Genomic DNA, 55,945 nt, shown 5'->3' on the forward strand with positions numbered 1-55,945 from the left:
AATCAACAGAGGAATCAACAGAGGAATCAACAGAAGACACAACTGATGACACTACAGAGGAATCAACAGAGGAATCAACAGAGGAATCAACAGAGGAATCAACAGAAGACACAACTGATGACACTACAGAGGAATCAACAGAGGAATCAACAGAAGACACAACTGATGACAACCAAAATAACGAAGATGAAAATGACGAAGATGATTAGTTGTATCTGAAACACCTTGTACTGCACAATGCATTGCACTACGTAAATTTGATTAGAAAATAAAAACTAGATCTTTGTTAATTATTGTTGTAATTGTACTTTTTTCTGTTTATTTTTTCTTTGATTTTTATTTTTTCTACGTGGAGTTGTTCTAAGTATTGCTTTGCAACATGGACATCTGACACTTTCTGGTTCAAAATAATATGAACAAAACGAACAGTACCGATGATTGTTAGAATATCTCAAAGCATTAGGCAATGGTTTTGCTTTAGTCAAATGACAAATCCCTTTACACATGTAGCCCATTATGGCATCAGCGGAATTTGTAAGAAGACCATTATTGTTGCAAGAGCCATTGTTGGAATAGAAATTACTGCACCTGGCTTGATCCACTCCTTTAGAGTGATATGTCCTCTCTTTCGTCTCTCAAGCATTCCTATTGCAACAATGTTTGCTGTACTTCCAATTAGAGTAAGGTTTCCAAAGAACGTTCCACTAAACAGCATAGCCCACCAAAACGGATAGTTGTCAACTCCCATGTCTCCAAACTCATGAACCACAGGAATGAAAGTGGCTACAGCCAATACATTATCCATTAATGCACTCAGAACACTTGTAATTGGAACAAAGATAAAGAACAGATTTGTGTCGTCGTTTCCACTAAGATCGTACAATCCTTCTGCAAGAACAGTTGTCACTCCTAGCATTTTCATTGTTCCAACTGATGCAAATAAGAAAATGAAGAAAGCCAGTGTCCACCAATCTACTCTTCTTTCTACCATCTCTCGTGCTTTGCTATGATTTAGAAACAAAACAATTCCTGCAGCAGCAAAGGCTACCCCTGGAAGAAGAACATTTTTCTCAAGACCCAAGGCTTCTTCCATTGGACCATGAGAAACAAGTGCTGCAATCGTTCCTAGAAATATTATCCAGGGAATCTTAAAACTTGTTTTAGTTACTTCTTGAACTCCAGAAGATTCTTCAACTGCAATTACTTCTTGCTCTACAATCTGTTTTGTTGATTTTCCTTTCAGAGCATCTCCCATTTCAGAAATGTATTTTCTAAAGTAGACTAGACATATTGGAATAGCTACTGCCAATCCTGCAATTGAAATTGGTGTTGCCCATCTCAAAAATTCCATAAATGTGAGATCTGCTCGCATTGCAATTAGAACTCCAACTGGATTGCCAACTACTGTTGCACTACTACCAATATTGGTAGCAAACACTGTCATCATCACTAATGGAATTGCACTGATTCTGAGCTTTCCAGTTAGATGCAAAACCGTTGCAGTCATAAACAAAATAGATGTTACTTCATCAACTAGTGCTGCAAATAATGCAGACATTAACATCAAAACGACAACTAACTTTATTGGATTGTTTCCAACTCCTCGCATAATTTTTGCAAGAAGATGCTCAAAGAATTTTTTCTCCTCCAAGAATCCAACTACTATCATCATTCCTACCAAAAATAGAATCATGTCAAATCCTGCAAATTCTATCATAGTAGAAGTGTCTAGAAGGCCTAATCCTAGCATAATTGCAATTCCAACTAGTGCAAATGCTAGCCTGAATCTCCAAAAAAGCAGAGTTCCGACAATCAATGATGCAAATACAGTTACTGAAGCAATTTGCTCAGGATTCAAGCCTGCAAAACTAACTGTAATTGCTATGGCAGCTAGGATGAATGGATACAGATAATGATTTTTTATCATTAGTTTACCTCAGGTTTTGATTCAATCTGAATGTGAGAGTTGTTCTTTACAATCCATACTTGAAAACCTGAGTCAATTAACATCTCAAAAACATCCTTCCAAGGAAATTTTTCAGAGTTTAGAACTAGGATCTCATATCCGCCATAATCCTCAAAAATTTTACCTTCTGTACCTATCTTGGTTCGTAATTTCTCTAGCATCTATTTTTCTCCATCAATTAGCATAATGGGGCAGGCAATCTCTTCGAGTACCTTACGTGATACACTTCCTAGCTTCAAAATTGCCTTGAATCCTGGAAGCTTTTTGCGTTTTGCCATGACAATTAAATCATAATTTTCATAGTTTGCAATTCGTGAAATCTCTTCTTCAGGATATCCGTGAAGAACTTTAACACTTGTAGGAATTTCATCTGCTCTTAGCTTTTTTGCTAGATGCTCCATTTTTTTATGCATCTCCAGTTTCATCTCTCTTCTAGCTGCAGACAATTGTTTTGCCCATTCTTTTCTCTCAATACTAAATGTGACAAGTGGTGGTGTAGGAATTTGTTCTACTACATGCAAAATTGTAATTTTTGCACCATGTGCTTTTGCGACATTTTTTGCATGCTCTAATGCCTTGTTTCCAGCTTTTGTTCCTGCATGAGGAACTAGTATTTTCTTATACTCCATCACTGTCCTCTGAATTTTTGAATACTTTGATGGCCTTTGCAACTATCTCTTCAGTACTTGATTTAGGATTTACAGAAATTAACAGTAATTCATCATTTATTGGAATTGATATCATCAATGCATTTTTTCTCTTTGAGGCAATGTAGTCAATTTCTCCAAGTGTCTCATCAAACTCTTTTCTCATTGAAACTTCAAGAACCATCTGCATGTACATCATTCTGCTCTTCTCTTCGGTCTCAAATGGGGTAATTTCGTTCCTAAAACCACCTGCAATTAGGTTTCCTAACTTGTTGATTATTCCAACAAAGCGAAATTGACTGTCTTCTAGCAGTTCTTCGCATCTTCTCTCATAGTTTTGAGTAATTTGTATCATCATTAGTTTCCCACCAAATACCAAACAGCTATTGCTTTAATTGAGATCACAGTACCGAACATCATTATTAGAAAAGAAGCGTCACGATCTTTTTTCATAATAGCTTTAATCAAATTTTGTTTCATTTTAAAAAAAGAAAAATGTCATAGCACAAACCACGTTTTTGCTATGAGATTTTTACTTTGTTTTCACCTCCGTGTATGAATCCATTGTTACTATATTCTCGTGATTATAGATATAGTGGTAGCAACACAATGTAACACAAAATAATCTACATCATAATATACAAGAAAAACAAAAATTACTTATGAAAAAATTTCAAACAGATGCTTTTGAATGTGAATGCGGCGTATCTTTTGATTCAAACAAGAAACTCTTAGAGCATAAGAAATGGCTTTGCGTTCTTGATTTGAAATGCAATTAATGATACTATTCGTGTGGAAAAGTCAATTTGATTGTATTTTTAGTTGATTTGACATCTAGTCTTTTTTGGACAATGTCATGAAACAACTCTGTCACAAGTGTTTTAACATACAATGACCATTTTTCTCCAAGATCATGATTGATTCTAAAGATATAGCCGTCTTTTGTTTTTGCAACATCATGCTGCATCCATGCAACATAGATCCAAGATCTTAGAATCTCAATAAAATCCTCAACAGTATATTCTCCTTTCATAAAATTCAAAATATCTGAAAAAGTGTCTTTTTCTACTTCTTCAGCAAGATGAACAATCTCTTCGTTCTTCATTTTGTTAATGGCATGCTCAACAAAGGGCTTTGTCATGGGTAAAAGACCCAATTTTCTCTCATATCTCTCCCATAGAATGTGATTTGAGAGGATTTTTGAGACAAGGGAGTTGACATTAGTCTTTTCAAGTTCAGCATCACGCTTTATCTCATCAATTAGGTCAGGATCGAGCCTAAATGACATTGTTTTACTTTTCTTCTTCATTTCATCCATTCTACTACGTTATGCTGATTTAGGCTATAAGGAATGTGTCAATTCTTATCTTATGCATCATCTTAACTTGTCACCATCCTTTACTAATGTTAAAAGCACAAACTAGTGATTCTTTTTGATTTTGTTTCTCATTGCCACTTTTTGTATTTTTTTCATTAATTCACCTCATAGTCATTTAGTGAAAATAACTGATAAGATAGTAGCAACACAATGTAACACAAAAATAATTTTTAATTTCTATTCTAAAAACTTAGAAAAAATAGCTCAGTCTAATTAGCTCTTTCTAATTTTCACATTGTTTAAATCAAAAAATGTCTTACTATAATTAATGAGAATTGATTCATGCAGAAAATGTGGCATGGAATTAGAAGTTCACAAAAAATGTGAAGTATGTGGAGATGCAATACAATTTTTCTGCCACAAATGTGGAAACATTTCAGATGAACAAATTCATTCAGTTTGTTATCTTGTAAACATGAACCGTAATTTACTACAAGCAAGTGTTGCATAATGTATCGCAATTCTATACCTCATCCTAATTGCAACGGATATTGTAAACAATTTGCTGCAAAAAAACCCATAGGAGGTTCAAGATATGGCCAAGGTCAAAAAAGATGTCAGATGTGTGATACATGGATTAATTTTGAAGGAATTAGATGTCCATGTTGTAATTATAGGCTAAGATCAAGATCAAGACTGGCAAAATGCAAGCCAAATTTTACAAGAATTTGATAAATTAATCGCGATTGTTGGACGTATGGAATTAATTCTTGATGCAAATTATCTGATATGAGATATTCAATGGCTGACATTTTTTCTCCTGAAAAAAGATCATGGGTCATGTCTAGAATCAGGGGAACAAACACAAAAATCGATCTTCAAATGAATGAAATTCTCAAGGGTCTGGGCTTTGCATACAAAATGTATCCGAAGATGTATGGGAATCCTGACTTTATACTTGAGGAGCAGAAGATTGCAATATTCTGTGACGGTGATTTTTGGCACGGCTACAATTATCAAAACAAGAAAAAGCCTTCCAAAAAATACTGGAGGGACAAGATAGAGAAGAACATGAAAAGGGATGCACAAGTTACACGAAGACTGAGAAGGGATGGATGGTCTGTACTGAGAATTTGGGAGCATGACATTGAAAAGAGAACTGGAGTATGCATAGACAGGATTATTGGAAAGATTCTGGAAAAATAATTTTATCCAATAAAGTTGAAATTTCTATTCGGGCTTTGGACAATATTTTCTGACTAATCTTTGGTTTTTATTACGATTATTACCAATTTTCAGAATTGTCAGATGATAAAAAATCTAGTATCTTGTCTAAACGTGAAATATTTGTTAAAGGTACAATAATTGCTATTATTCTAACAGTTCCCTCTCTAATCGGATTTGTTATTTCTTGGATGATTACTGATAATATGCTTACATCTGCAATCATAGGTGGAGTAATTCATTTCATTGCTATGGGATTTTCTCTTAAAATATCAAAAAAATTATTGATAAAGAAATAGTTTAACACCTTTTATTCTCATATTCTCTATAAAATATGTGGAAATCTCTCAAATTGAAAATGCCTTGATTTCTGAAATTAAACTAACTCCTTATCAAGCACGTGTATACTTGTTGGTGACTTGTAATGGAAAAATGAATGCACAAACAATTTCAGAAAAATTGTCGATCTCTTTAGAGGATGCAAATGAAACTGCTAATGATCTTATGAAAATTGGTGCATTTATTGACATTACAGAAACAGAGTTTGAAGCAATGCATCCAAGATTCACTGCTGTGAATATGTACCGACGAATGTGTGAACGAGAAAATCTTGAATTTAAGCGAAACAAAATAGTTGATAACATAGGGGTATTCTTGGAAAAACCCTTTGATGATGCAAGGACTAAATAGAACTATTGAATTCTTACGTTGTTGGCTAACGATATTACCTATTTTGGAGTAATCAACATAAACATTGATGAAAGAACTATTGGTTCTGTTGATGTTTGGCGTTCAGCAAGCACTAAACAACTCTATTGTGAAGAAAAGCAATTAGGTATTGAGGCATTAGCTGATACTGTAGGAATGCCTGAAATTAAACCAGATCATAAGTGGGGAGTTGCAGTTAGTAAATCACAAAAAGGAAAAGACAAATGGAAATTAGTTAAGTTGCCAGAAAATGGAACAATAAAATTTGAAACTGTTGATGAAAAAATACTAGATCTCCCAGTAGAAAATTATGAAATAAAAGATAACGATCATTGGAGTTTCTTGGTAGAAAATAACATCAACAAAGCTGTAGAAATTTAGACTTGAAATGAATCTCAAAGTTCACATTAACAATGTACATGGTAGTCAAATGGCTGCAAAGATTACTGGAAAATTCGATTTAGATGAACATGAATTTAGATTCACTGCAATAGCTTTTGGTAGAATTGGAGGACAAAACATTGGTGCAAAATTATCAAAAGATACAGAATCCGAATTAAAAAAATTAGGATATGATGTTGAAGAAGTGATTATGCTATTGCAGAAAAATCTTCTTCAAGGTGATCTTACTCTTCCTGAAGGTTTGAAAAAAGAATCTTTTGTAGATGATTAGAATTCTGCTTCTTCAAGTGCTTTTGCACAAGAACAATTTCTAGTTTTAGGAATTTTGTCTATTACTTCTACCAGCACTTTTTTTGTTTTTTCAACATTTTTAGATAATGTTTCCAAAACTTCTTTGGCTGTAACTGGTTTTTCAGCCCATACATCATAATCAGTTACAGTGGAAATTGATGCATAGCAAATTTGAGCCTCTCTTGCTAGTTGACATTCAGGAACTAGAGTCATGCCAATAATGTCAGCTCCAGTTGTTCTATAGAATCTTGATTCAGCCTTTGTGGAAAATCTAGGTCCTTCAATGCAGACGTATGTACAATCTTTGTGTAATTTCAGATCTTGATTCTTTGTTGCCTCTATTATTGCTGATTGAAGTTCACAACAAAATGGATCTGCAACAGAAATGTGAATAACTCTTCCGTTTTCAGAAAATGAACCATCTCTTGACTTTGTAAAGTCTAAAAATTGTGTTGGTAAAACAAAATGTCCCGGTTCTAATTCTTCTTTAAGACTACCAACTGCTGATGGTGCAATGATTCTGGTAACACCTAATTCTTTGAATGCCCAAATGTTTGCTTTGAAATTTATCATGTGTGGCGGAATTGAATGTTTTTTGCCATGTCTAGGAAGAAAAGCAATTTTTCTTCCTTTAAAAATTCCAACTGTTATTGTGTCTGATGGCTTTCCATATGGTGTGTCAATGTCAACCTCTTTAGCATCTTCCAACAATCCTGAATCATAAATTCCTGTTCCGCCAAAGATTCCAATTTCTACATCTTTTTCCATTAGTATTTCACCAATGCCTTACAATCGTATTTGGTTATTCCTTTCATTCCATTAAGTTCAGTTAATTCTATAATGAATGCAAATCCTGTAATTTTTCCACCAATTTTTTCAATTAATTTTGCAGATGCTTTTGCAGTTCCTCCTGTTGCAAGTAAATCATCACAGATTAGGACTTTTTGCCCTTCTTTTATAATGTCTTTTTGAATTTCAATTGTATCTTTTCCATATTCAATTGTGTAAGAGAGTTTTGTAGTTTTTCCAGGAAGTTTTCCTGCCTTTCTAATCATAACCATTCCTTTGTTGTATCGTGTAGCTAGGACACAAGCTAAAATGAATCCTCTAGACTCAATGCCTGCAAAAACGTCTATGTCTTTTGGATGAAAATATTTAGCAAATTCATCTGCAATATAGGACATTGCTGATGGATCTTTTAAAATTGGACTAAAATCTCGAAATAAAATCCCTTTTTTTGGAAAATTTGGGTAATCTGCAATTTTGTTTTTTAGATTCATAAATAATATTCAATTATTCTGAAATAAAATTGTTTGAAATTATTCTACAACAAATGTTGTTTCAGCAGAATTGAATGCATCTTCAGCCTTTATGGTATATGTTCCAGGTTCAGTATCTTTAGGAATGATCCATGGTTGATGAATTTCCCCTTGAGCAGAAGCTGGGAATTCTAATTCATCAATTATTTCTCCATCTTCAGCAATTATTTCTATGGAGACAGTTTGAGCAGCACCTAAAATGTCTATATTGATGGTTTCTCCTATTCCTGGTACTTCTAGACCTTCTGATGTGCTTATTATCATACCTTCAGTGCTAACAGCTAATACGTCAATTTCGATATTTGCAAAGTTGGATCCACTTTTTACATTAATGTTCCACATTCCTGGAGTAGCCTCGCTAGGAATTCTGAATGAACTCTCTGAAATTTTTCCATTTTTGTCAGAAAATGTTTCTTTAATTTTTACATCATTTCCATCCGAGTCTGTCAAAGTTATTGTAAGTAAAACGTTAGGATTTGCATCCCCTAAAATTAGAATGGAATCTCCTGGAATGTAGTCTATTTTTGTCGTATTTACCTCGATTTCTCCTGAACCTGTTTGAAGTCCAACCGTAAATATCTCTGTACTCTGTGCACTTCCTTTGCTAATCACTGCAGTATATACTCCAGATGCATATCCTTCCAAATCAAGGAAGTAAGTTCCTCTTCCATCCGGTTGAAGAGTTATTGATTCTGCATCTCCTATTGGATTATCTGAAGGATTGATTACCAAAAGGGAGATAATTTCTGATGCTTTTCCTGTAAGAGCAATCTCAGCTATATCTCCTGCTTTGTAATTTAATTGATCAAATTCTAAATTAACTGGAATAGAAGGAAGTTGTCCTACTCCTGCAAAAATGAATTCTTTATCACTACCTTGTGATGCAATAACAGTGTAAGTTCCTTCTAATGTTGTTTGAGTAGTTGGAAAGTCAAATTGAACGAATCCTGAATCATCAGTTTCAATAATGTCTGAATAGATCTCTTTTCCAAGTGGATCTTCAACAATAAATTCTACTTGTGTATTTTTTAATGCTGTTCCATTAAAAGTCATAATTTCTCCAGCATCATATTTTAATTTGGTCGGAGTGATCAAAATCACTTTGTCTGATTCAACACTCCATTGTTTGACTTTGTCCTCTCTACCATCTGTAATTGTTGCACTGTATTTACCAAATGGCGTATCTAATGGTATGATAATTGGTTCTAGTTCCCAATCCCCTTTACTGTTAATTTCTGCAGTACGTGCGTTGATTATTTCTCCATCTGGATTAGTAATTTCACCTGTAATTGCTCCTCCAGGCTGTCCTGTTCCAAATATTTCCAAAAAGTCCCCTCTGTGAATAACATTAGGAATTCCTTGAATTGTTAATTTGATATTATCAGATTCTGCAATCCTATCATTTGGTTCTCCAATTCTTAAACTGATTTTCTTTTCATCACCTTCTTCATTTTTGATCATGAAATCTACTCTCTCAGCTTTCTGATCATCTGGAATCTGCATTGTAGTCATGAAATGACCATTTTCATCAGTAACAAAACTTCCAATTTTCTCTGAGTCTATGTAGAAATCAAAATTTTGTGATGCTCCAAATTGATCTCCTGTAACTCTGATTGAAGAACCTACATTGGGTTCTTTAGGAATGATCCTAAATGTAGAATCAGAGGTCATTGCTTCTTGAATATCTGGAGTTTGATTGTCTTCTACATTTTGCTGTGATGGGGTTTCTGGATTTTTAGTAACTATAGGTAAATCTTTTGGGAGTACTTTACCTGTTTTCATTTGTTTATCTTTATCGTCTAATGCTTTCCAATTAATTCCAGGTTTTACTTTATCTGTTTTAACTCCAAACTTTACAGAATCTCCAGGTTTGATTACATCTGATGAAGTAAAAATAATAACTCCTTGTGGAGTTTTTTCACCTACCCACCCATTTTCTGTTTTAAATGATTTGAAAGTCGTATCTGCTCCCAACCAAATCCTAATTGTATTGACATCTTCATTTGAGTTATTAGTTACTTCAATTATCGTTGTTTCCTCTAATGCAATACTGGTAACTTCAACTTCGTCAGCAAATACAGTTTCTGGAATTGTTATTAACATAGCAATTGATGAAATTAATACAATTGAAAGGAAAATTCCTCTCATCGAGGACTTTGTCATATTCGTCAATTTGTTCATCTCTCACTTAAACCTTAAAGAATTTTTTCCATTTTGTTATTTCTTAATTCAGTATTTTTCATGAGCAAACTTCATTAATCTCAAGCCTTGGCTTTCTGAAATTTATCTAGATCTGGTTTTGTAGCCACGTTTTGATATTGTCTAATTCTTTCTGCAATCAATCTGTACAATGATCTAAATTGGTCCTTAGTTTTATCTGATAAGAAACTTGTTTCCTCTAATGTTATTTTTTCACAAATATACCTGGTGATTTCCTCATTATCAAATTCACCCCAATCATCTTCTCTATGTTCGGCCCAAATCTTTCTAAGTTTGTTTACCGTACCATTGCTTTCTTTACTTGACACATCTTGAGGTGATAAATTTGAAAATCCTTCTTGTCTTAATTTTATTTCATAGGTCTGGTTGACTGCATGCAAATAATCATCTAGAACAATATAATCCTCAATTGACTCTAGTTTTTTACCCTCTCTTTCAAAGAAAATGGTCTGTACTGGTGAAAACTCGTTTGATACTAACTGAGCAGAAATTTGCTTTGATTCTTCAGAATTATCTAATAAAACAAATGTTCTGTATCCATGATTTCTGTAAAAAATTGCTAAAGGCAAAACTGAGTTTTTGTTATACGCAGCAATTATGTTTAGAGGGTTCATTGAGATATTTGGATCTTGCAAGAATTTGTCAAATGCGTTAAGATACATTGAATCAGACATTGTTTCAACAATTATGATTGGTCTTGAGTTGGTTCCAATTTCTCTGTCTACAATAGAATCAACTTGTCCTCTACAGAGGCCGTACAAAATTGGTGTTAATGTCTTATCATCTGCATTCCAATAATCATAAAAGATTCTACTGAGATGTTTTCTTTTGTCTAATTCTACTACCAACAAATTTCCCGGCGTATAATCAAATATCATAAATGGAGAGTGTGTTGCATACAAAACCTGATTTGATCCTGCAAGATCACTTAACAAATCTGAAATTCCCATTTGTTGTGTTGGATGCAAATTTCTAGCAGGTTCATCTAAAAGTAGTATTGCTTCTTTTAGCTCAGCTCTTTGAGTTTCAGCTGCAAAATTAACAATAAAAGAAAATGTCCATTTGAAACCTTCCGCTCTTCTATTAAGTAATCCTGTGTTTGTTATGGTTCCATCTCTGTGTACATCTGAGATTACAACACTCATGATGTTTCCTGGATTGTATCGTAAATCCACATGAATTGGATCTCCTTTCCAAGCCGGATTCAATTTACTGGTTAATCGATTACTCGCTGCATTGAGTAGTTTGATGCATTTTGATGGGCTTTCTTTAACTTCGTCTAATTCCTTCATGTCTAATTCGGCTAAATAGAAGAGATTACGAACAGTTTCAGCCTTGTCAAACTCTTCAACAAATTCAATAGAGTCTGCTCGTTCTCCTTTTTCTTCTCTAAGGTACTCGTTTAGATTGATATTTCCGTAGATTTTTTTATAATCTGAAAAGTATACAAATCTTGGATGTAATTCTGAAGAAATAAAATTCTGTAATGCTGATTTTTCACTCTCACCTGTTAACAAATTTGAAAATTGATTTTCAGGATTTTCATAGATTTTTTCCCATTCTTCAATGACTTTAGGTTCTTGAATTGCAATTACGTGAAATTGATTACTAAACTCTGCCATGCCGCTATCAAATAATTCTTGATTTTTAGGAGCAGGACCGTCAAAAAATTTTGTATCTACTTGAATTCTTAGATGATTAGGAAGAGTATCAAGAAATCCTAAAATTTGTTTTGAGAAATTTTCCCAAGAATTCAATCCCTTATCTTCATCTTCTTTTAATTCAATATCATCAAATTCATACAGAACTTTTGGATTTTGATTTGTTCTGTAAAGTCTAATTTTTTTCATTTCTGGTAAACCCGGAAATTTTTCTTTAAGCAATTCTATTTCGTGCTGACTTAGTTCAAATTCACCTTCCGCAAGACGAATTTCTTCCTTTAATTCTTCACTCATCTCATCACAAAGATCTAGTTCAGAAACTTGTTCATCTCGATTTAACAAAGTTAATGCTTGAAGGATTGTTGTTTTTCCACTTTCATTTCTTCCTACAAAAGCAGCTAAATCTCCAACATTGATTTCTCCAGAATCATGAATGCAACGATATGCTCTAACTCTGAATTTTCTAAGTCGCATCTAGCGATATTTAGCCGGCTACGATTTAACTCATTCGTCATATTGATCTCAAAAATTGCTTTTTGCTAAATAGATATAAGGGAATTACAGATTCTAAATCAAAATGGCATCAAAGAGAGTTTTCATAGTATTTGTTTTACCTGCAATATTTTCAATAATTTTTGGTTCAGCAGTTATGGCTGACATTCTTCAAAAACCAGACCGAGAACTGGATATGTGGCCAATGTCTCATGAAGGTAAAGTCACATCACATGAGAAAAAACCAGTAGCTACATCTTCCCCACTTGAAATTATTGGACTTTCTAAACAATATTCTACATCCGAACCAGTTGAAGTAGAAATCAAAGTTACTGATTCTTCTTTTGACTGTGGAGATTTGTATGTGACCATATATCCAACTGGAAAAAGTGAAGCTGTAACTCAAGGAGGATTTTTTAAACAATGCTTTGATGGAGAAAGTGGTACCCTTCCAATTGATGATGAATTTTCAAAGGTGATTGATTCTCCAGGTTCCTATAAGATTGAGGCTCAAATGGTTTCAAAACAACTTAAGACCACTTCTATCTCTGAAACATTTACTGTTAAATAGGAATGGCTTCTTGGTGAAACATACTAAATTAAGTTTAAAAATTGGGTGATTTGATGGCAAAGAAAAAAGATTCTCTTATTGATGAAGCAGAAAAAATAAAGGCAGAACTTGATGAATTAAAAAAGAAAAAGAAGGTTTTAGATTCAAAGAAAACAACAAAGAAAGCTGAAGCCAAACCAGCAAAGAAAACAACAAAGAAAGCTGAAGCCAAACCAGCAAAAGAAAAAAAATTAACCAAAAAAGAAATTGAAGAAGCCAAAAAAGAAGCTGAAAAAACTCTAGAAGAAGAATTAGAAGAACAACTTTCTGATGAAGAAATTGAAAATTTCCAAATTGAAAAAGTTGACATGGAAAGATTGACAAACAAAGTTTGTGATATTTTGGCAGAACGTGAATCTGATGGGATGTTCCAAAGTGAACTTTGGAAAAAATTAAAATTAACTAGTCGAGATGGTTCAAGACTTGCATTAAAACTAGAACGAATGGGAACCATTAACCGTGAAAAAATTCTTGAAAAAGGTAGATGGACTTACAAACTAATTTTAAAGAAAACTCCAATTAGTACTCAATCAATTGAAAATGCACCATGTTTGGTATGTCCTGTTGAACAAAAATGTTCATTGGAAGGAGAAATTAGTCCTCGTAATTGCCAATTCATAGAAGATTGGGTTATTGCTGAAATGAAAAAACCTGCGAAGGCCAAATGAAATTATTAGATGCACGTAAAGATCACTATAGAAAACTTGCACATGAACAAGGTTTTCGTAGTCGTGCAGCATACAAACTCAAAGAATTAAACCAGTCTTACCGATTGATTGGTCCTGGATTTTACGTACTTGATTTAGGGTGTGCTCCTGGGGGCTGGACTCAAATGGCTGTAAAACTAGCAGGAAACCAAGGAAAAGTAATGGGGATTGACTTGTCCTATGTTGAAGAAATTCCTGGGGCTCACATTATCCGTGAAAATATTGAAGATGAGCATGTTGTAGATGAAATAATGGATTATTTTGGACGCAAAGTAAATGCAGTCATATGTGATCTTTCTCCAAAGGTTAGTGGAAATTGGTCAGTTGATCATGCCAAGCAAATATCACTTAACTATGATTGTACAAAGATTATGGACAAGGTTTTAGCCCATAAAGGAAATGCTGTGTTCAAGGTGTTTGATGGTGAATACTCTATGGAATTCAAAGATTATGTTAAAAAGAAATTTGCAAGAATAAATCTAACAAAACCAAAAGCAAGCAGAAAACAGAGCAGTGAACTATACTATGTATGCCTTGGATTTATTGGATAGACTGAAAAATTTTTGTAATTTCTAAAATATTTGCATTTGTTCTAAATCCTGTTGGATTAAATGCAGTTGGACTAGCAACAAAATTATTTTCTCTTAATTTATTAATCAAATTTTCCAATTTTGGAGGAGAAGATTTTGTTTTAGATGCAATTTCATCAAGCGTGTAATAGGTTCCAGGTAGTTCAGCTTCATCAAGATTTTTCTCAATAGTTTTTTGACAAATCTTATCTACACTCAACTCTGAAATTTCATCAAGCATATTTTGTACAAATTCTTTGTCAAATATTTTTCCAATCCACAATGGACCTGCAGGACTAATTTTTGATTTACATAATTCACATTCACTTTGTTGTTCTAATGAAATTTTTCTATGTCCACAATTTTTGCAATGTAAAATGTATCCTATATTTTCTTCTTGATCCGGTTTATTGAATACTTTCACATATGTTCTGTAGTAATGCATGTCACTTTCAACAAACATTGGTACAACTTTAACTCCTAATCTAGCTGCTACCATTCTCAAACAACCTAAAACTAATCTAATTGCAATTTCATTTCCATATTCTGCTCTAACTGTAATTCCTCCGTATTTTCTCTTACAGGCAGCCTGAAAAAGTCCATTTAGAACCTGTAAATCCGTTGCGGCAGTAGATAACATGCCTCCATGCATTGTAGCCCTTATTCCACAGTCAAAAAATGCTGCTGGAGAACCAAATGGGTCAATATCTACAATTGTTCCTCTTTCACCTTTCTTTGAATACTTGCTCAAAAATCTACAAACTTCTTTTTCTACAAACTCTACATTTTCAATATCGTTTAGTTTTGCAGAATGTTTTGCCATTTCTAAGGCTGTAGGATTAAGATCATTTATCACCAAATTATCAATTTCTAATTCATTTGATACTCGAAGACCACGAACTCCAATTCCTGCAAGACCCTCTAGGAATATTTTAGGTCCTTCAAAATTTTTTAAAAATGCAGCATATGCAATTATTGAAAAATCTCTATTTAGTTTTGCTCTGGGATTAAAGAATGCTGGCTTTTTTGGTGGAACTTTATCTGTAATTGATTTTTTAGGAACAATAATCTTTGTACTCCCTTCTATAATCTCTTCAAAACTCTCTTCTGGAAATTCCAACTCTTTTGTTTAATTGTATAATGGTTTAATACTTGTGTCTAAAGACAACATTCGTGCAAATTTGTGGTATTGATGATGCTGGTCGTGGTTCTATGTTGGGTCCACTTGTCATTGCAGGTATTTCAATAGAGAAAAAAAATTTACGAAAACTCTCAGCGCTAGGTGTTAAAGATTCCAAAAAACTATCTCCAAAAAAACGTCAAGAACTTTACAAGTCGATTATTCAACTAGTAGATGACTACTATGTAGCAAAGATAACTCCTAGATCAATTGATGCAAGTGTAAAAAAACATTGTTTGAATGGATTGGAGGCAAAGTATATGGCAAAAGTCGTTTCTAAACTAGATCCTCATACCTCATATGTTGATTCTTGTGATGTTAATCCTAAAAGATTTGGTAAAGAAATCTCTACATTATCTGACAATCATAAAATAAAATCCTATCATCATGCAGACAGTAAATTTGTGATTGTTTCAGCGGCATCAATTATTGCAAAAGTTTCTAGGGATTTGGCTATTGAAAAATTGCAAAAAACATATGATCTAGGCAGTGGATATCCCTCTGACTCTAAAACTGTGAAATTTGTGACTAAATATTTCCAAAAAAACAAATCTTTGCCCACATTTGTGCGTAAAAGTTGGAAACCTGTTCAGGCCATAATCTCTAAAAACTAACTTTTGAATTTTGCAATTACCATCCCATGATCTTTATCATATGGATGCAAATCAATTGATTGAATGATTTCAAATTTGCTTTTTAATTTTTCAATTTCTTCCTCAATAATTTTTTTTGGTGATTTTGTTACATCTATACTTCGTGTTTTAATTACCAAGAAAAAGAAACCTCCTTTTTTCAAAAACATTTCACAATTTTCAATAGCTATTTTTGTTTGGTCAGGTTGAGCAATGTCAACATAAACCACATCTACTTTCCCAAAAACAGAAAAATATTCAGATGGTTTTCTAGCATCTTGTAAAATTGGAATAATGTTTTTTCGATAAGATGCAACTCTATCTAAAAAATCTCTTGCCACTCTACTTGCATGCTCTACACCAAAAACAATTCCACTTGGACCTACAATGTCTGAAATATGACTAACAGTTGTTCCTGTAGATGCACCTAGATACAGAATTTTAGATTTATTTTGGAATGGAAATTCATCTAATCCATTCATTATTGATGCAGCTAATTTACTCCTAAATGGATCCCATAATCTGTATTCAATTCCTTTTTTTGTAACTAGTTTTTCTTTGTAAACTTGATTGCCTGGAACTAAATTTTCAGTAGCAAGTTTTCTTTCACCATCTGACTTTATCCAGAAAAAAGATTGATTATCTTCTTCCAAACTTCTTTCTCTTTTTGTTTTTATTATTTGAATCTGGTCTGTCTCTATTCTTTCTACCTTGATATCTGGAATCTCCACTTTCTCTTCTTCCACCTCTATCATCTCTTCTTCCACCTCTATCATCTCTTCTTCCACCTCTATCATCTCCTCTTCGAGGATTATCTCTGAAGTTTCCACCGTCTCGTCTAAATGACTGTGGTTTTCTCATATCCTTTTCAGTTGGATTCTCATACTTTTTGCTAATTTCACCAACTCTGACGTTTAATTTCTCTAATAATGTCTCGTTTAATCCATCTCCGTAAACATCAATTCTGGCAGCAATTACTGCCTTGGCTGCAATTGCTCGTGCAATTTTTCCTCTTTGCCATCTAGGAGCTGCATGAACCATTGCATGTTGGAACAACAAACCGTGCTTTGGTGGTTGTGAACCTGTTTTTAATGATCTAAACAATGCTTTTTCAGCTCCTAAAACTTGAATGGTACTTGCAGGAAGTCCTGCTAATCTTTTGAGACTGCCAGCTCTGCCTAAAATTCTTGCACCAACTGCAGTTCCAAGAATTGCTGAAAGATTTGGAGCAATACTAACCATTTCTGATTCTACATGATCTTCAAGCTTCTTTCGAAGTTCATGAAAATCTAAAATTTGTTTTGCAATTGATTGAACAATTGTTAAATTGACATCAGAAATATCTCCTCCTCTACTTTTAGATGCAATCAATGATAACATCTCAACTTTAGATTCAGGAAAACCTGCATCTTCAAAAACTTGTTTAGTTAATGATTCTCTTTTTCCTGCCATCACAATTTGTGCATATCCATTGATACTGTCAATGATGTTATCAAGTTCTGGAAAATGTAATCCATACCATTCTCTTAATCTCGAACTAAGGGCATTGGCAATTTTATCAATTTCATCAAGTGAATTGATTGCTTGAATGATATGTAAATCTGGACTTTCAGAAACTTCTGTAACTTTTGAAGATGAAATTCCTAAAGCAAACTCTCTTAATTTTCCTAATGCATCTTGAGGATTACTTGCAAATCCTGATTCTACAATTATTTCTGGTTTTGATGATTGGACTCTATCAAGCTCATCTGAATCCATTAATTGCGAATCAATTGAACTTTTCTTCAAAATAACCAGTAATGATTCATCACTTACTGCAACTCCTCTTTGAATTGAACCCAAATAATTAATCAATTCGTTTAGTTTTGCTTCTTTATTTTTAATCTCAAGATATTCTTTAACTGAATTCTTAAATTCAAATGCTTTTTCCAGTTTGCCTTCTTTGAAAACTGAAATTCCCAATTCTGTTAAAATTACAGAATACATGACTAGTTCAATCTAAATCACCTTTAAAAAAGGTACCAGAATTGCAAATCAACTGTTATATTCGAACTTGAGTTCATTAATCAAAGTGGAGCCCAGTCTTGCAACATCCATAGGCCCAATTGATTTAGGCAAACCCGTTATGCTTGCCTCTGGAATTTTGGGAATTTCGCTAGATGTGTTTAACCGACTTCATAGATCCGGGGCTGGTGCAGTTGTAACAAAATCTCTTAGCATAGCTCCTTGGGAGGGATATCCAAATCCCACAATCTTTAGTGTAAAGGGAGGAGGATGGATTAATGCAGTTGGATTATCAAATCCTGGTGCTGCTAACTTTGCCAAAATGATTCAACCAAATCAGGATGTTCCTATTGTTGTTAGTTTAGTTGGTTCTGTTCCAGATGATTTTAAAACTATGCTAAAAGAATTTGAAAACTGCAAGGTTAAGGCATATGAACTGAACTTATCATGTCCCCATGTTGCTCAAGTTGGTCTTGAAGTAGGAGATGATCATGGACTTGTCAAAGAAATTGTTTCTACTGTAAAAAAATCTACTAATGTTCCTGTAATTGCCAAAGTTGGATTGGGAACAAGTAATTATCTAAATACCGTTGGTGCAGCAATTGATTCTGGAATTGATGCTATTACTGCAATCAATACGGTTCGCTCAATGGCAATTGATGTTGAAACTCAGCGACCGATTCTTAGTAACAAATTTGGAGGTCTATCAGGAACTCCAATAAAACCAATTGCACAAAGATGTGTGTATGAAATTTCTTCAAAATATGATATTCCAATTATTGGATGTGGAGGAATTTCTACTTGGGAGGATGCTGTAGAATTTTTCTTGGCAGGTGCATCTGCAGTACAACTTGGAAGTGCGATAGGTGATAACTGGGTTGGAGTCTTTGAGGATATTAACATTGGAATCCTACAATACATGAAGCGTAAAAACTATTCAAGCATAAAGGAAATGGTGGGAGTTGCAAAGAAATCTTAATCATCCAACAATTGTAACAGTTGAAAAAGTAATTGATGAAACTCCTACTGTTAGAACATTAATTTTCTCTGATGATGTAATGCCAAATGTTTTACCGGGACAATTTGCCATGGTTTGGATTCCCGGTGTAAATGAATTGCCAATGAGTGTAATGATTACTCAAGAATCTGGCAAAGCTGCATTTACTGTTAGAAAACATGGTCCTTCTTCTACTGGGTTATTCAACGTCAAAGTTGGAGGACAAATAGGAATTAGAGGTCCTTATGGAAATGCATTTGACATAAAACAAGGAAAATTGCTTTTAGTTGGTGGCGGAACTGGTCTTGTTCCAATGATGAGATTACTCACATTTGTAAAACCCACTGACGATGTTACTGTTTTGATTGGCGCAAAATCCAAAGATGAAGTATTTTTCGAAGACTTGGCAAACAAATTGTTAGAAAATAATTCTCACAAAGTAATTGTTTCTACTGATGATGGAAGTTATGGTGAAAAAGGCTATGTTACGGATTTGGTAGAAAAATTAGTTTCTGAAACAAAATTTGATGGGGTGTATACATGTGGCCCTGAAATCATGATGTACAAAACAGTTCAATCTGCTCATTCTAGAGGGATCTTTGTTCAGGCAAGCCTTGAAAGAATGATGAAATGTGGAGTTGGAATATGTGGCAGCTGCTGTGTTGGAGAGGACCTAGTTTGTCGTGATGGAACCGTATTTGATGGCAATCATCTATCAAATAACAAAGAATTTGGACATTTTCACAGAAACAAGGCTGGAATTTTGGAGAATTATTAGGTTCGACCAGCAAGGTTTAAAATAAATCAGAAAATTATTTCGGTGAAGGGAATGGGTACTCCAAAGATTGTCTTAACTGCTGATCGTACTTTGATGTCTCCATATAGGGGATTGTCACTTGCTACGTTTTTTGGTTGTGCCCCTGCTTTAGACCCTAATCGAGATCCAAAGAGCTTTTGGCACAAAATCCTTGGAAAACAAGTAACTCCAAAAGTTCTGTTTGATTTTATCTGTAATTATATTCCTCATACTAATGGTGTTGCAAATTATGCACCTTATGGACTTAGAAAATTAGAAGCAGGTCTTCTAAGAGATGGTTTTAGCAGACAAGATGTTGTTGTTGCACATCCAGATCACATTGAACAATTCATTGGACCTGAAACACTAGTTGTAGGAACTTATGAAATGGATCCTCTTGGAATGGGTCCAGTAACTATGACTTTCACATATGGTAGAAAACAAATGTCATATGATGAATACTATAACACTGAACTTCATCATAGAATTAAAGCTGCAAAAGAAAAGACTGGAAGCAAAGCAAAAGTAATTTCTGGTGCATCTGGAACCTGGCAATACAATTATGATCCAGCTAAAATTGAAGAGTTTGGAATTTATGCAATCTTAGAAGGTGAACTTGGAGGAATTGCTCCTGAAATCGATGGACATGCTGGAAGATTCTTTAATTATTTGATTAACGGTGATTTTGAAAACATGGATCCTTTCAGAAAGAGAAGTGATTTCAAAGTTAACATTAAAGAATTTGAAAGAGAAGGAAAAAAACTTCATGGTAGATTTGTAAACTTTTGGGATAGACCAGAACTGGAAGAAATTCCTGACATTGTTGAACCAAGTATGCATGGTATGGTTGAAGTAATGCGTGGATGTGGAAGAGGTTGCAAGTTTTGTGATGTTACATTAAGATCATTGAGATACTATTCTCCAGAAAAAGTCAAAAAAGAAATTGAAGTTAACATAAAGAAGGGTGGTTCAAAATCTGCATGGATTCACAGTGATGATATTTTCGTTTATGGTATGGATCCAAGAACTGCAAAAGGAATGGAACCAAACAGAGAAGCATTAGAGGAACTCTTTACTGCTATCATGTCAACCGGCGTTGAACACACAAATCCAACACACGGTACCTTAGCAGGAGCAATTGCTGATGAAAAACTAATTCCAAATCTATCAAAAATCATCAAAGCTGGACCCGACAACATGATTGGTGTTCAAGCAGGATTTGAAACAGGTAGTCTCAGATTAATTGGCAAATACGCTGATAGAAAACTTGCTCCTTATTCTCCAGATGAGTGGCATTGGGTTGTAAAAGAAGGTGTAAAGACACTCAACAAGGACTATTGGATTCCTGCATTTACTCTTATCATGGGTCTTGATAATGATGAAACCCCTGAAGACTCTTGGGAAACTATCAGATTAATCAATGAACTAGAACAAGAACAGCCGGAATCAATGTTTACAGCAACTGCCTTGACATTTGTTCCAATTGGTTTGCTTGAGAAATCTGACTTCTTTAACATTGGAAATGAGATGACTCCTGCTCAACTCGGTGTTCTCTACAAGACATGGCAACACAACTTCAAGTATGGTATCCAAAAATTCATGACTAAAACTGGTTCTAAAGGACCTCAGAGATACTTTTTCAATGCAATTGCACGTTCACTTGGTGGTGTTCCTCTTGGTGCAATGGAGAGATATGCACGTAGAAAGAGCAAAGAACACGAAAAAGTCATTGAGACTGTTAAAGCCAAGTACTGGTAGACATCCAAATACATAAATTTCCTAATCTAGTGTTTAATTCATGGCAACTCACGGTTCGCTTACTAAAGCAGGTAAAGTACGAGGACAGACTCCTAAAGTTGAAGGAAGAAAAATCGTAGGTACAAACTCTAGTCTTAGAAACAAGAATAATTTCAAAAAGAGATTTGTTTTAGGAAGAGTCCCAGGTCAGAACAAACCAGGTCAAAAACGTAGAAAACGTTAATCAGATTTTAGTTAATTTTACCAAATTACGATCAATTTCTAGAACAGGTTCTGTCAAACCTACGGTGGATAATTTAGGCGTAAAAAGTCGGTTGATTAAGTTTTAGGGAGTACCGCACTTGTACCGTATACCGATATTTCGTGTCCACGTATGATTATGTGATAAAATTAATTTTGAAAAAGTACATTTTCAAAAATGATCTATATGTTATATGATCATTTTGTAGCCACTAGTGATAATATGGAATTGAATTTTTATAGAAAAAATGTGTAATAAGAATATGGAAAATCCGAAATCTTTAAACAATCTTAAAACTTCCAAAAATCGGTCAGATATGGAACAAGATAACAAAAAAGAATGGTCATCAAAACACGATGAATTAGTGAAGAAAACCATCAGTACATCAGGCAAACCAATGGGTTTTAAATCCCCTGCTAATGTAATTAAACATCTTGAATCATTGGGAAGTAGATCTTAAAGACGAACACCCATTCCACACAGATTTTGAAAACCTAGTAGACGATTCTCAAGAATATGTTAAAGATTCAATTAGAGAAATTGTAAAATACAAAAATCTCTCTGACTATGAATACACAGTATCATGCCCTTCAATTCCTGTTGGAATTGCATTACTAAGATTTCCTAATGGTTGCGAAGTCATAATAGAAATTGAACACAACAAACTATACTATCTACGAGCCTATGATGATATTGATGAAGCACTAAACTCTTAATTTTTTATTTTTGCATTTTGAATTAAAGTTATCCATTTGTTTTCTCCTTTAATCTCTATGCCACAAACTTCTGCTGGAGTCTTGCTATGCAATGCACTGTGAGGTCTAATGTAATTGTGAAACAACTGATAGCCTGTTAATGTGACAGAATCTTTTTTCTTTATTCCACGCATTACTTTTTCTCTATCTCTAATTTCTCCATTCAATCTTTCCATCTTGTTGTTATTCATGTCACCTTGCAAGTGAATATGTCTGATGTGTAATGTTCTATGCAATCTTTTTTGTGTCCAGAACTCTTTGCGATATGCTTCTGCATAACTTCCAAGACCGTCTGTAATGAACACTTTTGGTTTTGTTTTTGTAACCTGTTTTGATTTTTGTAACAAACCACGTGCATCATGACCTTCTTTTCTGTCTGCAACTTCCTGTGCAATCCAGAACCTTGTCTCATCATCCATCATAGCAAAAACATATTTCAATTCTCCACGAATCTTAACATAAACCTCATCTGCTCTCCAAGCATCACCTACTTGTGGTGTTATCTTGTCAAGATATTGGTTCATCAATTCTGTGTATTTCTTTATCCAGTTGTAGACTGTCTGATGAGTAACTTCCATGCCTAGAAGTTTGAGTGATTTAGCCACGTTTCTTAATGATTCTCCTGAGAAATACAACTGCATGGCTGTGGTAATTCCTTTAGGATTATGTTTCATTTTTTCAAAGCCTAGATTGAGGCTAAATGTTCTATGACAGTCAGAACATGAGAATCTTTGAACTGCATAGTGTTTGTTCTTGCGTATGCCATTTTTCACAATATTCTTACCATGACAAAATCTGCACGAATCTATACTGATAGGCTCTATTGTAATCTTGTTTCTCTCTCGTACTTCTTCTCTGATTTTGAGAGAGAATTCTATTGCATGGATATGTTTACAACACACTTTTCTGAATCTGTGGTCAGGGCAATCACAATGCCAAACTCCGTCAGTTCTGATAACATGGTAATCTCTGTTAGTTGTTTGAGAATGTACCTGATAATGATAATCTGAAATTCTTATTAGATCGCTTTTGAGTGCTATCTGTTTTCCTTTCTCTTGTCTTTGGTTTATTTTCTCCATATCTCTCTATCTACATATAGAGTTATATCTATTTATAAAGATTACTCTATATCTTTTTATAGATATATCTCTCCATTGTTAGTATGGGAAAAATAAACATTGCATTAGATGATGATGTGGAAGAAAAATTTAGAAAAGCAGTTTATCAAAGAATGGGTATGAAGAAAGGAAACATCAGTAAAGCATTAGAAGAAGCCATTGAACATTGGATTAAAACTTATGATAAATATTGAAAATGACTGAACTTGATAACAAATCCAAAAAAGATCAAATTAAAACTAAAAAACCAATATTTACCGAAGATGAAATAGAAAATACGGTTAAAGCATTCATTTTAGCGTACATACACAATAAAATCAAAATCACCTTCCCCACATCTGACGATTACAAAGAAATTGCCAAGACGGAAGGTAACAAAATCAACAATAAAGAAGCACAAGACTTGGAATTTAATGCTAAGGAAAGTTTCATAAATTTTGTTCAAATTTGTAGTGGCAATCTTGATGCCACAGATGAAGAAAGAAAAGATGCAGTAACAGAACTGTTTGATATTCTATTGCGTGCCCGTTCCTCTAAAAGAATCTCGGGTTCATTTGATGATTATGAATTAAAGAGGAAAATGGAAGAATTAGAAGATAAACTTGAAGCAACAAATAACGTTCTTACCGAATTAGTGAATTGGCTAACTGAAGAAGCAAAAGGAAATGAAAATGGACTGTCCTGATTGTAATTCTAAATTGTATGATTATTTTGATATTGGTAGTGGGTTCACACAATCAATATGTATGAAATGTAAATTTTACCAATCAGATTCACCAGCGTACAGATCCAACCCCACACGGTATCGGGATCTGATTCGCAACAATCCCAAATATTTGACAAAAATCGTCAACCGATTTTTGACAGTCAAGAAAAACAACCGTGGATTTGACAGAACCCTAGAACAATACTCTTATAAAGTACTGGTACCGTACCATACGGTATGGTAGAAGATTTAAGATTAGATAGTTTAGAGGGCGTAGGTCCTGTAACTACAAGAAAATTATCCGATGCAGGTGTCCACAACGTCATGGATCTCATCGTCAGAGGTCCCGTAGAAATTGCAGAAATAACTGGAATGGAAAAGGACACTGCTGAAAAAATTGTCAATAAAGCCAGACAACATCTAGTTGATGGTGGTTTAATTGCTAAACACTTTACAAGTGCAAGTGAAATTTACAAACATCGTCAAAGTATTGGTAAAATTACAACTGGTACCAACTGTCTTGACACTCTATTTGATGGAGGTCTTGAAACACAAGCACTTACAGAAGTTTATGGTGAATTTGGTTGTGGTAAAACTCAATTTGCACATACAATGTCTGTAATGGTTCAAAAAACCAAAGAAGAAGGTGGATTAGAAGGCAGTGTATTATACATTGATACTGAAAATACTTTCAGACCTGAAAGAATTGTATCCATTGCACAAGCTCATGAAATGGATCCTGAAAAAGTTCTAGACAACATCATTGTTGCACGTGCATACAATAGTGCACATCAAACATTGATTCTAGAAGAAGCAGGTCCTGTAATCGAAGAAAATAATGTAAAACTAATTGTAGCTGATTCTGCAGTTGGATTGTTCCGTTCCGAATATCTCGGACGTGGAACTCTCTCAAACAGACAACAAAAACTAAATCACTTTGTTCATCTGTTATCTAGAATTGCAGAAACATACAACTGTGCTGCTATTGCAACAAACCAGGTTATGGCATCACCAGATGTGTTCTTTGGTGACCCAACAAGACCAATTGGTGGAAATGTGGTTGCACATACTAGTACCTACAGAATCTACTTTAAGAAATCTGGTAAGAAAAGAATTGCTAGAATGGTAGACAGTCCTCATCATCCTGAAGAGGAAGTAATCTTTGCTCTTGGCGAAGCAGGTGTAATTGATCCTGAGGAAGCTGAGAAAAAGACAAAGAAAACTACCAAAAAGACAACTACTACCAAAAAGGCAAAAGAGTCTAAGGTCGAGCCAGAAGTAGAAACTCCTGAGGTTGAGGCAACCCCTGAAACTCCAGAAGTAGAAACTCCTGCAGAACCTGTTGAGGCTGAACCAGTAGATACTACTGTCGAAGCTGAAATTGATGATGCAGAACCTGTAGAAGAGTAATCTTCTCTTTTTCTCTTTTTGATTAAATTATAATATAATTTCAAATTCATATCAATATCGTGACTGATCTCTATAGACTACTTCCTGAAGAAATGGAAGAATTAGTAATGAATTTGGGCTATGAGCGATACCGTGCTGATCAAATTCTTTATCCACTATACTACAAATATCCAAAATCTCTATCTGATATTCCTCAAATACCCAAGGCTCTTCGAGAAAAATTTACTGAAGAAGGATATGAAATTGGTTCAAGTAATGAAACACATAGAGTAGTTAGTGATGATGGAAATACAACCAAACTTTTGTTGAATTTATCTGAGAATCAGGCAATTGAAACTGTTCTCATGCAGTATCCATCATCTAAAGTTGGAGGACATCCACGTTCAACAATTTGTGTATCGACACAAATTGGTTGTGCCATGGGCTGTGTTTTTTGTGCAACAGGACAAATGGGATTTGAATCTAATCTGAAAGCAGAGCAAATTGTATCTCAAGTGATTCACTTTGCAAAGTTACTCCAAGAACGTGGAGAACATGTAACTAATCTTGTATTTATGGGAATGGGTGAACCATTGGCTAATTATGATGAAATGATTCGTGCAATCAAAATTTTAACTCATGATAGAGGATTTGGATTAGGACAACGTCACATTACAGTTTCAACAATAGGAATCACATCTGGAATTGACAAACTTGCAGAAGAAAACTTGCAAATTGGTTTAGCAATTTCTTTACATGCACCAAATGATGACTTGAGAAAGAAACTTGTTCCTACTGCAGGACCAAATAGTGTTCAAGAAATTATTGAAGCTGGAAGAAGATATTACAAAAAAACAGGGCGTCGTGTTACTTTCGAGTATGCATTAATGAAAGGAATTAATGATTCTCCCGAGATTGCAGAAGAATTAGCATGGCTTTTACAGGGAAATGGTTCACATGTAAACATAATTCCAATAAATCCTACAGCAGGAGACTTTAGAAGACCAGATGAGGATAGTGTTTTGGAATTTGAGAGAATCTTGTATAATGCTGGTGTAAATTGTACAGTGCGTGTTGAGAAAGGAACTGAGATCTCAGCTGCATGTGGCCAGCTTCGAACTGATATTGTAGGATAATTTTCACAATTTTGTCCTAAGTCTTAAAATAGGGCATTGGAAGGTTCAACACTACATGGCAACTAAAAAGTCTCATGGTCGTTCACATGGATTTAAGCACAAATCCCGATCTGTAATGAAGAAAAAGGCTCCAAGAGGTGTCTCATTCCTATTGCGTGAATACCAAGAAGGCCAACAAGCACTTGTCATTATTGATCCAAGACAGCACAAAGGATTGCCACACAGAAGATATCATGGAAAAGTTGGTGTAATTACTAACATCGGAAGACGTGCAATTACTCTTGATGTGAAATTAGGTGATAAATCGAAAACCTTAATCACTAGATTGGATCACATTAAACCATTCGGTGTATAGAGATGGAAGAAGTAAAAAAGAAACAGGCTATTTCTCTTTCAGAAGTAAAAGAAATTCTAAGTAAAGTAGATCCTGAAGAGATGGACCAAATTCAACGTTGGACTCATGATTATGTTTCTAAGTTTGTATCAATAGAACCAAAAGATGCAAAAGATATGAAAAAGAAACTCATCAAAGAATGTGAATTAACAGAAGAAGAAGCTGTTGAAATTGTTAACATTAGACCAACTAGTATGGCAGAATTACGTTCCTTTACCTTTGGTTGGAAAAAACTAATTCTTGCAGAAACTCTAGAAAAAATGCTCAAAATTATCAAGGAGCATTCTTAATCTTTTAGGAGCGAATTTTATTTTGTATAGGGCAAACAACCCACCTAGAAAATATGAGGAACATGCATACGTTCTTGATTTTAATCCACGTGGCAAATCAAATACTGTTAGAGGAAGAGAAGGAGTAATTGTGACTGCTATTGGTGAAGATAGACTAACACTATTAGAAATACTTGGAGTAGAAAATTCAACTTTTGATGTAGGAGAAAAAATCTACATTGGAAAAGAAGGAAGAACAAAAGTAATGTCAGTACTAGGTAAAATGGAATATGAAAAAATTTCTTCATCAGCTCAAACTGAACTTTCAGCTGTAGTTGAAAATATTGTAACTACAAATGAAGAAAAATTTGTTGAATATCTAAACAATGCCAGACCATTAACACCAAGAATTCATGCACTTGAATTAATTCCAGGAATTGGCAAGACATACATGAAAACAATGCTTGAAGAACGTGAGAAACAAAAGTTTGCAAGTTATGAAGACTTGCAAGAAAGAGTTGGATTCAAAGAACCAATTAAACACATTACAGAACGAATAATTGATGAAATCACTGGCGAAAGCAGAATGAATCTCTTTGTTAAGAGATGATAAAGAGAAGACGCCTAGGACAACACTTTCTCAACTCTGAAATCATAGGAAAAAAGATTGTTTCTGAGGCTAAAATCACAAAAAATGATATTGTTTTTGAGGTTGGAACTGGAAAGGGTATCTTAACTCCATTACTTTGTAAAAAAGCATTCAAGGTCATCTCAGTGGATGCAGATGAACAGTTGATAAAATATGCAAAATCTAAATTCTCTCAAATTGACAATCTTGTACTCAAATCAGGAGATGGTTTTAAGAAAAAAGACTCTTTTACAATATTTGTCTCAAATTTACCCTATTCTAGAAGCAAAGATGCAGTAGAATGGCTAGCTCAAACAAGCTTTTCTCATGGTGTAGTGATGGTTCAAAAAGAGTTTGCCCAAAAACTTGTCACAAAAAATTTGAAGGATCGAAAAGCAATCAGCATTATTGCAGAATATTGTTTTAAGATTGACACTGTGCTTAAAGTAAGTAAAAATAATTTTTCACCCCCACCAAAAATTGATTCTGTTGTACTCAAAATAAAACAAAAAGCAAATATGGATAAAAAAACTATTCAAACAATTAACAAAATTTTCTCTTATAGAAGAAAAACAGTAAAAAATATTTTAAAACAATTTGGAATAGATAGTGAAAATGATAAACGAGTAGATGATCTTTTGGGAGCTGAAATAGTTGAGCTTGCAAGACAAATTCAAAAATGATGAATATCCTCCATCTGAGGATACTTTTTTCATTGCAAATAACATTGAAAATGAAAAAGGAAATTATGCATTAGATATTGGAAGTGGCTCTGGTTATCTTACAAAACTATTAACTGAAAATTTCAAGTTTGTAGTGGGAACTGATATTAATTTTGAAGTATTAAAGAATCAAACTTACAAGACATCAAATTTAATTTGCTGTAATGGTTCTGATGCTCTATACATTCAATTTGATTTTGTTGTCTGTAATTTGCCATATCTGGCAACTGAAGAAATTATAGATATTGCAACTGATGGAGGTGCAGAAGGATTTGAGATTCCAAAAAAGATTTTTGATTCAGTTATTCCTCTGATTAAAGAAAATGGAAAATTTGTGTTTGTAACGTCTTCGCTTTCCAACTATGAGAAACTCATCAATTACGCACAAAAATTAGGCTTGAAAACTGAAATCATTGCAAAAAAGAAACTATTCTTTGAAGAGCTGATTTTAGTAAAGGCTGAAAAATAATTATTTTCTTAGATTTTCTTTTGCGTACTGTATAATTGCATCAGTCATTTGAGTAGTTGATGCATTACCGCCAATATCCCATGTTACTGCTTTTCCTTCATTGATTACTTTGTCTGTTGCATCAAAAATAGCATCTCTGATTTCTCTTTCACCAAGATAATCCGCCATCCATGCTCCTGATAGAACTGTTGCTGTTGGATTTACTTTGTTTTGTCCTGCAAATTGTGGTGCACTCCCATGTGCTGCTTCAAACATTGCATAATTGTCTCCAATATTTGCTGAATAAATTAATCCAATTGATCCTACAAGTGCTGAAGCTAATTCAGAAATAATATCCATAAACAAATTTGTACTTACCAATACTGAACCATTAAACTGATCAGTTGCAATAACCATTTGCTGTGCCATATTATCGATGTAAATTTCTGACAATTCAATTTCAGTTCCCTCAACAGCTTTTTGTGTTTCATCCCAAAAAATTCCATCAGTTTGTTTTAGAATATTTCTTTTTGTTACTGCCACCATTTTTTTCATATTGAATTTATTTGCCCAATCTACTGCTGAATCAACCAGCCTTCTACTTCCATGTCTTGTAATTTTTCTAATTGCAATTGCTGCATCATCTGTAATTTTTGCCTCTACTCCAGTATAGAGTCCTTCAGTTGCTTCTCTAAAACAAACACAGTCCAGTTTTCTATCTGGTGTCAATCTATCATAGGTCTTTGTTGGTCTAATGTTTGCGTAAAGATCAAATTTCTGCCTTAATGTTACTGCTACACTTCTAGGTGCACCTGGAACAGGAATTGTAGTTGTTGGACCCTTGAAACAACAATCAGTTTCTTCTAAAATCTTCATGGTTGCATCAGGAATGTATGATGGATCTTTTCTACCGTTTTTGTCCCATTGCTCTGAGCCTGCCTCACACAAAATAAGTTCAGATTGAAAATTACATTCTTTTAGAACTTTGAGCATGGAATCTACAACTTCAGGTCCAATTCCATCTCCTTTCATAACTGCAGCTTTTTTGCTCAAAACTGCAAGTTTTTGAGTCAATTATTATTTAATTCTACCTTGTTAATCAAAAATTTCTACATAATTTCTATAGAGATGATTTAATACCTAATTTCATAAAATCAATTCATTGCAGATAGTTCAAATCTCTGATCTTCATATCGGTTCACAATTTTTACAAGAGAAATTTGATATCTTGGTTAAAGAGGTAAATGATCTAAACCCTGATGTGATTGTCATCACAGGTGATCTTACAAATGAGGGATTAATGAAAGAATATGAAAAATGCAAAGAACTTCTTACTCAATTTAATACAAAAAAAATTATTGCAATTAGTGGTAATCATGATTATAGAAATACGGGCTATTTACTATTCAAAAGATATTTTCCATTTGAAACAATCAATGAACTAAGTGATGATGTAGTTCTAGTAACTGTTGGAACTGCAAGACCTGATAGAAATGAAGGTGAAGTTGGTTATAGACAAAATCTCTGGTTAGAAAGAACCATGAAAAAATACAAAGATAAAATAAAGATTGTTGCAATGCATCATCATCTCATTGCAATTCCTGATACTGGTTCTGATCAACTAACAGTAGTTGATGCTGGAGATGTTTTACGAACTGTTTTAGAAACTAATGTTGATGTTGTTCTTTGTGGTCACAAACACAGACCTTGGGCATGGAATTTTGGTAAACTCAACGTAGTAAATGCTGGAACTGCAACTTCTGAACGTGTAAGGGGATTGTTTGAGAACACGTACAATATTCTGACAATTTCTGGTGGTGAAGTCCATGTTGATCTTAAGATTGTAGGTGGTGAAAGACTGCCTATACGTGAAATTGTTGATAATTATAGCCAATTTCACGACGATTGAATTTATTTACAGATTAATTATGACCATCTTTGTGCGGGGATCGCCTAGCCTGGTAGGGCGTGGGATTGCTAATCCCATGTCCGCAAGGACACGGGGGTTCAAATCCCCCTCCCCGCGCCATTAAACCTTAATAGACCAAAACGCAAAGTTTTACCAATGGGACGAAGAAAAACTCAAAAAATTATACGTACTGGTCCTAAAAATGCAACAACAGGAATGTGTCCTGTATGTAAAACAATTGGCAAAGTGTTCATCTTAGGCCCTCCAGGAGAAGAGAGAGCCAAATGCGAGAAATGTCGTCAAGAATTTGAATTATAGTTCAAAAAGCTAACCTGTCCATCAAAATATTTACCCATAACTTTTTAAGACAATTTTTTCCTGATAGATAATCATGAGTTCAGACGCTGAAACCATCTATGAGAGAGTTGCTAAACTTGAAGATGAAATTGCATTACTCAGAAGTGAAGTTGATATTCTCAAAAGAGCATTAAGAAATAAAATTGCTCGTTATGAAATATCTACGATTAAGAAAGGTAACGATGTCGATTCAATAATCGATTAATCTTTTGTCTTTATACTTCTAATCAATTCCAAAATAAAATCCACATCTTCTGCATTAGGATTTATTTCTAAATATTTATTGAGATACTGTAATGCAACATCTGAGTTTAACATTCTTTCTTCTAGAATTCCCTTATCTCTAATATCATCTGGAGATTCAGGTTCGATGGCAAGTACCATGTCAACACAACGTAATGCCTTGTCATAAACAAATGATTGTGCATAAGAGTTTTTCAAGTTTCTAGTCATTCTTAATAGAATTTGTTCAGGAGAAACTTCATCAAGAAATTCTGGTTGAAATTCTAACTCTCCGCCAAAATTTGTATCTAAAATATCTTGTAAATCGTCAATATCTAATAGTCTTCCATCATAAAATGGATCCAAGATCATTTCTTCATTGTATTTTACTAGAATGTGACTAGGAAAACCTACTATCTTTAAATCTAATCCAACAAATTTGGCAACTTCTGCATACAAGATGGATAATGTAATCGGTAATCCTGTTTTCTTATCAATCACTTCGTTTAGAAAATTATTTTTTGGATTGTAATAGTCATCATCGTCTCCTGCAAATCCAAGATTTTCAAAAAGATGTTCATTTAACATTGAAATCAAATAAGTGGGATTTTTGACATCACTTACTGATTCCTTTAATGACATTCCAATTTTGTTAATTTTCTCGATGTACTGTTCTACATCCAGATCGGGGTATTCTAGTAATTGGGAAAATTTTAAGCATTTTTCTACTAGATTGAAATTTGGATTTTTTACAAATGAAAACCATTCTGCAACAAATGGATCAAATTCTTTACTCAATTATTACTGGCTCAGTTTGTTGATGTATAGCTGAGGATCTTTTAATTCTCGTGTATTTGGAGGTACTTCAATCATTTTTTTGAACGTATCCTTACCTAATTTTTCAAAAACAGCCTTTGTGAAATCTTTACCCATACTCTTTCTTACCTGATATGATGAAAAGTCTGTTCCCATGTAAGTGGTGAGATAATTTTGAAAATCTATGTCATCTTTGAGAATATTTTCAATTGCAAATCCTGCCATCCCTTCCATTGCTGTAAAGGCTGCGTGATGCTGTTGAATAGGCACTAACCATCTCTTGTAAATTTCTAACAATTGTGGAATTGATTCCCCAATTTTTGGATCAATTTCAACATGAGTAAATGTCATTACGTCTGGCCCAATCTGTTCAATTAAGAAATGATCAGGATTCAAAAAGAAAAATAGATTTGCTTTTTTTGCAAAAGGAAAATCATCTGGAACTGCTTGTAATTGACAGTATTCTGATAGTTTGTTTACTGTTTCTGCATCTAATGATAAAATAATGTTTGCAAGTTCTTCATTGATCTTGTTTACTTCCATTGCAGCTCGTCTGTTTACTTGTTGTAAGTTTTCTTGTGCAGAATGAATTAACTCCTCTAATACTGTCATTTTTATTGCTCCTAAATATCCTGAATTAACATTTTCAAATCTAGCATCATAAGGTTCACCTTGTTTTTGTAAAATGATCTGTGGATACCTTGACAAAATGAATTTGTTTAGATAGATTACCCCATCAAGATAATCTCCATAAGTTGTTGTAATCTTTGAAATGTATTGTATTGCATATGTAGAATATACTAAATATTTCCCAGTATCTTGTTGCATCAATTCAGCAATTTTTTTTAAATTTTCTTTTGCAACAGCTGCAAATAACTCTTCAACAAAATTTTTTGCATCAGTTTCAGCAAATACCTTGTCTCCTTTTAGTTTCTTGAGATCTTCTAATTCCGGAAATTCTAATTTTATATTCTCTGGGCATTTGACTCCTAGAAAATCTTCTACTTTAGATTTGAATTCTGGTAGTACCTCTTGTGCAATTTCTTCAATTTGTTTGAAATTTACCTTGCCTGATAGGTCTTCTTTAGCCTTAATTGCCAGCTCTGTTATCTCTTTTTCTTCATTAATTTCTACAGATAATTGACCAAAAAGTGCTTCAGCAAATTCTTCAAATTCTCCCATTTTGCATAAAATCAATGATTACTACATTTAACATTATCTTGGTGCAACAAAGAAATTATTAGTTGACACAAAATATCATGTTTTCGTGCATGAATCTAGTTTGAAATATCTAAAATGTCCAAGATGTAGTATTAGTTTAGAATTAGAAAAATTACTAGAATACACAGAAATTGAAGAGGGCTTTCTTCATTGCAAAAAATGTAAACTTGTTTTTCCTATAATTTCAAAAATCCCAATTCTATGGGATGATTTTTCAAACTATATTTCATCAAGAAAAGTTTTGAGTGGACGATTATATCGTCTAGCAACAACAAAAAACATGAAACATTTTCTCAAATCATTTTTTTCAAATATCAAATTTAAAGAAGATCGAACTCATATTGAAAATAGATGGACTAAAATCTATCAGAATAGTAGAAAATCAAAATTTTATTCTACAATAAACAAGCACATTCATTCTCTTCCTCCATCAAAACTCGGTGTTGAATATGGTTGTTCAATAGGGATTATTACTTCACAAATGTCAAAAAATTGCAACTATGTTTTCGGAATAGATCGTTCATTTAGTGCATTAGAGGAGGCAAAAAAATCTAATAAAAAAAATACAGATTATGTAATTGCTGATACTTTTTCAAATATTTTTGGAAAATTAAATTTTGAATTAGTTGTTGCACTAAATGTTTTAGAAATAATGGAGCCAGAGCCACTCCTCAAAAAAATCTCACATCAAATATCTAATGGTACTGTAATAATTTCAGATCCTTATGATTTTGATAGGGGCGTGAATTCTGTTAAAAATCCTGTTGATGAGAAATCTATACGACAACTCATGCGTAATCTGGGATTTAAAATGACATCTAAAACAAAAACATCATCTTCAATTCCATGGAATCTTAAATTACATTCTCGTGCAACTTTAAATTATAAGGTAGACTTGATTATTGGCAGAAAATCAGATTAAATCTTTCCAAACTCCCTGAAATTCATCACTAGGAACAACGGAAACAATTTTGATTTTTCCTAAAGGTTCTAAAAATTGTCTCTTATCATAGTATGTGAATTCGCCCTCTGCTTCGGGAAAAATTGTAATGGTATCTTGTTGACCAGGTTCGAGTAAATCTGTTTGTACATTGAATCCATCAATGTATAATCTATGAAATGTAGTTCCATTGTTTATGACATTCAAGATGTAAACAAATGATGTGCGAGAAACTAAAGTTGGATTATCATCTCCTAAAACACCTTTAACAGCTAGGATTTTTGTTTGTCCATTTTCTTCTTCAAAAACTACTGTTTGCTCCACTTTTTCTGTCCAAAAAATTTCTACATGCCTGACATTTCCTTGCCCAACAAAACCAATTGTAATGATTAAAGCAATTATTCCCCCTGCCAATGCACCAGAAATCAAAATTTTATCATTACTTTTCATAATTTACAAATGTTTTTTCTAATTAAAGAAAATTAGCACTTTTTTCATTTTCTGAAATCTGAATTTTGTTAATAAACAACTGTTTTTTGTTTTGTATTACCTTGTTCTTATAATCAATTTACGACCAAATTACTCATGAAAAAGTGGCTTTTTCTAGTGCCGATGCTAGTCTTACCCATCATTCTGATTTCAACTCTACAATCTGAAGAACAATCAGGAACATCTCCTCAATTAGGAACCTCATCCATTTTAGCTGTTGGAGAGAGTTTTGTTCAATTAAATTCAAATGATAACTCTACTGAAGAGAAGATTCTAGGAACATTTAGAGAAATTACTGAAGAAGAAATTTTAGAAGAATCACGCCTGCCAGATCTTGAAAAAAGTCAGTTAATTTTTGAAAATGGAATAAGATTGAGTGCTAATTATAATCAAATTAGTTATGATTATTCAAATGATAAATTTTCAGATTTTGAGTATCTAGGTAAACTAACAGATTTTAGAATCAAATATGAAAAATATCTTACCGCTATTGATGCGTATATTGGCAAAGAAGACATCCTTGTACAAAAAAATTCAATGATTATTGAATTAGATGAAATCAATAAACAAATTGTATTACTAAAAAATTCTGAGAACATTTTAGGTCATCCCGATTTTTCTCAACAAAATGATAAATTCAAAAAATTGTTACCACCAATGTTTGCCCCATGATGAAAATTTATTTTTAGTATTCAAATAGTAATCCACTCAAACCAGATCATCGATCCAACAAAAAATGTATTTTTTTGCTGTTTTCTTAGTCAGAGCTCGTTACTATTTTCTAATACTCTATACTAATGAACGAACAAATCATCTAGCTTGTGTGCTTTAGACAAACTATTGATTATATCATTTTTGAGAATTTGTTAAATGTGAACATATTCCGAAAAAACTCTTCAAATTCAAGTTTAATCTGTAAAATTTGTAAAATGGAGTTTCTCGAACCTGAAAGAACTATGAGACATATGGTTAAAGCCCATTCAAAACCTCAAAAATCTAAAAAATAGGATTATGGAACTTCTCAAAAATTTTTCCTTCAATAAAACAAATACTTTCCTGGAATTTTCTATTGTGACAATTTCATTAATTTCAATTCTAGTTTTGATTAGGATCATTTCAAAATCTGTATTTGATGATAATTGGATTGGTTCTTTGGGTATGGTTTCTGCAATTTTTGGTCTATTGTTATTTTTAGCAAAAAAAGAAAAACTTGGTTTTTTTGGACATATGTTCATCAGACAAATTACAAAAAATTACCATGGTAAGAAAAAATGGTTCATTTACGCACAAACTGGATTCTTTTTGTCCATAGGACTACTGACTATCTTTAGTATCCATACTGGAAATACTGAATTTGCTAATTTGAAAGAACAGGTGATTACCCACCTAAATTCAGAGGGCATGCTAATTGACTCTGAAATAAATTATGAAACTTTAAACCAACTTTCATCTCAAATATCCATTGAACAACAAATACAATCTATAGTTAATCTACCATCTATTCTAATTGGAAACTTTGTTGTTTTCTCTGTAGTTTTATCCGTCACTAACGAATTGTTAGGTGGATGGGTGATGTTTTTTTGGCAGGTAATGATTATTGAAACCATTGAAATAATCTGTTTTGTTTATTTTGCAAGAAAATATTTAAGATCAAACTTAATCCAAAACTAATCTTCAAATATTAAGAATTTTTAGCTTTTAGAAATTCTTTCCATGCTTCTTTTTTATTTTTAATGGCATCATCTAGTAACACTTTTGCCTCATCAATTTTTTCTTGATCTCCCGAACTTTTTGCTATTTTCCAAGTTTCTTTTGCTTCTTTCCATTCGCTAAAGGCTATTCTGTATTTGTTAAATGCAATTTTAATTTCTTTATCTTTTTGTTCTTTGGATTCCTTGTCTTTTTCCGTTTGTGCTTCAGCCTGTTTTCTTGCTTCTCCATTGTCTTTATTGTGATGGGCATCTACAGAAACAGAAATCGGATTTATTAACAGACTAATGGCAACCATGAAAATTAACAAATAAAATAATTTTTTCACAGTAATGTGTTGATTTAATAATCTATAATGAAATGTATGTCTGTTTTGTTTAAACATAATTTTTGAATAGATTTGTCCATTACAAACAAACAGGTAAATTTTAATTCTAAATGATTGAATTTCTTATGAAGGATATTTCATGTACTTACTGTAAAGAGACTTTTGAAACTGAATCTAGCTATTATTCTCATTATTTGACTGTCCATAATTCCAAATCTCCTTCTGTGAAAAAAATTCTAATCTTAGGTGGAGGCTTTGGGAGTGTTTCTGTCTTAAGAAAAATTGAAGAAAAATTTCGAGATAATGATGTTGAAATCACTATTGTATCAGATGAAAATTTCTTCCTTTTTACGCCTATGTTGCCCCAGGTAGCCTCTGGATTACTTCATCCTAGTAGCATTACCATGCCAATACGCTATTTCTGTAAAAAAGCAAAATTCCTACATGCAATAGTTGATTCTATTGATTTACAGCAACAATTGGTTACAATCCAGAGAATTTTTGACAATAAGGTCCATGCACTAGAGTACGATTATCTGGTAATTGGATTAGGTGGAAAAACAAACTATTTTGAAAATGAAAATTTGGAAAATCATTCTTTTCCTATGAAAACTATTGAGGATGCAATTGCAATTAGAAATCATATAATTTTGATGTTGGAGCAGGCTGCCCAAACAGGAAATTTTGAACTCCAAAGATCCCTTTTGACATTTGCTGTTGTAGGAAGTGGATTTTCTGGAGTTGAAACAATTGGCGAAATCAACGAATATGTCAAACGTTCAGTTGAAAAATCTTACCCCAGTATAAATCCTGAAAATATTAACATGATTTTAATTTCTTCTAAAAATAGGGTTTTAACTGAAATTAATGAAAAACTATCTACAACTGCAACAAGATATCTAGAAAAAAATGGCATTACTATAATGAAAAACACAAAGGCTGTGGATTCAGATGAAGACTCTGTTATTTTAGATAGTGGAGGAAAACTTTCATGCGCAACTCTCATTTGGACTGGAGGAATAATGTGTAATAATGTAATCTCTGAACTAAATTGTGAACACGGTAGAAATGGAAAATTAGTTGTAGATAGTAAATTAAATTTAAAAGATTTTACAAATGTTTTTGCATTAGGTGACTGCGCATTGATCAAAGATACTAAATTAGATTCATTTTATCCTTCAACTGCTCAACATGCAATCCGAGAAGGAAATTTGATTGCTGAAAATCTCAACAAATTAATCAATGATGATAATAATCTTAATGATTTTTCTTTTTCCAGTATGGGAAATATGGCAATTATTGGAAATAAATTTGGGATTGCAACTATTGCTGGGCACAATCTTAGTGGTTTTTCAGCGTGGATTTTATGGCGAATGTATTATTTGGCAAAAATACCAACTTTTGGAAAGAAACTAAAAATTGCTTTTGACTGGATGGTAGATGGTTTGCTCTTAAGAGATGTTACTCTAATTGGTAGTATAAAGAAGAAAACAATTCATTCAATCAACATTAATGAAAATGTCCCATCAATTAAAGAACAATTAATCTCTCAAAGTTAATTTTATCTAAATAAAACGCTTACAGAATTATTTTTATCAATAATTTCATATTGATAATTTTTCAAATAATCTGAAAAAATGATTTCAAAAAATTTTTTAATGAATTGAATATGGTTTATTCCCTTAATTTTTTGAATTTTAATGATATTCCTGCCAGCTCTTTGATCAAATTGGCATTTTCCAAGATTTGATTTATTGAAAAATTCTAAAACTGAGTAAATCATTTCTTTGGTTCCTTTTGAATTGGAAAATTTTGATTCTGAATTTATAATATTTAGTGCGATTTTATACATCTCAGATGATATAATTTCGTCAATTTCTTCAATTTTTATTGATTTTTTATTGTCATTTATCTGTACAGGTTCTGAAAATTTTTCTAAAAGTAATTCCTTGTTAGATCTAACTGATTCATTAATTTTTGAACCAACTTGCTTTTGTTTCAACTAAGATGTATTTTCCTAGTATTGCTATTATGGTATGTATGTAACTTTTAGACAAACAAGTATTTGGATTATTTTATCAATAGAACTGGAACTGGAGAGTTTTGTGATATTTCTAACGATACGCTTCCAAGCATTAATTTTCTATCATTTCCATTACCTCTTGTACCCATGATTACTAAATCTGATTTTGATGCATAAATTTGTGAAATAATTGATTGTGTTACTAATGAAGATGCAATTAGTATTGATTTACAAGGAATTTGACTCTCTGAAGCAATTTTTTTCAATTTCATATGTTTTAGTTTTATTTTTTTTAGTTTATTTTGTTCTAATACCGTTTGATGTGTATTAAATTCAAGAAAAGAGCTAGACATTAAATCACTGTGAATTACTGAAAGTAACAAAATTTCAGTTTCGTTGTTAAAATTCATGTTTATTGCATACCAAAATGCTCTTGTTGCTAAATCTGAATCATCAAATGGAACTAGAATTCTTTTAAATAATGATTTTTGAATTTTTTTTGAATTTATTTCATTTACTAACACATTATCTATTGAACTTTAAATTTTAAAATTCAGTGTATGATTGTTTTAGACAAAGAACATCTGGTGTTAATTTTTTTGTAATTTCTTCATTAATTCTAAATAGGTTGTAATCTGTGCATGTGTAGGCTCAATATCTTTCAAATTCTTAATATCTACATTGAGTTTTTCTAATTCTTCATACACTGATGTGTCTTCAATTACACTTAGTAAGCTTTGTAAGCTAAATGGTTTTTGAAGCAATTCCACAACTTGTTTCAGTGTCTTTATTGATTCTCTGAGCGTATCTTCAACATATGCTGATGCAAACAGAATCCTTTGTTTTGGATATTTCTCCAAAATCTCTGATGCAATTTCAAGACCATTTTTTCCTGGTAACTGATAGTCCAAAATAACAATATCAAATGATGATGATTCAGAATTCTTTTCAATATTTTCAAAGTAGGTTTTTAATCCTGCCTCTCCATCTGATTCCATTAACACGTTATGGTTATTTTTTTCTAGGAAAATTTTGTACTCTTCTAAAAGGTCAATTTCATCCTCGACAATCAGAATTTTCATATTCTCTTACTTTCCACTGTATTATTTATAATCTCTGTAGCAATCATTGATTTGTTCATAACTTTTTCTATACATTCCATTACATGATTAATCTTGAATGGTTTGAAAATTACAGCATCTGCATTTGATTCTTTCAATTTCTGATCAGTCTCTTGTGTAAGGTCTGCTGTCACCATAATTACTTTGGTTTGTGAATTTGCCTCTTTGAGACTGTTTAGTAAATAAAATCCGTCAAATTCAGGCATCCATATGTCTGAAAATACAATATCTGGTTTTGTATCTTGAAATAATTTTACTCCATCTTGACCATTGTATGCTTTACCTAACACTTCAATATCTCTCAATTTTAAAAATTCAGTAAACACTTCTACTGTGTCATAATCGTCATCCACAACAATAGCTGATGTCATATATTTATAGAATATTTTTATTTCAAAAAGAATTGTTCTAAATTTTTGAACAAACAAAAGTGTATGTTTAATCTAAACAACCAGTTATTCATGTTATCTTAATAATGATACATATGTTGTTAGCAATTTCAAGCGTGTCGCAATTTCGAATTGCTGTGTGTATCTCAATGATAATTCTGCTGTTAGGCACAGTTTCAACTTATACCATTTTAACAATGAATGAAATGAATCATACTTTACAATATAATTCTGATTATTCAAAACAAATTACAAATTTTGAAGAAATTAAATCAAAATACGAATCACAAATACTAATTTTTAAATCTCTAAATATTGAGGATACCTCAAGTGAAATAGGGAATTTTTGGATATATAATACTGAAATAAAAAATAATTATTTCACATTAAAAAATTTCATTATTGATGATTCTAAAACTCTTGAATTTCTTCCCACTTCTTCATTCAGTACACTAGAACAGCAAATTTTTTCTTTTTATGAACTGCATTTAATTTATGAAAATACTGCGGCAAAAACTTTAGATCTCTATTACACAGATAACACTGCTTTTATGATTGAATTAGAAAATTTAGAAAATCAAAATCTTCGTTTAATTAACAAGATTCATCAAATTGAAAAAATTTTGCAAACAATCCCTATTTCTTCCCAATTTTCAACTACTAGTTTAATGGATGATTTTCAAATCTTTCAATGGGTTTTGATCTCTCTAGTTGGAATTATCACATTCATGCTTATTTTCTTTTTAAATAGGTCTAATCAAAATCTTAAAAATGAAATTAAGAAACAAACATCTAGCCTAAGTATTCTAAATCAAAAATTACAGAATATGGATAAAAAACGTAGCGAATTCATTTCTATTGCATCTCATGAACTAAAAGGACCAATACAACCAATTTTTGGTTTTGTAGAACTGTCTAAATCTGGAATTATTTCTAAAGATGAGGCAATTGATGGTATTGACAATGTTGCACGGAATCTTGAAAATATTGCAAATAATGTTCTTGATTTAACAAAAATAGAAAATGATGAATTAGAACTAAATATTGAGAAACATAGTGTTCACAAAATAATTAATGAGATTGTTAATTCTGTACGTTTTAATCCAAGCCTAAAAGTTCCGATTAATACTAGATTTGATGAAGATGTTGAACTAAACTTAGATAAGACAAGAATCAAACAAGTACTTAGAAATATTTTAGATAATTGTATAAAATTTACCAATTCTGGCGAAATTCTTATTCAAACTTATTTGTTAAAAGAAGATAAAATTTTCAAAATTACAATTACTGACACTGGACCTGAAATTCCAAATGATGTTTTACCTAACATTTTTGGAAAGTTTGTAACCAAAACTAGTAATAATGTATCTGGATTTGGTCTTGGATTGTATATTTCTAAAAAAATTATTGATTGCCACAATGGAAAAATTACCGCAAGTAACCATATTGGTCAACCTGTTTTTGAGATTTCATTACCTCTTTTATCATTTAAAGAAAATCAAATCATTAAACAGCTTGATTCAATTAAAGAAACTGTAAATTTAGAACTAGATTAATTCTAAAATTTTTGTTAGTTCAAATGGTTTTTGAAGGAAAGATACTTTGTCTTTAAGTTTAGAATAATTTTTTTCTGTAGATATTGCATATGCTGATGCCAAAATTATTTTCTGGTTTGGATTCAATGATAAAATATCTCCTGCAACCTCTGCTCCGTTTTTCTTAGGCATGGAATGATCTAATAGTAAAACATCAAACGATTCAGAATTTTCTTCATTTAGACTTTTTTCATATTTTTCAATGCATTCTTGGCCATCATTGGCTATTTCTACTGCATAATCCTTACTTTCAAGAAGTTTTGCATATTGCATTGAGGTAAATTTATTATCTTCAGCAACTAAAATGCGTTTTTGCATATTCATGACTTGGATTTGTTGTTAATCATATCTTGTTTGTTCACTTCAAACAAGAGATTTTATGATTTTCTTAGCTAAAACAGTTCGTTCAATTGTCACACATTATACCATATTATGAAAATATCAATAAATAATCTAATGAATACATTTGACTCTGATAGATATGATGACTATGATTATGATTCAAAAGAAGAAAGTCAACTACTTCAAAAATTTAATGATTATGTAAATCTTGAAAAAGATATCAAAAAACAAGAATTTTTAGAAATTTCAGATAATTCAAAACCTGGAAAATTTGGAAAACGATTCATTGTTTCTGCAATGATCCAAGGTGCCATAGTTACTGGATTAACAATAGCCCTTTTCATGAATCAACTCTTTGTTTTTAATGGAAATATTGAGAATATGTTTGAATTTGCCTTTACTGATAAATCTGGAATTTTTATTTTTGGTTTTCTACTACAAATTGGTCTTACAGCTGGATTAGCTACTACAGGATTATTCTATAATCATATTGAAACTAATTTGAAGAAAAGTTTTTCAAAACACAATACTCTACTATCATGGACTCATCTAATTGGAATCAATGTGTTTGGAAGTATAATTACATCATCCTTAATCTTTGCTGGAATTTCTACTAGTGCGTTATATCAAACTGAACTTGGTTATCTACTAAAATCTATTCCAACCCTTGTCTACATTTCTGCAAGTGGTTTTGTAATTGTTTTAGGAATTGGAATTATTGGAACAGCATATTTGCTATTGAGAAACAAAAGCACAGATTAAGATAGTGCACAAATTGGAAGAATATTCAACCAAATTTCAAATGGATTGGGGTTTTCAATATCTTTGAAAGGTACAAAATTTGTTTCAGAGCAATCAACTTTTTGTGGAATTTCATGTCCTTCGTCATTGTTTGTGTACATCATAGCAAGATCAACAGCCCAGACCGGCACTTGGGCAGATTTAGGCTCAAAATTCTTCTTTTCCATATAATCTTCTATGAGTAATCGAGCAATTTCATTTCCATTTAGTTCTCCTGTAACTCCTATGTTTTGTAGTAATCCTGAAATCAAGTCGGTATCAAATTCCCTATTTGGAATTTCTGTTATTCCTTTTGCAACTTCAAAAACCAATTCATTATATTCCGAATTCTCACCAAGAATTTCATTATTCAAATCTGTTAAATCCAAACTATGTTCATAATTTATTGCAGAAATTGTATTTGCAATTGGATTTGTCACATATATTGTGTTAGAGTATATTGAAGTTGAAATAGCCTGAGGTGAATTATTTAGGGTAATAGTTTGCGTTTTAGCCGATTTTTCATCTATTAAATACAATTCATTAGTGTGCTCATTTGAAATAATTGTAATTCCATTAACTGGATTTGTTTCAATCTGCCATACCCCAGTAGGAATTGAAATTTTTTCTAATAATTTATTTGAATTTAGGTCAACTTTTGAAACAAAATTTGAATCCCAACTTGTAGAATAGAGTGTATTTGTATTTTTGTTAATTGAGATTCCCCATGATTTCATTTCAGGATGAATATTGTTGACAATTTCATTGGTATCTCCATCAATCACATCAATTTTTTCTGAAGTTCCACTTGCTACATAAACCAAATTTGTATTCTCGTTAACTTTTACTGCCCATGGACTTGAAGAAATCTTAACTGTATTGATAATTTCTAATCTTTCTGTATCAAAAATGATCACATTATTGTTTAGGGTATCTAAAACATACAGTTTCCCATTTTGTTGATTAATATCTAAATCCCAAAGTGAATCTCCCAAATTCAATTTACTAATTAATTTCCCATTAATTCCATCAATAATTGTTAATTCTCCAGAAATTTTGTCCGTTACAAAAATTACATGTCTATTTGAATCAACAGTAATTTTTGTTGGATTTGCATCTTTGAGTATAATCAGATCTTTTGGAATAAAGTTCTCCGAATCAATTACTGAAATTGTTCCTGATTCAAAGTTTGGAATATACAAATTTCTTAAACCATAATCGATTTCAATATCTCTTGGAAATTCACCTACAACAACTGAATCCTCAAATGCATCAGCGTAAGGCTGAATTCCAATAGCGAATATGCCTAAAGACAGTGACAAAATTAGTATGACACTACTGAAATTCATGCCTAATTTTCGTTAAATTAGGCTATAGAAACGACGGAAAAATCTTGAAAAATCGACTTCCGATATGGCCGAAATTACTTTGTTCTAAGGGCCTTGTTAAGGACTAGTCCCACATTTCCTCTATCAAAAGGCTTTATGATGTAATCTCTAGCTCCTGATTTCATTGCATCTTGTACAATGTGTTTTTGTTCTACGGATGTTACCATGATTACTCTAGCATTTGGATTGACTTTCATGATTCCTTTCAAAGCTTGAATTCCATCTGCTTTTGGCATGTTCACATCCATTGTTACTAAATCTGGTTTGTGTTGAATGTATTGCCTTACTGCTTCAACTCCATCTGGAGCTTCAACAATATCTGTTGCTATTCCATTTGATTTTAAAATATCTTTTAGAACTGTTCTCATAAATGATGCATCATCTGCAACTAAAATTTTGACTCCTTCACTCATTTTTTCTACCCTGATTTTTAAAATTTATTTTAATTTGAACAGTTATTTTCATATTTTGTTTATTCATCTTTTCTTAATATCTAAGAGTTTGTTTATGTCATACAAACAGAATCTATTTTGATATTTTTTGATAAATTCTTTCTTTAGGAAATAGCAGTTCAAAAAAGTTACTTCCATTAGTTCCTCTCATTGATTCATCTTGTCCCAAAATTAAAATTCCATTTGGTTTTAGTGCCTCAAAAAATTTTTCATATATTTTTTGATGGACTTCTTTGGGGTAATATATCAAAACATTCCTACAAAAAATAATATCAAATAATTTTCTATTTGTTTTTAGCATATCGATTTTTTCAAATTCAATCTTATTTTTAATTTCTTGTTTAACGTTGAATTTTTGATTTTCATCTTTTAGAAAATATTTTAACATTCTAGAACTTGATACATTCTCTAAATTGGTTTTTTCATAAATTCCTTTTTTAGAATGAATTATACCCTCATTATTGATATCAGTGGCATATACATGATATTTGATTTTAGATTTTGAAAACTCATCAAGTAAAATTGAGATGCTATGGGGCTCTTCACCTGAAGCACTACCACAACTCCAGGCTCGAATTGAAGGATTTTCATTATTTTTTACTAAATTAGGAAGAATTTCATTTTCTAATTTCTCCCAAACAAGAGGATCTCTGAAAAATCTTGTTACATTAATCGAAAATGCTGCATAAAGTGATTTTGCCTCATCAAAATCAGATGATAACGTTCTGAGATATTCTTCATAGTCTGAAATTCCAATTGATCTCATTCTATACATAATTCTTCTTTCAAGAAATGTTGGTTTAAAATTCTGAATACTGATTCCTGTCTTTTTGTAAACTTCATCAATTACAGGATCTAATTTTTGGATAATTGTTGAATCCATCATCATTTGTCTCCTCCGCTAAAATTATTTTCTGAATCCGTTTCTTCAGGAATTAAATCTGCAAGCAGATCATCTATTGCTGAATTTTCTCCACCCAGAAGATTGGTGTTGGAGTCATTTGCGTAGTCATTACTGTTAATTTTTCTAGCTTCATTAGAAATCAGTTTTTTTGCGTGATCGGGATGCTGGATAATGAGCATATGGATTTCAGTGCCTGTTTCTTTTCCAGAAAGTAAAACATCTGTAATTATCGCATCATCTTTTGGATTTACAACATCACAAACAGGTTCTACTATAAGATCTTTAATTTCTCCTTCTTTGAATGTAGGTGTTGATAAATCAACTTTGAATCCGGTATTTTGTGATAGTGCATTGAAAAATGAACCTGTTAAAATATTTGCCACTTCTTGTAATGCTGATGTTCCCATTTCATCAATCTCGTTAACTTCTGTTCCAAGTAATTTTGATGCAATTTTTATTCCATGATTTAGTTTTGTTGTGTATAGTAATTCAATATGTAAATCTCCTTTTCCATTTAATCTAACAGAGCACATTTTGATTTCATCTGATGGCATGCACTCATTTTTTAGAGAACTAGCTCCATCTTCTAACAATGATAATTTGTGCGTAATTGGCTCTTTTAGAAGAGTTGAAAGTGCATCACATGTTTTATCAGTAATAAAATCATTAAAAGTACCAGTTAATTTGTCAATTTCAGTCTGTAATAACATCTTGATTCACCTATTGAATTAATAGCGATGGATCAATTACCAAAGCTACTTTCCCATCTGGAAGTATTGTTGCATTTGAGAATAATTCTGAAGAATCACTCTTGTCTAATTTTTTAACTACAATGTCTTGATTACTTTCAAATTCATCAACTACAAATCCATAATTTTTTCCATCATTTTCAATTATTACTACTGTTGTAGTTAATTTTTTGATTTGATTTGTATTTTTAATATCTAATAATTCACTTAGTCTAATTAATGGAATAATTTTTTCCCTAAGTTTGATAACCTCTGTTCCGTGTAATGAAATAATTTCTTCTTGTTTGATCTGAAGTGTAGTAGTAATGCTTGAAATTGGTAAAACAAACTTTTGACCTGCAACTACAACTAGCAGTCCTCTAATAATTGATAGACTCAAAGGAAGTGATAATGTCATGGTAGTTCCTTTTCCTTTTTCACTTGAAATTTTGACAGTTCCCCCTACAGCTTCTACCTGTGAGATAACAACATCCATGCCTACTCCTCTTCCTGAAATATCTGTGACTTCTTTAGCTGTAGATAATCCTGGTGCACCAATTAGCTGAATAGCTTCATCATGTGTCATTTTTTTTGCTTCTTCTTCCGAAATAATCTTATTTTCAATAGCTTTTTGCTTTACCACATCTTCATCAATGCCTTTTCCATCATCTTCAATTGTTACAATGACATTTTCGCCTTTTCTTTCTGCTGTCAAATTTATTGTTCCCGCTTCATTTTTTCCATCTTCTATTCTTTTTTCAGGAGATTCAATGCCATGATCAACACAATTTCGTAAAATGTGTAATAACGGGTCTGTAATTGAATCTAAAACACTTCTATCTAATTCAATTCCTGAACCGTCCATGTTCAAATTTACTTTCTTTGATAATTTTTGTGATGTATCCCTTACAGTTCTATTGAATCTGCTGAAAACTTGATTGATTGGTACAAGACGTACTTGCATTGATTGAAACTGTAAATCTGTTATCAACCCATCTACCTCTGTTAAAACTTGTTTTGATTCTTCATAATTTTGATTTTCTATTGTTTGACCCAATCTCATTTTTGAGATTAACAATTCTCCAACTAAATTCACCAATGAATCCAAATCTGACATTTTAACTCTTATAGTAGGAGATGATGTAGTAGTTTCTTTTAGCTGTATATTTTCTATTTCCATTTCTGGATTTTCTAATTTTTTCAAATATGGAGTCAAATCAATTTTTAATTTTTCATTTGAAATCATCTGCTCTAAAAGATCTACACAAGTAAACAATGCTGTGGTGAGTGAGCTTGAAAGTTTGTCTTTTCCATTTCTTAAATTATCAAAAATATTTTCAATGTTTTTGCATAATTCTCTTGTATCATCATATCCCATTGTTGATGCCATACCTTTGATTGTATGTGCAGAACGAAAGATTTGATCTAAAAATGATCTCTCATTTGGTTTCTCTTCTAATTGTAATAATGTCTGATTAATCATTTCAACATGCTCCAAGGCCTCAGATACATACATTTCTCGATAATTATTATCTGACAAGTTTTTTGACCTCCTCTGTAATCTTTGAAGGAATATCACTTAATGGGAGAATATGATCAGCTGCATCAAGATCAATCACAGCTTTTGGCATTCCAAAAATCACACAAGTTTCTTTATTTTGTACAATTGTATGGCCTCCTCTTTTCTTAATTGACTTCATACCAAATCCACCATCATGACCCATTCCTGTTAGAACAACACCTACCAAATTGGAGCCATAAACTTCTGATGCTGAAATCATGGTCATATTTACAGAAGGTCTTACTCCGAATCTTTTTTCACTTGAATCCAAATGGACTTTTCTATTTTGTAGTACCGACATGTGGAAATCACCTGGGGCTATCAAAACTTGACCATTTTTGATAATGTCTCCTTCTTCTGCCTCTTTTACAAAGAATCCAGTATTGTTAGATAATCTTTCAGCAAATTGCTTCGTAAATCCTTTTGGCATATGCTGAACAAGTAAAATTCCTGCATCCACATCTGTTGGTATTCCATTTAGCACAGTTTGGACTGTTCCGGGACCTCCAGTTGAAGAACCAATCACAATTACTCTTTCTGATGTATCTGTTCTGGGTGTGGGTTTTGTTTTTGGTTTTAATGAATTTATTTTTTCTTGAATTAATTGAATAGGATCTGATTTGTGTGCAATTTCTATTTTTGTAATTAATGCTTCTCTTAGTTTGTCTTTTTCTTTCATGTCTTGTGGGATTGCAACAAAATCAACCGCTCCATTTTCTAATGCATCTAAAACAAGTTTAGAACCATTTTGAGAAAAACTACTTACAATAATTGTTGGAATTAATGTTCCTGAATTTACCATATTTTCAATAAATGTTAGCCCATCCATTCTTGGCATTTCTAAATCTAATAAAATCACATCAGGGGTTTTTGCCGAAATTTTTGATAAAGCATCTTTTCCATCTATTGCAGTTGAAACTACGTCTATCTCATCAATTGAAATGACATCTGTAAGATATTTTCTCATCAGATTGGAATCATTTACTATGCATACTTTGATAGGAATTACTTTTTGCTCTAGCAATAAATTATTCCCTCTTTTGCAAAATCAGTAAATTGTAAAAATAGATCATAATTTTTAAATGAAAAAAGTAATTATAATCTGATGTTTGTTTGCATCAAACAGACTAAAATTCTATTCTTTTTCTTTCAATTCTTTTTGAACTTCATGGGCCCTAATTAATGAAATTCTTAGCTGCTCATACAATGTAGGATTGTTTTCTTCTTTAGCTTTTGCTTTTAGTTCTACCAACTCATCAACTAGTTTGTCAATATACTGTTTTCCCCATCCTGTATTTCTCTCTCTTGGTTTTGTACTAGGATGAAGATCAATTTCATCCCACATGCTGTATAAACTACTTCGAAATGATTGGCTCATACATTGTAGGTGGGATTAGTTGAATTAAGAACGATGGACAAAACGTATGATTTTGATTTCCAATTTGGAAAAATGCTTCATTTTATGCACAAAAACTAACTTGATGTCTCTTGGATTATTTTGTCAATTTCAGGAAGAATTTCTTCATCGTTTTCAGATGATTCTACTTTTTCTTCTGTAATCTCTTCGTGATTTGCAGCCTCCAACTGTTCTTCTGAAATACCTTCGGATTCCTTTAGAAATTTTGATGCATCTAATAGAACTATCAAATTTTCTTCGGTGTTAACAATTCCTTTGATGTAGCTATTTTCCTCAAATGCTCCTGGAGGTGGGGATTCAATATCGCTCATTGAAAATCGCATCACTTCGTTTACTTCATCTACAAGTAATCCAGTTAATGTATCATTTACATCAGCTACTAGTATTCTCTGTTTAGAATTATCTGTATTCATACTTGATAATCCAATTTTATCATTTACATCTATGATTGGAATGATTTTTCCTCTAAGATTCATAATTCCTTTTACATATGATTTTGATTTTGGAATTTCTGTAATTGCATCTACTGTTCTTATCTCTTTAACTTGTTCAATTGGAACTGCATAATTTCCTTTTTTAGCATCTTTTTCTGCTATAGTAAATGTTACAACTTGCATTGTATCACTTAGAACAGTTTCTGTAGACATGAATTGATAATTGTTCAAAAGAACATAATTATTAGTTTGTTCAAATTGATCATAATAATTTCAAATCTAAATGATTCTCAATCAATATTAAAAAATTATTTACAAATAAATTAAAAATTTATTTTCTAAATATTGTTGGTAATGTTGATTTTACCAGTTTTTAGTCTTTCAACTACTTCTTTCATATGAGGCTTTACAGGTTTTCCTTCATCCATGTTAGAACATGCCTCTTCAATTCCTATCATTACCATTAATTCTGTAATTGGTGTACTTACAGCAGTGTATCCTTTGACATCATTATTATCATCAAATGATGGATTGATGACTGTTTTTACCCAATAAATTGAGCCATCTTTTGCCTTATTTCTTAGGTAACCTTGGAAAGTATTGCCTTTTGAAATTGTTTCAGCTAGTGATCTAAATAATTTCTCATCATGCCAGCCGGATTTCAACAATCTTGCATTTTCTCCAATTACTTCTTCTTTAGGATATTTTGTAACATCCAAAAAGAATTTGTTCAGATAACTAAACATGTTATCTGAATCTGACATGGAAATAATTGAAGAAGAATCAAGAACTTCGGTAATTGCACTCAAAGTTTTCACTGAATTATTTGCATTTTGAAGAGTCTGGGTTTCTTTATCTTTAGCTTGAACGATTTCTTCAAAACTTTTCAAATTTGTTTGTGCTACTGAAAGAATTTCTTCACTTGCTGCAGTAGCTTGCTCTGTTCCACTTGAAACTTGCTCGGTTGCTGCTGAAATTTCTTGCATTTGAGAAACGACTTCAGTAATTGATGCTGTAATGTCCTTGATTGATTCTAAAATATGAGTAATTACTTCATATGCATCCTGAACAACTGTATTTCCTTTTTCAATACTGTCTGTTGTTTTATTTGATGAATTTTTCAATGAACTAACTAGATCTGAAATATCTTCAGCACCTTTCTTTGAATTTTCAGCTAATCTTCTTACTTCGTCAGCAACAACTGCAAAACCTCTACCTACATCCCCTGCTCTTGCAGCCTCAATTGCTGCATTTAATGCTAGTAGATTTGTCTGCTCTGCAATTTGAGTGATGAATCCTGTCATATTATCAACTTTGGCAAGCTCATTTGCTAATTTTTTAACATCATTGGAGGATTCTGATACGATTGATTTCATACTATCCATTTTTTCCATTCCCTTTTCTGCATCAGTACTGATGTTTTGAGTAATTTGTTCTGATTGACGCATCATCTCCATTGCTTTAACAGCATTTGAGGCAACGCCTTGAATAGCAGTTGAAATTGATTGAATTGATTGAGAAATCTCTTCTATGCCACTGGTTTGGCTTTTTGTGGCTGACTCTAGTTCATTTACTGTACCTTGTAGTTGTTCAGAAACTGCTACTGCTTCATCAAATGATTTTAGGACTTGGTTGGTTATATTTTCATCAGATTCATCTTTTTTTGAAGTTTCACTAGTTTTAATTTCATTTTGATTATCAAGAGATTCAATAGTTTGAATTGTCATATTTATTCAATGATAGATTTGTAGTTAATCATTTGTCTGATCAGTTAGAACAAAAAATATTGTATAATTTTAAACTCCTGGCACTGGAGCTGTGAAAATTATACTATCCAAAAATTCTTCCATGATGAAATTTATGGAAAACATGGAAATTCCTCCAACAGTAAGTAGTAATCCTATATGGAAAAATACTGTTTTGTAAATTCCTCCTTGAATAATTTTTATTGCAAATCCACTAATCACTGAAGTCATAATTAATAACAATGGCATTAGTGCATTCATTAAGTCAGGATTAATTGGAGTTAATTCAAAAGCTGCATTAGATAAATCTCCAGATGATAATCCGTTGAACAATTCTGTAAGTTTATTCATCAATCCAAAAATTGATAGTGATAAAACATGTAAAATTATTACAACTAATTGAAATGTGGATGCATTTTGTGCACGTTTACCTCTTAATTCATTAATTTTCTTAGTTACATCTGAAATTACATTTCCCACTAAATTCATGTCGGCACCTTTGTCAATTGATGTTGAAAAGATTGAATTTCCACTCGCAATCAAATGATTGCCTGATTCAATAGAAAATAATTCAAATCCTATTGTTTGATCAATTCTATTTTTAATTCTGTTTTTCAATGAATCGATAAATGTCTGAATTGTACCAAAATTACTTCTCATTACTGCTTGAAGTGCTTGTCCCATTGACCCTACTGTGGAGTATAGTTGTCCAAAATGAAGAATGAATGTTGGATACCATTCAGTATAGCTTGAAATCTTTGATTCTGCTTTTTTTGCTATTATTCCAGGATAAAGTAATGGGGCTCCTCCTAATGCTACAGCAAGAATAGGTGGTACTGCACCTGAGATAAGCAAAACAGAGGTAATTCCCATCGAAGCGCCTATTGCCATGTATATCTTCATGCGAAATTTTTTCTCCATATCTGCGTCAGTATAAGCTAGAATATCTCTTGGGAACATCATGAACATCATTGCAACAAAGACTGCCATTCCAGCACCGGTTCCCATCATTGAAACCATCAAAATTTGTTCTGCATCTCCGAATCCCATTAGCATACTCATAATCGAATTTGCAGAAATCATGAATGATGCAGTAGACATTAAAGTATAGAACATTTCTGAAAATAATTTTTGCGTTTCCAGATTTGCTTCATATTTTATTTTGTAAGTTGCTAGGGCATTTTTTAGTTCATCTCTAAAAAATAATTTCATATCATCCCCTAATCTAATCACTTGAGATAATTTTACTAAGAGTAATTTCATTGGATCATCTTTTTTGTTTGAAGTTACTTTAGCAATTTTTTCGCAGGCAGCTGCTAATCCATATGACCATCCCACACCTAGTCGGAATGTGTCTCTAAACGCTCCTGAATATTTTCCATATTTGGAATCTTTTCCGGTTTTAAAAAGATCTACAGCTCCGATTTCTCCAGTTGAAATACTGTACAAAAATGCAATAAAATATACAAAATTCTCATCAATTTTTCCTCCTGAAGATAATAGTGCTTTTGTTGATGCAATCTTTCCAAGCATCATTGTGAATCTAATTCCTTTAGATATTCTTCTAATCCTACTTCTCTACAATGAGAAATTGCATTAAACACATCATAATAATTGAAGATTTTTTTCTCTAACATTTTTTCTAGAATTTTTGCACGTAACTCTAATTCTTCATATAGTATTCCTTCATCTTTTCTTTTCATTCCTCTCTTTTCAAGTACTTTTGAAATGAATAGTGCACTACTTCCTCTTCCTTTGAATCTTACAGTATCTGTACCGGCATCCCAATTGAAAACTGGAATGAACATTACATTCCCATCATTTGAAATTCCCAGGATTTCATTTATTGATAGAATTCTACGGACTCTTTTTCCTTCTGGATTAAGTACCGCAGCCTGGAAAAGTGCTAGATTCAAGTTTTCCATGTAAGTTTTGGGTATACTAATTGGAGCATTTGATAATCTTTGAATTAATGGAACCATAGCTGCAGCGTGAAATGTTGCAATGACAGGGTGGCCTGTTTGCATTGCTGAAAAAGCTACATTTCCTTCTGCTCCTCTAATTTCTCCCACAAGAATATAGTTTGGTCTTTGTCTTAATGCTGCTTTGAGTAAATCATCCATTGTTACACTAGATGCTGGATTTCCAGTGTTTCGTGTTGCCTCTGTAATCCAGTTATTGTGTGGCAATGTTAATTCCGGAGTATCTTCAATTGTAACTACTTTCCAATTTGATGGAATAAATGCAGTTAGACCCATTAGAGTGGTTGTTTTTCCAGATGCTGTTTCTCCATTTACAAATAGACTCATTCCAGCTTCTAACATCATCCACAAATAAGCTGCTTCTGTAAAATTCATCACTCCTGATGATAAAACTTGAATAATTGATAATGGTGTACTTGCAAATTTTCTAATTGTTGCATTAGTTCCTTTTCTACTAATATCCTTTCCAAAGACAATATTGATTCTTGAACCGTCTGGTAGAGTCGCATCAACTACTGGTTGTGCATGTGATATTGTTTTTCCAAATTGCTCTGATAAACTAATTATTAGTTCGTCAATTGCCTCTACACTAAGAAAGACTGGAACTTTTAATGTTCCAAATGCTTTGTGAATTATGTACATATTACCTGCACCAATAATTGAAATATCTTCTAGATTTGGATCATTCAAGAATGGGTCTAATAATCCAGTACCTGCACGTTTCTGAAGAAAATGATATTTTAAATTATTATAACTTTCAGTATGAACTGGGAGTTTTTTTATTTTAAATGGATCACCTAATTTTGTATAATCTACTGGATTTGGAGATGACACTAATGTTTCGTTAAGATAAGTATCTACCATGTTGAATCTTTCTGTAATTTCTACAGGAGGATCAAGTTTTCCTGCTTTAGATGCAAAAACGCTATCTGCAAAAGCCATTAACTCTCTATCTGGTTCATCAGGCTCAATTATGACGTACTCATTATATCCGTCATCAGCAGTTGTATGTGGATTGATGTGAATAAAAGTATCATCTGAAATTGAATAAATCAGATTAGGCTCTTTGAGTTTTTTATGTTCAGGTTTTAATTCTTCTGAGAATAAAGGAAGTGGATTTCCTTTAGTTTGATACATATCAAGATAGTTTTTAAGATGTGATTTTTGTTTTATTTTTTCAACAAAATTTTGATCACTAATTGAGGAAAGATTTAACGTCATTTTCTCACCTATGCATTAGCCATTGATACCGGCACAATCTTTATTCCAAAAATTAGATCTACTTCAAAGGCAAATCCTGCTTCAGGAGTATCTTTTGCTCCAAGAAATTTAATGATTTTTAGAGTTTTTACTTCTTTATCTCCAACTACAATGGTTCCCAATTTTAGATAAACATCAGTTGCACCGACTAAAGCTGTGTTAGTAGATTTTGCAAAATCTGAGGAGTGACTAGTGATAATGATTGTCTTTCCTTTAGAAACAATTTCTTTGCAGAAAGAAAGAAAATCTAGTATAGCTTGATTATTTGAATTTAATACAATTGGTGAAATTGAATCAATAATAACACCATCAACCGAATCAATTTTTTTTAGAATAAATTCTTTGATTGCTGGAAGAATTTTTTCTGTATTTTTATCTGTCCACTTTGCATCTTTTACAAAAACAGGAACAAAGATTAATTGACTTCGTACAAATGGTTTTGAAAAATTAAATGTGATTGATTTCATTTTATGAATATACTGTTTTACAGTATTTTCAATAACGCAAAGAAGACTATGTTTTGAA

Annotated in this window: 71 protein-coding genes and 1 tRNA gene (1 of these 72 cut by a window edge); 37 read left to right on the forward strand and 35 right to left on the reverse strand. The window is 32.4% G+C overall.

Going from position 1 to position 55,945, the window contains the following annotated elements:
- The coding region (locus Q0941_RS08655; protein WP_299293055.1) for a hypothetical protein at positions 1-209 on the forward strand (209 nt) is incomplete at its 5' end.
- Positions 210-514: 305 nt separating this feature from the next.
- Here the strand turns inward: Q0941_RS08655 and Q0941_RS08660 are convergent.
- The 5 genes from Q0941_RS08660 to Q0941_RS08680 form a co-directional block, all read right to left on the reverse strand.
- Positions 515-1,927 (reverse strand): SLC13 family permease, encoded by a 1,413-nt coding sequence (locus Q0941_RS08660; RefSeq protein ID WP_299293056.1) that lies wholly within the window; start codon positions 1,925-1,927, stop codon positions 515-517.
- Positions 1,927-2,127 carry a hypothetical protein gene (locus Q0941_RS08665; protein WP_299293058.1) on the reverse strand — a complete coding sequence of 67 codons (201 nt, stop codon included), beginning with the start codon at positions 2,125-2,127 and terminating at the stop codon, positions 1,927-1,929. Before Q0941_RS08665 ends, Q0941_RS08660 begins: the two co-directional genes overlap by 1 nt.
- Positions 2,128-2,595, reverse strand: coding sequence for a universal stress protein (locus Q0941_RS08670; RefSeq protein WP_299293060.1), 468 nt, complete (start codon positions 2,593-2,595; stop codon positions 2,128-2,130). It abuts the gene before it with no gap.
- Positions 2,585-2,971 carry a DUF6659 family protein gene (locus Q0941_RS08675; protein WP_299293062.1) on the reverse strand — a complete coding sequence of 129 codons (387 nt, stop codon included), beginning with the start codon at positions 2,969-2,971 and terminating at the stop codon, positions 2,585-2,587. The genes Q0941_RS08670 and Q0941_RS08675 overlap by 11 nt, the downstream gene beginning before the upstream one ends.
- A 426-nt stretch (positions 2,972-3,397) precedes the next feature.
- On the reverse strand, positions 3,398-3,931 hold the full coding sequence (locus tag Q0941_RS08680) for a hypothetical protein (protein ID WP_299293064.1): 534 nt from the start codon (positions 3,929-3,931) through the stop codon (positions 3,398-3,400).
- A 328-nt stretch (positions 3,932-4,259) separates the two neighbouring features.
- Between Q0941_RS08680 and Q0941_RS08685 the strand changes: the two genes are divergently transcribed.
- From Q0941_RS08685 to Q0941_RS08715, 7 genes are all read left to right on the forward strand, one after another.
- The gene (locus Q0941_RS08685; protein ID WP_299293066.1) at positions 4,260-4,442 is read left to right on the forward strand and encodes a hypothetical protein; all 183 of its coding nucleotides are present in this window, start codon (positions 4,260-4,262) and stop codon (positions 4,440-4,442) included.
- Positions 4,442-4,663, forward strand: coding sequence for a hypothetical protein (locus Q0941_RS08690; protein WP_299293068.1), 222 nt, complete (start codon positions 4,442-4,444; stop codon positions 4,661-4,663). The genes Q0941_RS08685 and Q0941_RS08690 overlap by 1 nt, the downstream gene beginning before the upstream one ends.
- Before the next feature lie 69 nt (positions 4,664-4,732).
- Positions 4,733-5,137 carry a very short patch repair endonuclease gene (locus Q0941_RS08695; protein ID WP_299293070.1) on the forward strand — a complete coding sequence of 135 codons (405 nt, stop codon included), beginning with the start codon at positions 4,733-4,735 and terminating at the stop codon, positions 5,135-5,137.
- A gap of 95 nt (positions 5,138-5,232) precedes the next feature.
- Positions 5,233-5,454, forward strand: coding sequence for a hypothetical protein (locus Q0941_RS08700; protein WP_299293072.1), 222 nt, complete (start codon positions 5,233-5,235; stop codon positions 5,452-5,454).
- Positions 5,455-5,491: 37 nt separating this feature from the next.
- The gene (locus Q0941_RS08705) at positions 5,492-5,845 is read left to right on the forward strand and encodes a helix-turn-helix domain-containing protein (RefSeq protein WP_299293074.1); all 354 of its coding nucleotides are present in this window, start codon (positions 5,492-5,494) and stop codon (positions 5,843-5,845) included.
- 21 nt (positions 5,846-5,866) lie between these two features.
- On the forward strand, positions 5,867-6,244 hold the full coding sequence (locus Q0941_RS08710; protein WP_299293076.1) for a hypothetical protein: 378 nt from the start codon (positions 5,867-5,869) through the stop codon (positions 6,242-6,244).
- A gap of 7 nt (positions 6,245-6,251) precedes the next feature.
- Complete coding sequence (locus Q0941_RS08715; protein WP_367277488.1) at positions 6,252-6,536, forward strand: hypothetical protein; 285 nt, start codon at positions 6,252-6,254, stop codon at positions 6,534-6,536.
- Here Q0941_RS08715 and Q0941_RS08720 read toward each other — a convergent pair.
- From Q0941_RS08720 to Q0941_RS08735, 4 genes are all read right to left on the reverse strand, one after another.
- Complete coding sequence (locus tag Q0941_RS08720) at positions 6,533-7,324, reverse strand: S-methyl-5'-thioadenosine phosphorylase (protein ID WP_299293080.1); 792 nt, start codon at positions 7,322-7,324, stop codon at positions 6,533-6,535. The two genes, Q0941_RS08715 and Q0941_RS08720, sit on opposite strands and share 4 nt — an antisense overlap.
- Entirely contained in the window at positions 7,324-7,836 is a 513-nt protein-coding gene (locus Q0941_RS08725; RefSeq protein WP_299293082.1) for an adenine phosphoribosyltransferase, read from the reverse strand. The genes Q0941_RS08720 and Q0941_RS08725 overlap by 1 nt, the downstream gene beginning before the upstream one ends.
- Positions 7,837-7,875: 39 nt before the next feature.
- Entirely contained in the window at positions 7,876-10,038 is a 2,163-nt protein-coding gene (locus Q0941_RS08730; protein WP_299293084.1) for a biofilm-associated protein, read from the reverse strand.
- Positions 10,039-10,136: 98 nt separating this feature from the next.
- Positions 10,137-12,230, reverse strand: a complete 2,094-nt coding sequence (locus Q0941_RS08735) for an AAA family ATPase (protein ID WP_299293086.1) — start codon at positions 12,228-12,230, stop codon at positions 10,137-10,139.
- 103 nt (positions 12,231-12,333) lie between these two features.
- On the opposite strand from Q0941_RS08735, the gene Q0941_RS08740 reads away from it, so the two are divergent.
- The 3 genes from Q0941_RS08740 to Q0941_RS08750 are packed head-to-tail and all read left to right on the forward strand — an operon-like array spanning position 12,334 to position 14,116.
- A complete protein-coding gene (locus Q0941_RS08740) occupies positions 12,334-12,819 on the forward strand; it encodes a hypothetical protein (protein ID WP_299293088.1) in 486 nt (161 codons plus the stop codon).
- Positions 12,820-12,872: 53 nt separating this feature from the next.
- Positions 12,873-13,526, forward strand: coding sequence for a transcriptional regulator (locus Q0941_RS08745; protein WP_299293090.1), 654 nt, complete (start codon positions 12,873-12,875; stop codon positions 13,524-13,526).
- A complete protein-coding gene (locus Q0941_RS08750; RefSeq protein WP_299293092.1) occupies positions 13,523-14,116 on the forward strand; it encodes an RlmE family RNA methyltransferase in 594 nt (197 codons plus the stop codon). Before Q0941_RS08745 ends, Q0941_RS08750 begins: the two co-directional genes overlap by 4 nt.
- Here the strand turns inward: Q0941_RS08750 and Q0941_RS08755 are convergent.
- Complete coding sequence (locus Q0941_RS08755; protein WP_299293094.1) at positions 14,106-15,254, reverse strand: tRNA (guanine-N1)-methyltransferase; 1,149 nt, start codon at positions 15,252-15,254, stop codon at positions 14,106-14,108. The genes Q0941_RS08750 and Q0941_RS08755 overlap by 11 nt on opposite strands.
- Positions 15,255-15,307: 53 nt before the next feature.
- On the opposite strand from Q0941_RS08755, the gene rnhB reads away from it, so the two are divergent.
- On the forward strand, positions 15,308-15,928 hold the full coding sequence (gene rnhB, locus Q0941_RS08760) for a ribonuclease HII (protein ID WP_299293096.1): 621 nt from the start codon (positions 15,308-15,310) through the stop codon (positions 15,926-15,928).
- On the opposite strand, the gene Q0941_RS08765 is transcribed toward rnhB, so the two are convergent.
- Positions 15,925-16,599 (reverse strand): fibrillarin-like rRNA/tRNA 2'-O-methyltransferase, encoded by a 675-nt coding sequence (locus tag Q0941_RS08765; RefSeq protein ID WP_299293098.1) that lies wholly within the window; start codon positions 16,597-16,599, stop codon positions 15,925-15,927. The two genes, rnhB and Q0941_RS08765, sit on opposite strands and share 4 nt — an antisense overlap.
- Positions 16,586-17,932, reverse strand: coding sequence for a ribonucleotide-diphosphate reductase subunit beta (locus Q0941_RS08770; RefSeq protein ID WP_299293100.1), 1,347 nt, complete (start codon positions 17,930-17,932; stop codon positions 16,586-16,588). Before Q0941_RS08770 ends, Q0941_RS08765 begins: the two co-directional genes overlap by 14 nt.
- Positions 17,933-17,999: 67 nt before the next feature.
- On the opposite strand from Q0941_RS08770, the gene Q0941_RS08775 reads away from it, so the two are divergent.
- The 6 genes from Q0941_RS08775 to Q0941_RS08800 all read left to right on the forward strand — a co-directional run bounded on the left by Q0941_RS08775 (position 18,000) and on the right by Q0941_RS08800 (position 22,458).
- Positions 18,000-18,929, forward strand: coding sequence for a dihydroorotate dehydrogenase (locus tag Q0941_RS08775; RefSeq protein ID WP_299293102.1), 930 nt, complete (start codon positions 18,000-18,002; stop codon positions 18,927-18,929).
- Positions 18,913-19,725, forward strand: a complete 813-nt coding sequence (locus Q0941_RS08780; protein WP_299293104.1) for a dihydroorotate dehydrogenase electron transfer subunit — start codon at positions 18,913-18,915, stop codon at positions 19,723-19,725. The genes Q0941_RS08775 and Q0941_RS08780 overlap by 17 nt, the downstream gene beginning before the upstream one ends.
- A 51-nt stretch (positions 19,726-19,776) precedes the next feature.
- Entirely contained in the window at positions 19,777-21,501 is a 1,725-nt protein-coding gene (locus Q0941_RS08785) for a radical SAM protein (RefSeq protein WP_299293106.1), read from the forward strand.
- 40 nt (positions 21,502-21,541) lie between these two features.
- Positions 21,542-21,724, forward strand: coding sequence for a 30S ribosomal protein S30e (locus Q0941_RS08790; RefSeq protein WP_299293108.1), 183 nt, complete (start codon positions 21,542-21,544; stop codon positions 21,722-21,724).
- A 280-nt stretch (positions 21,725-22,004) separates the two neighbouring features.
- Positions 22,005-22,202, forward strand: coding sequence for a hypothetical protein (locus Q0941_RS08795; RefSeq protein WP_299293110.1), 198 nt, complete (start codon positions 22,005-22,007; stop codon positions 22,200-22,202).
- The gene (locus Q0941_RS08800; protein ID WP_299293112.1) at positions 22,177-22,458 is read left to right on the forward strand and encodes a hypothetical protein; all 282 of its coding nucleotides are present in this window, start codon (positions 22,177-22,179) and stop codon (positions 22,456-22,458) included. The genes Q0941_RS08795 and Q0941_RS08800 overlap by 26 nt, the downstream gene beginning before the upstream one ends.
- Here the strand turns inward: Q0941_RS08800 and Q0941_RS08805 are convergent.
- Positions 22,455-23,576: a DDE-type integrase/transposase/recombinase gene (locus tag Q0941_RS08805; RefSeq protein WP_299293114.1), complete on the reverse strand. Its 1,122-nt coding sequence runs from the start codon at positions 23,574-23,576 to the stop codon at positions 22,455-22,457. The genes Q0941_RS08800 and Q0941_RS08805 overlap by 4 nt on opposite strands.
- An 83-nt stretch (positions 23,577-23,659) precedes the next feature.
- Between Q0941_RS08805 and Q0941_RS08810 the strand changes: the two genes are divergently transcribed.
- From Q0941_RS08810 to Q0941_RS08850, 9 genes are all read left to right on the forward strand, one after another.
- A complete protein-coding gene (locus tag Q0941_RS08810) occupies positions 23,660-23,809 on the forward strand; it encodes a hypothetical protein (RefSeq protein WP_299293116.1) in 150 nt (49 codons plus the stop codon).
- A gap of 2 nt (positions 23,810-23,811) precedes the next feature.
- A complete protein-coding gene (locus Q0941_RS08815) occupies positions 23,812-24,300 on the forward strand; it encodes a hypothetical protein (RefSeq protein WP_299293118.1) in 489 nt (162 codons plus the stop codon).
- A 258-nt stretch (positions 24,301-24,558) separates the two neighbouring features.
- Positions 24,559-25,731 carry a DNA repair and recombination protein RadA gene (gene radA / locus Q0941_RS08820; protein WP_299293120.1) on the forward strand — a complete coding sequence of 391 codons (1,173 nt, stop codon included), beginning with the start codon at positions 24,559-24,561 and terminating at the stop codon, positions 25,729-25,731.
- 59 nt (positions 25,732-25,790) lie between these two features.
- Positions 25,791-26,846 (forward strand): 23S rRNA (adenine(2503)-C(2))-methyltransferase RlmN, encoded by a 1,056-nt coding sequence (gene rlmN / locus Q0941_RS08825; protein WP_299293122.1) that lies wholly within the window; start codon positions 25,791-25,793, stop codon positions 26,844-26,846.
- Between the two features lie 55 nt (positions 26,847-26,901).
- Positions 26,902-27,201 (forward strand): 50S ribosomal protein L21, encoded by a 300-nt coding sequence (locus tag Q0941_RS08830; RefSeq protein ID WP_299293124.1) that lies wholly within the window; start codon positions 26,902-26,904, stop codon positions 27,199-27,201.
- Positions 27,202-27,203: 2 nt separating this feature from the next.
- Positions 27,204-27,530, forward strand: a complete 327-nt coding sequence (locus Q0941_RS08835; protein WP_299293126.1) for an RNA polymerase Rpb4 — start codon at positions 27,204-27,206, stop codon at positions 27,528-27,530.
- Positions 27,531-27,552: 22 nt separating this feature from the next.
- Positions 27,553-28,119, forward strand: coding sequence for a DUF655 domain-containing protein (locus Q0941_RS08840; RefSeq protein WP_299293128.1), 567 nt, complete (start codon positions 27,553-27,555; stop codon positions 28,117-28,119).
- A complete protein-coding gene (locus Q0941_RS08845) occupies positions 28,116-28,820 on the forward strand; it encodes an rRNA adenine dimethyltransferase family protein (protein WP_299293130.1) in 705 nt (234 codons plus the stop codon). Before Q0941_RS08840 ends, Q0941_RS08845 begins: the two co-directional genes overlap by 4 nt.
- The gene (locus Q0941_RS08850; protein WP_299293227.1) at positions 28,798-29,328 is read left to right on the forward strand and encodes a HemK2/MTQ2 family protein methyltransferase; all 531 of its coding nucleotides are present in this window, start codon (positions 28,798-28,800) and stop codon (positions 29,326-29,328) included. The genes Q0941_RS08845 and Q0941_RS08850 overlap by 23 nt, the downstream gene beginning before the upstream one ends.
- On the opposite strand, the gene Q0941_RS08855 is transcribed toward Q0941_RS08850, so the two are convergent.
- Positions 29,329-30,360 (reverse strand): isocitrate/isopropylmalate dehydrogenase family protein, encoded by a 1,032-nt coding sequence (locus tag Q0941_RS08855; RefSeq protein ID WP_367277489.1) that lies wholly within the window; start codon positions 30,358-30,360, stop codon positions 29,329-29,331.
- A 109-nt stretch (positions 30,361-30,469) separates the two neighbouring features.
- Between Q0941_RS08855 and Q0941_RS08860 the strand changes: the two genes are divergently transcribed.
- From Q0941_RS08860 to Q0941_RS08875, 4 genes are all read left to right on the forward strand, one after another.
- Entirely contained in the window at positions 30,470-31,216 is a 747-nt protein-coding gene (locus Q0941_RS08860) for a metallophosphoesterase (RefSeq protein ID WP_299293135.1), read from the forward strand.
- 33 nt (positions 31,217-31,249) lie between these two features.
- Positions 31,250-31,336 (forward strand) — tRNA-Ser (locus Q0941_RS08865).
- A 36-nt stretch (positions 31,337-31,372) separates the two neighbouring features.
- Positions 31,373-31,534: a hypothetical protein gene (locus tag Q0941_RS08870; RefSeq protein WP_299293138.1), complete on the forward strand. Its 162-nt coding sequence runs from the start codon at positions 31,373-31,375 to the stop codon at positions 31,532-31,534.
- A gap of 73 nt (positions 31,535-31,607) precedes the next feature.
- Positions 31,608-31,778 carry a hypothetical protein gene (locus Q0941_RS08875; RefSeq protein WP_299293141.1) on the forward strand — a complete coding sequence of 57 codons (171 nt, stop codon included), beginning with the start codon at positions 31,608-31,610 and terminating at the stop codon, positions 31,776-31,778.
- Here the strand turns inward: Q0941_RS08875 and Q0941_RS08880 are convergent.
- Both Q0941_RS08880 and Q0941_RS08885 read right to left on the reverse strand, forming a co-directional pair.
- On the reverse strand, positions 31,775-32,593 hold the full coding sequence (locus Q0941_RS08880) for a SirB1 family protein (RefSeq protein ID WP_299293144.1): 819 nt from the start codon (positions 32,591-32,593) through the stop codon (positions 31,775-31,777). The genes Q0941_RS08875 and Q0941_RS08880 overlap by 4 nt on opposite strands.
- Before the next feature lie 3 nt (positions 32,594-32,596).
- Positions 32,597-33,793: a hypothetical protein gene (locus Q0941_RS08885; protein WP_299293147.1), complete on the reverse strand. Its 1,197-nt coding sequence runs from the start codon at positions 33,791-33,793 to the stop codon at positions 32,597-32,599.
- Between the two features lie 85 nt (positions 33,794-33,878).
- On the opposite strand from Q0941_RS08885, the gene Q0941_RS08890 reads away from it, so the two are divergent.
- A complete protein-coding gene (locus Q0941_RS08890) occupies positions 33,879-34,754 on the forward strand; it encodes a methyltransferase domain-containing protein (protein ID WP_299293150.1) in 876 nt (291 codons plus the stop codon).
- Here Q0941_RS08890 and Q0941_RS08895 read toward each other — a convergent pair.
- Positions 34,746-35,222 carry a hypothetical protein gene (locus Q0941_RS08895; RefSeq protein ID WP_299293153.1) on the reverse strand — a complete coding sequence of 159 codons (477 nt, stop codon included), beginning with the start codon at positions 35,220-35,222 and terminating at the stop codon, positions 34,746-34,748. The two genes, Q0941_RS08890 and Q0941_RS08895, sit on opposite strands and share 9 nt — an antisense overlap.
- Before the next feature lie 135 nt (positions 35,223-35,357).
- Between Q0941_RS08895 and Q0941_RS08900 the strand changes: the two genes are divergently transcribed.
- Positions 35,358-35,933, forward strand: a complete 576-nt coding sequence (locus Q0941_RS08900; protein WP_299293156.1) for a hypothetical protein — start codon at positions 35,358-35,360, stop codon at positions 35,931-35,933.
- A gap of 399 nt (positions 35,934-36,332) precedes the next feature.
- Entirely contained in the window at positions 36,333-36,932 is a 600-nt protein-coding gene (locus Q0941_RS08905) for a hypothetical protein (protein WP_299293159.1), read from the forward strand.
- Between the two features lie 10 nt (positions 36,933-36,942).
- Here the strand turns inward: Q0941_RS08905 and Q0941_RS08910 are convergent, their stop codons facing one another.
- Entirely contained in the window at positions 36,943-37,269 is a 327-nt protein-coding gene (locus Q0941_RS08910; protein ID WP_299293162.1) for a hypothetical protein, read from the reverse strand.
- A gap of 140 nt (positions 37,270-37,409) precedes the next feature.
- Between Q0941_RS08910 and Q0941_RS08915 the strand changes: the two genes are divergently transcribed.
- On the forward strand, positions 37,410-38,858 hold the full coding sequence (locus Q0941_RS08915) for an NAD(P)/FAD-dependent oxidoreductase (RefSeq protein ID WP_299293165.1): 1,449 nt from the start codon (positions 37,410-37,412) through the stop codon (positions 38,856-38,858).
- 2 nt (positions 38,859-38,860) lie between these two features.
- Here Q0941_RS08915 and Q0941_RS08920 read toward each other — a convergent pair whose 3' ends face one another.
- The 4 genes from Q0941_RS08920 to Q0941_RS08935 all read right to left on the reverse strand — a co-directional run bounded on the left by Q0941_RS08920 (position 38,861) and on the right by Q0941_RS08935 (position 40,814).
- The gene (locus tag Q0941_RS08920) at positions 38,861-39,301 is read right to left on the reverse strand and encodes a hypothetical protein (RefSeq protein ID WP_299293168.1); all 441 of its coding nucleotides are present in this window, start codon (positions 39,299-39,301) and stop codon (positions 38,861-38,863) included.
- Positions 39,302-39,369: 68 nt separating this feature from the next.
- On the reverse strand, positions 39,370-39,846 hold the full coding sequence (locus Q0941_RS08925; RefSeq protein ID WP_299293170.1) for a universal stress protein: 477 nt from the start codon (positions 39,844-39,846) through the stop codon (positions 39,370-39,372).
- A 66-nt stretch (positions 39,847-39,912) separates the two neighbouring features.
- A complete protein-coding gene (locus Q0941_RS08930; RefSeq protein WP_299293173.1) occupies positions 39,913-40,404 on the reverse strand; it encodes a response regulator in 492 nt (163 codons plus the stop codon).
- Positions 40,401-40,814: a response regulator gene (locus Q0941_RS08935; protein WP_299293176.1), complete on the reverse strand. Its 414-nt coding sequence runs from the start codon at positions 40,812-40,814 to the stop codon at positions 40,401-40,403. The genes Q0941_RS08930 and Q0941_RS08935 overlap by 4 nt, the downstream gene beginning before the upstream one ends.
- 167 nt (positions 40,815-40,981) lie before the next feature.
- Between Q0941_RS08935 and Q0941_RS08940 the strand changes: the two genes are divergently transcribed.
- Positions 40,982-42,388, forward strand: coding sequence for a sensor histidine kinase KdpD (locus tag Q0941_RS08940; RefSeq protein WP_299293179.1), 1,407 nt, complete (start codon positions 40,982-40,984; stop codon positions 42,386-42,388).
- Here the strand turns inward: Q0941_RS08940 and Q0941_RS08945 are convergent.
- The gene (locus tag Q0941_RS08945) at positions 42,380-42,745 is read right to left on the reverse strand and encodes a response regulator (RefSeq protein WP_299293182.1); all 366 of its coding nucleotides are present in this window, start codon (positions 42,743-42,745) and stop codon (positions 42,380-42,382) included. The genes Q0941_RS08940 and Q0941_RS08945 overlap by 9 nt on opposite strands.
- A 138-nt stretch (positions 42,746-42,883) precedes the next feature.
- On the opposite strand from Q0941_RS08945, the gene Q0941_RS08950 reads away from it, so the two are divergent.
- The gene (locus Q0941_RS08950; protein ID WP_299293185.1) at positions 42,884-43,531 is read left to right on the forward strand and encodes a hypothetical protein; all 648 of its coding nucleotides are present in this window, start codon (positions 42,884-42,886) and stop codon (positions 43,529-43,531) included.
- On the opposite strand, the gene Q0941_RS08955 is transcribed toward Q0941_RS08950, so the two are convergent.
- The 12 genes from Q0941_RS08955 to Q0941_RS09010 form a co-directional block, all read right to left on the reverse strand.
- On the reverse strand, positions 43,528-44,898 hold the full coding sequence (locus Q0941_RS08955; protein WP_299293188.1) for a YncE family protein: 1,371 nt from the start codon (positions 44,896-44,898) through the stop codon (positions 43,528-43,530). The two genes, Q0941_RS08950 and Q0941_RS08955, sit on opposite strands and share 4 nt — an antisense overlap.
- Positions 44,899-44,972: 74 nt before the next feature.
- Positions 44,973-45,350, reverse strand: a complete 378-nt coding sequence (locus Q0941_RS08960) for a response regulator (protein ID WP_299293190.1) — start codon at positions 45,348-45,350, stop codon at positions 44,973-44,975.
- Positions 45,351-45,462: 112 nt separating this feature from the next.
- Positions 45,463-46,272, reverse strand: a complete 810-nt coding sequence (locus Q0941_RS08965; protein WP_299293193.1) for a protein-glutamate O-methyltransferase CheR — start codon at positions 46,270-46,272, stop codon at positions 45,463-45,465.
- A 2-nt stretch (positions 46,273-46,274) separates the two neighbouring features.
- Complete coding sequence (locus Q0941_RS08970) at positions 46,275-47,003, reverse strand: chemotaxis protein CheC (protein WP_299293195.1); 729 nt, start codon at positions 47,001-47,003, stop codon at positions 46,275-46,277.
- A 10-nt stretch (positions 47,004-47,013) separates the two neighbouring features.
- Positions 47,014-48,561, reverse strand: a complete 1,548-nt coding sequence (locus tag Q0941_RS08975; protein WP_299293198.1) for a chemotaxis protein CheA — start codon at positions 48,559-48,561, stop codon at positions 47,014-47,016.
- Complete coding sequence (gene cheB / locus Q0941_RS08980) at positions 48,551-49,606, reverse strand: chemotaxis-specific protein-glutamate methyltransferase CheB (RefSeq protein WP_299293200.1); 1,056 nt, start codon at positions 49,604-49,606, stop codon at positions 48,551-48,553. The genes Q0941_RS08975 and cheB overlap by 11 nt, the downstream gene beginning before the upstream one ends.
- Before the next feature lie 111 nt (positions 49,607-49,717).
- On the reverse strand, positions 49,718-49,960 hold the full coding sequence (locus Q0941_RS08985) for a hypothetical protein (protein WP_299293203.1): 243 nt from the start codon (positions 49,958-49,960) through the stop codon (positions 49,718-49,720).
- Positions 49,961-50,055: 95 nt separating this feature from the next.
- A complete protein-coding gene (locus tag Q0941_RS08990; RefSeq protein WP_299293206.1) occupies positions 50,056-50,646 on the reverse strand; it encodes a chemotaxis protein CheW in 591 nt (196 codons plus the stop codon).
- A 125-nt stretch (positions 50,647-50,771) separates the two neighbouring features.
- Entirely contained in the window at positions 50,772-52,160 is a 1,389-nt protein-coding gene (locus Q0941_RS08995) for a methyl-accepting chemotaxis protein (RefSeq protein ID WP_299293209.1), read from the reverse strand.
- Between the two features lie 69 nt (positions 52,161-52,229).
- On the reverse strand, positions 52,230-53,714 hold the full coding sequence (locus tag Q0941_RS09000) for a flagellar assembly protein FlaJ (RefSeq protein ID WP_299293212.1): 1,485 nt from the start codon (positions 53,712-53,714) through the stop codon (positions 52,230-52,232).
- Positions 53,711-55,381, reverse strand: coding sequence for a type II/IV secretion system ATPase subunit (locus Q0941_RS09005; protein WP_299293215.1), 1,671 nt, complete (start codon positions 55,379-55,381; stop codon positions 53,711-53,713). The genes Q0941_RS09000 and Q0941_RS09005 overlap by 4 nt, the downstream gene beginning before the upstream one ends.
- A gap of 8 nt (positions 55,382-55,389) precedes the next feature.
- Positions 55,390-55,945 carry the 3' portion of an ATPase domain-containing protein gene (locus Q0941_RS09010; protein ID WP_299293218.1) on the reverse strand. 146 nt of this gene lie beyond the right edge of the window, so only the last 556 of its 702 coding nucleotides appear in the window; the start codon falls outside the window, past its right edge; the stop codon is at positions 55,390-55,392.

This window comes from Candidatus Nitrosopumilus sp. (assembly GCF_028278985.1).
Classification (GTDB): Archaea; Thermoproteota; Nitrososphaeria; order Nitrososphaerales; family Nitrosopumilaceae; genus Nitrosopumilus.

What these genes read in the sequence shown, in the direction of transcription:
- Q0941_RS08660 (WP_299293056.1), bottom strand. Translation starts at nt 1,927, where the DNA reads ATGATAAAAAATCATTATCTGTATCCATTCATCCTAGCTGCCATAGCA.
- Q0941_RS08665 (WP_299293058.1), bottom strand. Translation starts at nt 2,127, where the DNA reads ATGCTAGAGAAATTACGAACCAAGATAGGTACAGAAGGTAAAATTTTT.
- Q0941_RS08670 (WP_299293060.1), bottom strand. Translation starts at nt 2,595, where the DNA reads ATGGAGTATAAGAAAATACTAGTTCCTCATGCAGGAACAAAAGCTGGA.
- Q0941_RS08675 (WP_299293062.1), bottom strand. Translation starts at nt 2,971, where the DNA reads ATGATGATACAAATTACTCAAAACTATGAGAGAAGATGCGAAGAACTG.
- Q0941_RS08680 (WP_299293064.1), bottom strand. Translation starts at nt 3,931, where the DNA reads ATGGATGAAATGAAGAAGAAAAGTAAAACAATGTCATTTAGGCTCGAT.
- Q0941_RS08685 (WP_299293066.1), top strand. Translation starts at nt 4,260, where the DNA reads ATGAGAATTGATTCATGCAGAAAATGTGGCATGGAATTAGAAGTTCAC.
- Q0941_RS08690 (WP_299293068.1), top strand. Translation starts at nt 4,442, where the DNA reads ATGTATCGCAATTCTATACCTCATCCTAATTGCAACGGATATTGTAAA.
- Q0941_RS08695 (WP_299293070.1), top strand. Translation starts at nt 4,733, where the DNA reads ATGGCTGACATTTTTTCTCCTGAAAAAAGATCATGGGTCATGTCTAGA.
- Q0941_RS08715 (WP_367277488.1), top strand. Translation starts at nt 6,252, where the DNA reads ATGAATCTCAAAGTTCACATTAACAATGTACATGGTAGTCAAATGGCT.
- Q0941_RS08720 (WP_299293080.1), bottom strand. Translation starts at nt 7,324, where the DNA reads ATGGAAAAAGATGTAGAAATTGGAATCTTTGGCGGAACAGGAATTTAT.
- Q0941_RS08725 (WP_299293082.1), bottom strand. Translation starts at nt 7,836, where the DNA reads ATGAATCTAAAAAACAAAATTGCAGATTACCCAAATTTTCCAAAAAAA.
- Q0941_RS08730 (WP_299293084.1), bottom strand. Translation starts at nt 10,038, where the DNA reads ATGACAAAGTCCTCGATGAGAGGAATTTTCCTTTCAATTGTATTAATT.
- Q0941_RS08735 (WP_299293086.1), bottom strand. Translation starts at nt 12,230, where the DNA reads ATGCGACTTAGAAAATTCAGAGTTAGAGCATATCGTTGCATTCATGAT.
- Q0941_RS08740 (WP_299293088.1), top strand. Translation starts at nt 12,334, where the DNA reads ATGGCATCAAAGAGAGTTTTCATAGTATTTGTTTTACCTGCAATATTT.
- Q0941_RS08745 (WP_299293090.1), top strand. Translation starts at nt 12,873, where the DNA reads ATGGCAAAGAAAAAAGATTCTCTTATTGATGAAGCAGAAAAAATAAAG.
- Q0941_RS08750 (WP_299293092.1), top strand. Translation starts at nt 13,523, where the DNA reads ATGAAATTATTAGATGCACGTAAAGATCACTATAGAAAACTTGCACAT.
- Q0941_RS08770 (WP_299293100.1), bottom strand. Translation starts at nt 17,932, where the DNA reads ATGTATTCTGTAATTTTAACAGAATTGGGAATTTCAGTTTTCAAAGAA.
- Q0941_RS08785 (WP_299293106.1), top strand. Translation starts at nt 19,777, where the DNA reads ATGGGTACTCCAAAGATTGTCTTAACTGCTGATCGTACTTTGATGTCT.
- Q0941_RS08790 (WP_299293108.1), top strand. Translation starts at nt 21,542, where the DNA reads ATGGCAACTCACGGTTCGCTTACTAAAGCAGGTAAAGTACGAGGACAG.
- Q0941_RS08795 (WP_299293110.1), top strand. Translation starts at nt 22,005, where the DNA reads ATGGAAAATCCGAAATCTTTAAACAATCTTAAAACTTCCAAAAATCGG.
- Q0941_RS08805 (WP_299293114.1), bottom strand. Translation starts at nt 23,576, where the DNA reads ATGGAGAAAATAAACCAAAGACAAGAGAAAGGAAAACAGATAGCACTC.
- Q0941_RS08810 (WP_299293116.1), top strand. Translation starts at nt 23,660, where the DNA reads ATGGGAAAAATAAACATTGCATTAGATGATGATGTGGAAGAAAAATTT.
- Q0941_RS08815 (WP_299293118.1), top strand. Translation starts at nt 23,812, where the DNA reads ATGACTGAACTTGATAACAAATCCAAAAAAGATCAAATTAAAACTAAA.
- radA (WP_299293120.1), top strand. Translation starts at nt 24,559, where the DNA reads ATGGTAGAAGATTTAAGATTAGATAGTTTAGAGGGCGTAGGTCCTGTA.
- Q0941_RS08830 (WP_299293124.1), top strand. Translation starts at nt 26,902, where the DNA reads ATGGCAACTAAAAAGTCTCATGGTCGTTCACATGGATTTAAGCACAAA.
- Q0941_RS08835 (WP_299293126.1), top strand. Translation starts at nt 27,204, where the DNA reads ATGGAAGAAGTAAAAAAGAAACAGGCTATTTCTCTTTCAGAAGTAAAA.
- Q0941_RS08845 (WP_299293130.1), top strand. Translation starts at nt 28,116, where the DNA reads ATGATAAAGAGAAGACGCCTAGGACAACACTTTCTCAACTCTGAAATC.
- Q0941_RS08870 (WP_299293138.1), top strand. Translation starts at nt 31,373, where the DNA reads ATGGGACGAAGAAAAACTCAAAAAATTATACGTACTGGTCCTAAAAAT.
- Q0941_RS08875 (WP_299293141.1), top strand. Translation starts at nt 31,608, where the DNA reads ATGAGTTCAGACGCTGAAACCATCTATGAGAGAGTTGCTAAACTTGAA.
- Q0941_RS08885 (WP_299293147.1), bottom strand. Translation starts at nt 33,793, where the DNA reads ATGGGAGAATTTGAAGAATTTGCTGAAGCACTTTTTGGTCAATTATCT.
- Q0941_RS08895 (WP_299293153.1), bottom strand. Translation starts at nt 35,222, where the DNA reads ATGAAAAGTAATGATAAAATTTTGATTTCTGGTGCATTGGCAGGGGGA.
- Q0941_RS08900 (WP_299293156.1), top strand. Translation starts at nt 35,358, where the DNA reads ATGAAAAAGTGGCTTTTTCTAGTGCCGATGCTAGTCTTACCCATCATT.
- Q0941_RS08910 (WP_299293162.1), bottom strand. Translation starts at nt 37,269, where the DNA reads ATGGTTGCCATTAGTCTGTTAATAAATCCGATTTCTGTTTCTGTAGAT.
- Q0941_RS08915 (WP_299293165.1), top strand. Translation starts at nt 37,410, where the DNA reads ATGATTGAATTTCTTATGAAGGATATTTCATGTACTTACTGTAAAGAG.
- Q0941_RS08930 (WP_299293173.1), bottom strand. Translation starts at nt 40,404, where the DNA reads ATGAAAATTCTGATTGTCGAGGATGAAATTGACCTTTTAGAAGAGTAC.
- Q0941_RS08935 (WP_299293176.1), bottom strand. Translation starts at nt 40,814, where the DNA reads ATGACATCAGCTATTGTTGTGGATGACGATTATGACACAGTAGAAGTG.
- Q0941_RS08940 (WP_299293179.1), top strand. Translation starts at nt 40,982, where the DNA reads ATGATAATTCTGCTGTTAGGCACAGTTTCAACTTATACCATTTTAACA.
- Q0941_RS08945 (WP_299293182.1), bottom strand. Translation starts at nt 42,745, where the DNA reads ATGCAAAAACGCATTTTAGTTGCTGAAGATAATAAATTTACCTCAATG.
- Q0941_RS08950 (WP_299293185.1), top strand. Translation starts at nt 42,884, where the DNA reads ATGAATACATTTGACTCTGATAGATATGATGACTATGATTATGATTCA.
- Q0941_RS08955 (WP_299293188.1), bottom strand. Translation starts at nt 44,898, where the DNA reads ATGAATTTCAGTAGTGTCATACTAATTTTGTCACTGTCTTTAGGCATA.
- Q0941_RS08960 (WP_299293190.1), bottom strand. Translation starts at nt 45,350, where the DNA reads ATGAGTGAAGGAGTCAAAATTTTAGTTGCAGATGATGCATCATTTATG.
- Q0941_RS08965 (WP_299293193.1), bottom strand. Translation starts at nt 46,272, where the DNA reads ATGGATTCAACAATTATCCAAAAATTAGATCCTGTAATTGATGAAGTT.
- Q0941_RS08970 (WP_299293195.1), bottom strand. Translation starts at nt 47,003, where the DNA reads ATGTTATTACAGACTGAAATTGACAAATTAACTGGTACTTTTAATGAT.
- Q0941_RS08985 (WP_299293203.1), bottom strand. Translation starts at nt 49,960, where the DNA reads ATGAGCCAATCATTTCGAAGTAGTTTATACAGCATGTGGGATGAAATT.
- Q0941_RS08990 (WP_299293206.1), bottom strand. Translation starts at nt 50,646, where the DNA reads ATGTCTACAGAAACTGTTCTAAGTGATACAATGCAAGTTGTAACATTT.
- Q0941_RS08995 (WP_299293209.1), bottom strand. Translation starts at nt 52,160, where the DNA reads ATGACAATTCAAACTATTGAATCTCTTGATAATCAAAATGAAATTAAA.
- Q0941_RS09000 (WP_299293212.1), bottom strand. Translation starts at nt 53,714, where the DNA reads ATGATGCTTGGAAAGATTGCATCAACAAAAGCACTATTATCTTCAGGA.
- Q0941_RS09005 (WP_299293215.1), bottom strand. Translation starts at nt 55,381, where the DNA reads ATGACGTTAAATCTTTCCTCAATTAGTGATCAAAATTTTGTTGAAAAA.